45 protein-coding genes, 1 pseudogene and 1 riboswitch (1 of these 47 running past the window's edge) are annotated in these 57,671 nt (G+C 72.8%); of the genes and pseudogenes, 22 read left to right on the plus strand and 24 right to left on the minus strand.

Features of this window, described 5'->3' with window-relative positions; translation table 11 throughout:
• Window positions 1-170 precede the first annotated feature (170 nt).
• Window positions 171-2,414, minus strand: coding sequence for a putative bifunctional diguanylate cyclase/phosphodiesterase (locus tag WH85_RS47515; RefSeq protein ID WP_052720898.1), 2,244 nt, complete (start codon window positions 2,412-2,414; stop codon window positions 171-173).
• A 179-nt stretch (window positions 2,415-2,593) separates the two neighbouring features.
• On the opposite strand from WH85_RS47515, the gene WH85_RS29950 reads away from it, so the two are divergent.
• Both WH85_RS29950 and WH85_RS29955 read left to right on the plus strand, forming a co-directional pair.
• A complete protein-coding gene (locus WH85_RS29950) occupies window positions 2,594-4,507 on the plus strand; it encodes an oxidoreductase (protein ID WP_045745391.1) in 1,914 nt (637 codons plus the stop codon).
• A gap of 324 nt (window positions 4,508-4,831) precedes the next feature.
• Window positions 4,832-5,506, plus strand: coding sequence for an AbfB domain-containing protein (locus WH85_RS29955; RefSeq protein ID WP_083449361.1), 675 nt, complete (start codon window positions 4,832-4,834; stop codon window positions 5,504-5,506).
• Between the two features lie 167 nt (window positions 5,507-5,673).
• Here WH85_RS29955 and WH85_RS29960 read toward each other — a convergent pair whose 3' ends face one another.
• Both WH85_RS29960 and WH85_RS29965 read right to left on the minus strand, forming a co-directional pair.
• Complete coding sequence (locus tag WH85_RS29960; RefSeq protein ID WP_045745393.1) at window positions 5,674-6,381, minus strand: GAF and ANTAR domain-containing protein; 708 nt, start codon at window positions 6,379-6,381, stop codon at window positions 5,674-5,676.
• A 172-nt stretch (window positions 6,382-6,553) separates the two neighbouring features.
• Window positions 6,554-7,210, minus strand: coding sequence for a GTP pyrophosphokinase (locus WH85_RS29965; RefSeq protein WP_052720899.1), 657 nt, complete (start codon window positions 7,208-7,210; stop codon window positions 6,554-6,556).
• A 228-nt stretch (window positions 7,211-7,438) separates the two neighbouring features.
• On the opposite strand from WH85_RS29965, the pseudogene WH85_RS49135 reads away from it, so the two are divergent.
• Window positions 7,439-9,871 (plus strand): annotated as a pseudogene (locus WH85_RS49135) (AfsR/SARP family transcriptional regulator); the annotation flags it as partial.
• A 548-nt stretch (window positions 9,872-10,419) separates the two neighbouring features.
• On the opposite strand, the gene WH85_RS53260 reads toward WH85_RS49135, so the two are convergent.
• The gene (locus WH85_RS53260) at window positions 10,420-11,541 is read right to left on the minus strand and encodes a dipeptidase (protein WP_045745394.1); all 1,122 of its coding nucleotides are present in this window, start codon (window positions 11,539-11,541) and stop codon (window positions 10,420-10,422) included.
• A 396-nt stretch (window positions 11,542-11,937) separates the two neighbouring features.
• On the opposite strand from WH85_RS53260, the gene WH85_RS29975 reads away from it, so the two are divergent.
• Window positions 11,938-13,161 (plus strand): TIR-like protein FxsC, encoded by a 1,224-nt coding sequence (locus WH85_RS29975; RefSeq protein WP_281179097.1) that lies wholly within the window; start codon window positions 11,938-11,940, stop codon window positions 13,159-13,161.
• A gap of 23 nt (window positions 13,162-13,184) precedes the next feature.
• Window positions 13,185-17,111 (plus strand): FxSxx-COOH system tetratricopeptide repeat protein, encoded by a 3,927-nt coding sequence (gene fxsT / locus WH85_RS29980; RefSeq protein ID WP_045745396.1) that lies wholly within the window; start codon window positions 13,185-13,187, stop codon window positions 17,109-17,111.
• Here fxsT and WH85_RS47520 read toward each other — a convergent pair.
• From WH85_RS47520 to WH85_RS30010, 6 genes are all read right to left on the minus strand, one after another.
• Window positions 17,080-18,126, minus strand: coding sequence for an HEXXH motif domain-containing protein (locus WH85_RS47520; RefSeq protein WP_052720900.1), 1,047 nt, complete (start codon window positions 18,124-18,126; stop codon window positions 17,080-17,082). The two genes, fxsT and WH85_RS47520, sit on opposite strands and share 32 nt — an antisense overlap.
• Window positions 18,101-19,423: an FxsB family cyclophane-forming radical SAM/SPASM peptide maturase gene (locus tag WH85_RS53265; protein ID WP_063775557.1), complete on the minus strand. Its 1,323-nt coding sequence runs from the start codon at window positions 19,421-19,423 to the stop codon at window positions 18,101-18,103. The genes WH85_RS47520 and WH85_RS53265 overlap by 26 nt, the downstream gene beginning before the upstream one ends.
• A complete protein-coding gene (gene fxsA, locus WH85_RS29995) occupies window positions 19,420-19,608 on the minus strand; it encodes an FxSxx-COOH cyclophane-containing RiPP peptide (protein WP_045745397.1) in 189 nt (62 codons plus the stop codon). Before fxsA ends, WH85_RS53265 begins: the two co-directional genes overlap by 4 nt.
• A 153-nt stretch (window positions 19,609-19,761) precedes the next feature.
• Complete coding sequence (locus WH85_RS30000) at window positions 19,762-20,628, minus strand: metallophosphoesterase family protein (protein WP_045745398.1); 867 nt, start codon at window positions 20,626-20,628, stop codon at window positions 19,762-19,764.
• A gap of 109 nt (window positions 20,629-20,737) precedes the next feature.
• A complete protein-coding gene (locus tag WH85_RS30005) occupies window positions 20,738-22,345 on the minus strand; it encodes a BCCT family transporter (protein WP_045745399.1) in 1,608 nt (535 codons plus the stop codon).
• Between the two features lie 63 nt (window positions 22,346-22,408).
• On the minus strand, window positions 22,409-23,011 hold the full coding sequence (locus WH85_RS30010; protein ID WP_045745400.1) for a TetR/AcrR family transcriptional regulator: 603 nt from the start codon (window positions 23,009-23,011) through the stop codon (window positions 22,409-22,411).
• 62 nt (window positions 23,012-23,073) lie between these two features.
• Between WH85_RS30010 and yidC the strand changes: the two genes are divergently transcribed.
• Complete coding sequence (gene yidC, locus WH85_RS30015) at window positions 23,074-23,907, plus strand: membrane protein insertase YidC (RefSeq protein WP_045745401.1); 834 nt, start codon at window positions 23,074-23,076, stop codon at window positions 23,905-23,907.
• Between the two features lie 3 nt (window positions 23,908-23,910).
• On the opposite strand, the gene WH85_RS30020 is transcribed toward yidC, so the two are convergent.
• A complete protein-coding gene (locus WH85_RS30020) occupies window positions 23,911-24,669 on the minus strand; it encodes an endonuclease/exonuclease/phosphatase family protein (RefSeq protein ID WP_052720901.1) in 759 nt (252 codons plus the stop codon).
• Between the two features lie 446 nt (window positions 24,670-25,115).
• Window positions 25,116-25,307 carry a hypothetical protein gene (locus WH85_RS30025; RefSeq protein ID WP_157411293.1) on the minus strand — a complete coding sequence of 64 codons (192 nt, stop codon included), beginning with the start codon at window positions 25,305-25,307 and terminating at the stop codon, window positions 25,116-25,118.
• Window positions 25,308-25,388: 81 nt separating this feature from the next.
• On the opposite strand from WH85_RS30025, the gene WH85_RS30030 reads away from it, so the two are divergent.
• Together WH85_RS30030 and WH85_RS30035 are read left to right on the plus strand one after the other, a co-directional pair.
• A complete protein-coding gene (locus WH85_RS30030; RefSeq protein WP_083449365.1) occupies window positions 25,389-26,708 on the plus strand; it encodes a HupE/UreJ family protein in 1,320 nt (439 codons plus the stop codon).
• A complete protein-coding gene (locus WH85_RS30035) occupies window positions 26,683-27,357 on the plus strand; it encodes a type 1 glutamine amidotransferase (protein WP_045745403.1) in 675 nt (224 codons plus the stop codon). Before WH85_RS30030 ends, WH85_RS30035 begins: the two co-directional genes overlap by 26 nt.
• A gap of 112 nt (window positions 27,358-27,469) precedes the next feature.
• Here WH85_RS30035 and WH85_RS30040 read toward each other — a convergent pair whose 3' ends face one another.
• Window positions 27,470-27,775 carry a GlsB/YeaQ/YmgE family stress response membrane protein gene (locus tag WH85_RS30040; RefSeq protein WP_052720902.1) on the minus strand — a complete coding sequence of 102 codons (306 nt, stop codon included), beginning with the start codon at window positions 27,773-27,775 and terminating at the stop codon, window positions 27,470-27,472.
• Between the two features lie 95 nt (window positions 27,776-27,870).
• Window positions 27,871-28,074: riboswitch (cobalamin riboswitch) on the plus strand.
• Window positions 28,075-28,085: 11 nt separating this feature from the next.
• Here WH85_RS30040 and bluB point away from each other — a divergent pair.
• Complete coding sequence (bluB, locus tag WH85_RS30045) at window positions 28,086-28,703, plus strand: 5,6-dimethylbenzimidazole synthase (protein WP_045745405.1); 618 nt, start codon at window positions 28,086-28,088, stop codon at window positions 28,701-28,703.
• Window position 28,704: 1 nt separating this feature from the next.
• Here bluB and WH85_RS30050 read toward each other — a convergent pair whose 3' ends face one another.
• Both WH85_RS30050 and WH85_RS30055 read right to left on the minus strand, forming a co-directional pair.
• Window positions 28,705-29,307, minus strand: a complete 603-nt coding sequence (locus tag WH85_RS30050; RefSeq protein WP_045745406.1) for a YdeI/OmpD-associated family protein — start codon at window positions 29,305-29,307, stop codon at window positions 28,705-28,707.
• A 397-nt stretch (window positions 29,308-29,704) separates the two neighbouring features.
• Window positions 29,705-30,421: a hypothetical protein gene (locus WH85_RS30055; protein ID WP_045745407.1), complete on the minus strand. Its 717-nt coding sequence runs from the start codon at window positions 30,419-30,421 to the stop codon at window positions 29,705-29,707.
• A gap of 83 nt (window positions 30,422-30,504) precedes the next feature.
• Here WH85_RS30055 and WH85_RS30060 point away from each other — a divergent pair, with 83 nt between their 5' ends.
• From WH85_RS30060 to WH85_RS47525, 4 genes are all read left to right on the plus strand, one after another.
• A complete protein-coding gene (locus WH85_RS30060; RefSeq protein WP_045745408.1) occupies window positions 30,505-30,858 on the plus strand; it encodes a GntR family transcriptional regulator in 354 nt (117 codons plus the stop codon).
• A complete protein-coding gene (locus WH85_RS30065) occupies window positions 30,855-31,787 on the plus strand; it encodes a DUF1648 domain-containing protein (protein WP_045745409.1) in 933 nt (310 codons plus the stop codon). The genes WH85_RS30060 and WH85_RS30065 overlap by 4 nt, the downstream gene beginning before the upstream one ends.
• 57 nt (window positions 31,788-31,844) lie before the next feature.
• Window positions 31,845-33,440 (plus strand): hypothetical protein, encoded by a 1,596-nt coding sequence (locus WH85_RS30070; RefSeq protein ID WP_045745410.1) that lies wholly within the window; start codon window positions 31,845-31,847, stop codon window positions 33,438-33,440.
• 119 nt (window positions 33,441-33,559) lie between these two features.
• Window positions 33,560-35,458: an ADP-ribosylglycohydrolase family protein gene (locus tag WH85_RS47525; RefSeq protein ID WP_052720903.1), complete on the plus strand. Its 1,899-nt coding sequence runs from the start codon at window positions 33,560-33,562 to the stop codon at window positions 35,456-35,458.
• Between the two features lie 17 nt (window positions 35,459-35,475).
• Here the strand turns inward: WH85_RS47525 and WH85_RS30080 are convergent, their stop codons facing one another.
• On the minus strand, window positions 35,476-36,459 hold the full coding sequence (locus tag WH85_RS30080; protein WP_045745411.1) for an ArsR/SmtB family transcription factor: 984 nt from the start codon (window positions 36,457-36,459) through the stop codon (window positions 35,476-35,478).
• Between the two features lie 65 nt (window positions 36,460-36,524).
• Between WH85_RS30080 and WH85_RS30085 the strand changes: the two genes are divergently transcribed.
• The 9 genes from WH85_RS30085 (at window position 36,525) to WH85_RS30125 (ending at window position 47,198) form a co-directional block, all read left to right on the plus strand.
• Window positions 36,525-37,706 carry an MFS transporter gene (locus tag WH85_RS30085; protein ID WP_045745412.1) on the plus strand — a complete coding sequence of 394 codons (1,182 nt, stop codon included), beginning with the start codon at window positions 36,525-36,527 and terminating at the stop codon, window positions 37,704-37,706.
• Window positions 37,707-37,892: 186 nt separating this feature from the next.
• The gene (locus WH85_RS30090) at window positions 37,893-38,930 is read left to right on the plus strand and encodes a tetratricopeptide repeat protein (protein WP_157411295.1); all 1,038 of its coding nucleotides are present in this window, start codon (window positions 37,893-37,895) and stop codon (window positions 38,928-38,930) included.
• 49 nt (window positions 38,931-38,979) lie between these two features.
• Entirely contained in the window at window positions 38,980-39,726 is a 747-nt protein-coding gene (locus WH85_RS30095) for a class I SAM-dependent methyltransferase (protein WP_045745414.1), read from the plus strand.
• 18 nt (window positions 39,727-39,744) lie between these two features.
• A complete protein-coding gene (locus WH85_RS30100) occupies window positions 39,745-39,975 on the plus strand; it encodes a hypothetical protein (RefSeq protein ID WP_045745415.1) in 231 nt (76 codons plus the stop codon).
• A 76-nt stretch (window positions 39,976-40,051) separates the two neighbouring features.
• Window positions 40,052-41,521 (plus strand): hypothetical protein, encoded by a 1,470-nt coding sequence (locus tag WH85_RS30105; RefSeq protein WP_169792499.1) that lies wholly within the window; start codon window positions 40,052-40,054, stop codon window positions 41,519-41,521.
• Between the two features lie 54 nt (window positions 41,522-41,575).
• Window positions 41,576-42,121, plus strand: a complete 546-nt coding sequence (locus WH85_RS30110; protein ID WP_045745417.1) for a GNAT family N-acetyltransferase — start codon at window positions 41,576-41,578, stop codon at window positions 42,119-42,121.
• 78 nt (window positions 42,122-42,199) lie between these two features.
• A complete protein-coding gene (locus WH85_RS30115; protein ID WP_045745418.1) occupies window positions 42,200-43,609 on the plus strand; it encodes a hypothetical protein in 1,410 nt (469 codons plus the stop codon).
• Window positions 43,606-44,811 carry a TRAFAC clade GTPase domain-containing protein gene (locus WH85_RS30120; protein ID WP_045745419.1) on the plus strand — a complete coding sequence of 402 codons (1,206 nt, stop codon included), beginning with the start codon at window positions 43,606-43,608 and terminating at the stop codon, window positions 44,809-44,811. Before WH85_RS30115 ends, WH85_RS30120 begins: the two co-directional genes overlap by 4 nt.
• Window positions 44,808-47,198, plus strand: a complete 2,391-nt coding sequence (locus tag WH85_RS30125) for a GTPase-associated protein 1-related protein (RefSeq protein WP_045745420.1) — start codon at window positions 44,808-44,810, stop codon at window positions 47,196-47,198. The genes WH85_RS30120 and WH85_RS30125 overlap by 4 nt, the downstream gene beginning before the upstream one ends.
• 14 nt (window positions 47,199-47,212) lie before the next feature.
• Here the strand turns inward: WH85_RS30125 and WH85_RS47530 are convergent, their stop codons facing one another.
• The 8 genes from WH85_RS47530 to WH85_RS30165 all read right to left on the minus strand — a co-directional run.
• Window positions 47,213-51,175, minus strand: a complete 3,963-nt coding sequence (locus WH85_RS47530) for a tetratricopeptide repeat protein (RefSeq protein WP_052720904.1) — start codon at window positions 51,173-51,175, stop codon at window positions 47,213-47,215.
• Entirely contained in the window at window positions 51,172-52,179 is a 1,008-nt protein-coding gene (locus WH85_RS30135) for an AAA family ATPase (protein ID WP_211275488.1), read from the minus strand. Before WH85_RS30135 ends, WH85_RS47530 begins: the two co-directional genes overlap by 4 nt.
• Window position 52,180: 1 nt before the next feature.
• Entirely contained in the window at window positions 52,181-53,884 is a 1,704-nt protein-coding gene (locus tag WH85_RS30140; protein WP_045745421.1) for a VMAP-C domain-containing protein, read from the minus strand.
• A complete protein-coding gene (locus WH85_RS30145; protein WP_211275489.1) occupies window positions 53,881-54,237 on the minus strand; it encodes a CU044_2847 family protein in 357 nt (118 codons plus the stop codon). The genes WH85_RS30140 and WH85_RS30145 overlap by 4 nt, the downstream gene beginning before the upstream one ends.
• Window positions 54,238-54,330: 93 nt before the next feature.
• A complete protein-coding gene (locus WH85_RS30150) occupies window positions 54,331-55,287 on the minus strand; it encodes a LysR family transcriptional regulator (RefSeq protein WP_045745423.1) in 957 nt (318 codons plus the stop codon).
• Window positions 55,288-55,326: 39 nt separating this feature from the next.
• A complete protein-coding gene (locus WH85_RS30155; protein ID WP_045745424.1) occupies window positions 55,327-56,466 on the minus strand; it encodes an LLM class flavin-dependent oxidoreductase in 1,140 nt (379 codons plus the stop codon).
• Window positions 56,467-56,468: 2 nt separating this feature from the next.
• Window positions 56,469-57,482 (minus strand): LLM class flavin-dependent oxidoreductase, encoded by a 1,014-nt coding sequence (locus WH85_RS30160; RefSeq protein ID WP_045745425.1) that lies wholly within the window; start codon window positions 57,480-57,482, stop codon window positions 56,469-56,471.
• Window positions 57,479-57,671: the 3' portion of an LLM class flavin-dependent oxidoreductase gene (locus tag WH85_RS30165; protein ID WP_425394673.1), read on the minus strand. The gene runs 707 nt beyond the window's last position; 193 of the gene's 900 nt are visible here — the last part of the coding sequence; its start codon lies off the right edge, out of view; it ends in the stop codon at window positions 57,479-57,481. Before WH85_RS30165 ends, WH85_RS30160 begins: the two co-directional genes overlap by 4 nt.

Genomic DNA, 57,671 nt, shown 5'->3' on the forward strand with positions numbered 1-57,671 from the left:
ACTTCAGGCGCCCAGCACACCCGTAATCAACACACCACCACGGGCGTGATGACTTCAGGCGCCCAGCACACCCGTAATCAACACACCACCACGGGCGTGGTGACTTCGGGCGTCCAGCGCGCCCGAAATCACCACGCGGACGGGCTTCGCACCCTGACCGCGAAACGCGTCTAATCGGTACGCGCCGCGGACAGCTTCTCGGCCCGGACCCGGGTGGCGAGCTCCTCCGGGGTCAGCGGCTTGGCGTACAGATAGCCCTGTCCGGTGGTGCAGCCGAGGATGCGCAGTTCGTCGGCCTGGGCCGGGGTCTCGATGCCCTCGGCGATGGTCCGCAGCCGCAACACCGTGGCCAGGTGGATGATCGCGGTGGTGACCGCGGCGCCTTCCGGGCTGCCGTCGAGTTCCGCCACGAAGCTTCGGTCGATCTTGAGGATGTCGACCGGGAGCCGGGTCAGGTACTGCAGCGACGAATAGCCGGTGCCGAAGTCGTCGACCGCGATCCGGATGCCGTGGCTGCGCAGTTCGTGCAGGGCCGCGATGCCGCTGTTGTCGTCCACCAGTGCCGACTCGGTGATCTCCAGGATGAGGCGGCGGGCCGGGGCGCCGGTCCGTTCCAGCACCGCCAGCACGTCGTGCACGATGGTCGGCTCGCGCAGCTGACGGGGTGACAGGTTGACGCTGATGTACATCTCCTCCCGGCAGGCGAGCAGTTGGATCAGCGCCTGTTCGAGCACCCACAGGCCGATCGGGATGATGGTGCCGCTGCGTTCGGCGACCGGGATGAACTCGTCCGGGCGGATCAGCCCGCGGACGGTGTGCTGCCAGCGCAGCAGCGCCTCGGCGCCGAGCGCGTGACCGGTGGCCGTGTCGACGATCGGCTGGTAGACCACCTTCATCTCGTTGCGGCCCAGCGCCTGCTGCAGGTCGTCGGCGATCGCCGCGTCGGCGGCCCGCCGGTCCACCATCCCGGGCTGGTACAGCGTGAAGCCGTGACTGCCGGCCCGTTTGCTCTGGTACATGGCCACGTCGGCGCGGCGGATCAGGGTCTTGTCGTCCAGGCCCGGCTCGTGGACGGCGGCGCCGATGCTGGCCCGGACCGGCAGCGTGTCGTCGTCGACGACCACCGGGTGGGCGGCCATCGAGGCGAGCAGCCGCTTGCAGACGGCGCCGGCCTGCTCGTCGTTGACGATCTCGGTGAGCAGTACGGCGAACTCGTCGCCGCCGATCCGCGCGATCGTGCTCTTGCCCCGGATGCCGCCGCGCAGCTGATGCGCCACGTGCACCAGGTACGCGTCCCCGACCGCATGCCCGTACGCGTCGTTGACCAGTTTGAACCCGTCCAGGTCGATGAGCAGGATCGCCGGGTGCTCGCCCCGTTTCATCGCCCGGTCCAGCCCGTCGTCGAGCCCGGCCCGGTTGGCCAGCCCGGTCAGCGCGTCGGTGATCAGCAGCGCCCGGCTGTCCCGCAGCGACAGCATCTGCCGGCCGGCCGCCGCGCAGGTCATCAGGGTCAGCCCGAGCACCAGCCCGCCCCAGGGCATGAACTGCCGCTCGATCAGGGTGACCGCGAGCATGAACAGGCCGCCGCAGATCATCGCGACCATCGGCAGGTACGTCGACCAGGCCGGCGCCTTGGTGATCCGCGGATGGTGCGACAGGTCCCGGGCGCTGCTCAGCGCGACCAGCGGGGCGGCGGTGACCAGGACGCCCGCCGCGATCAGCATCCAGCCGGCGACCATGTTGCCGACGTCGGAGTGGGTGGCGGCGGTCCGGGTCATCAGGATGTCGGCGACGGCCCAGATGCCGATGCCGACGGTGTACACCGTGACCGGCGCGGCGAACCGGGTCACCGCCCCGCGCAGGATGATCGCGGCGACGGCGGTGAGCATCAGCAGGTCCCCGAGGGGCCAGGCGATCGTCCCGATCCAGAGCAGCCGGGGACTCTCGTGGGCCAGCACCGGTTCCAGCGCCACGTACCAGATCGCCATGAAGCCGGCGCCGAGGACCGTGCCCACCTCGGCGACCAGCGCGGCTCTTCGGCGACCACGGAAGTGCCCGAGACCCGCTCCGAACGCGCCGAGCGCGAAGCAGACGTACATCGCGGTCCGGGAGATCATCATCGCGGCGAGCCAGAAGGTGCCGCCGGTCGACTGGGCGACGGCGTACAGCCCGAACGTGACGATCTCGGTGAGCCGTCCGGCGGCGATCAGCCACCACGCCCCCGGCTTCGTCCCGGACCGGCGGGCCGCCCGGAAGCAGCACACCGCGCCGACCACGTCCAGCACGACGAGCGTGAGGATGGTGATCCACGGGCCGGATTCCCGGTCGAGGAGGCCGATCACCTGCCCGGCGACGGCCGCCACACTGAGCCCGGCGAGGCCGGCCGCCCAGCGTCGACCGGCCCGCGACGGCATCCCGCTCCGGCTCTTTCGCGGCACGTCCTCTGATCGGCGGGACGGACACGATTCTGAGCCGTCGGCCACCCGGCCGCGTTTCCCCTGGTCGCGGGGATTCGTTACATTCCGTCAGTGGTAACTGATCTCTGGCGTCACCCCTGGCCGATACCGTCACAGCGGCCGCCGGGCCCGACCCGATGAGCCTGCTGTACACGCCGCTGCGGCTGGGTCCCCGGACCGCACCGAACCGGATCGTCGCGGACGGGCACGGCACCGGACTGGCCCGGGGCACCTTCTCCCCCGAGCTGCTCGCGTACCTGGCCGCCCGGGCGGCCGGCGGCGCCGGCATCGTGATCACCCAGTCCGCCTGTGTCACGGCCGGTCACGGCGACCTCCCGGTGCTGCCGGAGGGCCGGATGATCCCGGCGTTCCGGGCGCTGGCCGACGCGGTCCACCCGCACGGCTCGCTGGTCTTCGTCCGCCTCGAACATCCCGGCGCCCAGGCCGTGTACACCGGGTCGGGCACACCGGTCGCGCACGGTGCATCACCGGTACCCCTGAGGCTGTTGGGGAATGCGCCCGGCGTGCCGCACGCCGCCGACGACGCGTTCCTGACCGACGTGATCCGCGGATTCGCCGACTCGGCCGCCCAGGCCAAAGCGGCCGGGATCGACGGCGTGGAACTGCACTTCGCCCACGGTGACCTGGTCGAACAGTTCCTCGACGAGGAGACCAACCAGCGCGGCGACCGGTGGGGCGACGACCCGCTGCTGCTGGCCCGGGAGATCCTGCACGGGGTCCGGCAGGCGGTCGGCCGCCGGATCGTGGTCGGCGCCCGGGTGACCGGCGGCGTGCCGGGCGACCGCGACGCCACCAACCGCAAACAGCAGACCGTCCGGGAGCTGCTGGAACTCGGCATGCTCGACTACGTGTCGGTGACCGCCGGACACTACGCGGACGCCCGGGGCACGGCCGGGGCGATCCCGGACGCGAGCCACCCGCCGGCGGTGTGGGCCGAGTTCGGCAGGCGGATCCGCGAGGGCTCCCCGGTGCCGGTGATGCTGGCCGGGCGGATCACGTCGGCGCCGCTGGCCGCCTCCCTGATCGACGACGGCGCGGCCGACCTGGTGGCGATGACCCGCGCGCTGGTGGCCGATCCTGATCTGCCGCGCAAGGACCCGGCGCAGGTCCGGCCCTGCGTGGGCATCCAGGACGGCTGCTGGGGACGGCTCGCCAAGGGACAGCCGCTGCGCTGCGCGTTCAACCCGCACGCCGGCCGCGAACTGCTGCCGCTGCCGGCGCCGGTACGCACCGAACGGCACGTCGTGGTGATCGGTGCCGGCCCGGCCGGGCTCGAAGCCGCCCGCTCCGCGGCGGCCCAGGGACATCTGGTCACCGTGGTCGAACGGTCCGGCCAGGTGGGTGGCCAGGTCAGGATCGCATCGGGTACGCCGTACCGGCACGAACTGGCGGACGTGCTGGATTGGCAGGAACGCCAGTGCCGCAGCCTGGGCGTGGCCATCCAGCTGGATCGGGACGTGGACGCGAACGGCGTACTGGCCCTGCGTCCGGATGTGGTCATCCTGGCCACCGGGTCGCGCGGCACCGCCCTGGACGGCGAGATCGACGTGCGGGAGGCGCTGACCACCCCGATGGGCGACCATGTCCTGGTCTACGACAAGTGGGGCGGGCGGGCCGCGTTGTCGGTCGCCGAAGGTCTGGTGGCGGCCGGTAAGCGGGTGGTGTTCGCGACGCCGCTGACGTTCCCGGGGCAGGGCGCCGACGAGACCGTCCGGTTGCCGTCGTGCCTGCGGCTCGGCGCGGCCGGTGTCCGGTTCCACGCGACGGTCACGCTGACCGGGCTGGCCGGCGGTGAGGCGTGGCTGCGCGACGACTACAGCGGACGGTCGTTCAGCGAGCGGGCGGACGCGGTGGTGGCGTCCCGGCCGCCGCAGCCGGCCGACGAACTGGCGGAGGCGCTCCGCGGCCGCGTCGAACTCCATGTGATCGGTGACGCGCGCTCCCCGCGCGGTGTCACCGAGGCGACCGCTGAGGGTTTCGAGACGGCCCGGCTGCTCGGCGACGTGATCCCGTCGGTGCAGGTGCTGTAGGGCCGGCGGAGAGCACGTTTCCGCAGGTCAAAAAATAATTTGACGACGCCGGTATCCTGCCCGCCATGCCGGCGCAGCGGGAGGTGCCCGGGCTGGAGGGGGTCCGTGGATCGAGCGCGGCCGGGACGCCTTGGAGTAGGTGGGGGAGGTGTGGGCGTACCCCCGGAGAAAGCGTCCGCAGACCGCCGGGATGCGGCAGGAACGGGGTCGGAGCGCCGGATCGAGGTACCCGGATCGCCGGAAATCTCCCGGGCGCGTAGGGTTTCCGGCCGGACCGGTCGCCACCTCTCCCGACGGGCGGCCGGAGCAGGAGGAGCAGAGCCGATGTACCAGCCGCCCGAAGCGCCGAAACCTGGGACCGTCTACGGGCGGGGTGGGGCTGACGCCCGGCCGCCCGAGAAGGGCAAGTCGGGTGGGGTGCATCCGGGGGTGCTCGGGCTGTTCGTGGTGGCGATCCTGTTCGTGGTGGGTGCGTTCGCCTATCTGAACCTGCGGCCCGAGGCGGACGAGTCGGCCCAGGCCAGTGCGCCCGCGTCGGCTGCCGCATCGTCGGCTCCGGCGGCCGCGGCCACCACCAGCGCACCGCCGGAGAACGAGTTGACCACCGGCAAGTGGATCCTGGCATTGAAGAAGGACGCCGAGGTCCGGCTGACCGTGGACGGCGACTTCGCGGCGTTGAAGTCCGGCGACGGAACCGCGCTGACCGTGGTGAAGGGGCTCGCCGACGAGGCGTGTTTCAGCCTGCACGACGGGGACGACCGTTACCTGCGGCACTTCGACTACCGGCTGCGGTTCGACGAGAACGACGACTCGGAGTTGTTCCGGAGTGACGCCACGTTCTGCCCGGAGGCCGGTCTCACCGTCGGGAGCATCCAGTTGCGCAGCAAGAACTATCCGCAGTACATGCTGCACCAGCGGGACTCCGAGGTGTACATCGACAAGTCCGACGGGACCGACGAGTTCATCGAGCAGAGCGGCTTCGTCGTCAAGAAGCCGTGAACGACGCGGATGCCCGGGGCCGACTGCTTGACCACGGACATCCGCTGAACCGGCACGGCCCGGCACGGGGCCGTCGCCTTCCCTGACAGGGATACACCGCCGGGCCGCTCCGGGCCCGCGACGACGGGTTCGCTGTGCGGTTGCGGAACAGGGCGTTCGTCTCCCGGTCAGACCGTCCGGCGGGCGAACCCGGCGACGATCGTGGCCGCCACGTCGCGGAGTTTGCGGTTGCTGTCCTGCGAGACCTTCGTGAGGTGCGCGAACGCCTCGTCCGGGGTGCACCGGCGCTGCGCGATGATCACGCCTTTGGCCTGTTCGATCACGGCCCGGCTGCCCATCGCCTCGCGGAGCTGGGCGGCCAGGGCGACGGCGTCGAAGAACACGCGGGCGTTGTCGAGGGCGACCGAGGCGTACCCGGCGTAGGCCTGTGCCGTCTCGGTGGCGCCGGCGCTGAAGGCAGCCGCGGGACGGGCGTAGATGTTGAGCGAGCCGCCGCGGGTGCCGGCAGTGGTCAGGCCGACCGAGAGCACGCTGCCCATGCCGGCCGCCGCCGCGTGCGACGACCAGTGTCCCCAGCGGGTGTCGGTGGCGGTGTCCGGCACCGACACGGTCGACCGGTCCGCGGCCGCGTCCAGGCACGGGCCGGTCCGGGCGTGGTATTGCCGCTCGTCGAGCCGGGACGCCACGTCACCGGTGGCGGCGGCGGTGAACGGCCCCCGCTCGCCGAGCAGGGTTATCGACACCTCGCCGGCGCCCGGAACGAGCTGGACGGCCAGGGCGGCGACCCGGCCGACGAAGTCGTCCCTGCTGGTCTCGCTGAACCTGATGTGCCCGAGCGCGGAGAGTGCATCGGACGGACCGGGGACATGCGTCATGACTGTCAGGCAATCCTTGCAGCGGAGGCGGGGAGGAAACCATGCCCGGAATCGGTGGGATCCCGAACTCGCGCCGCTGCTTGACGCTGATCGGCCCGGTGCGGCCTGCGCCCACTTTACCCGCCGTGAGGCGCCGCCAACCCACCCGGTGAATCCTCATCGGAGTCCATGGTCAGCGCGGGCCGTGGATCTCCTGGTGGAGGCGTTCCATCCGCTGGTCGAGGCGGGCGGCGTCGGTCGCCGCCTCGACGAGTTCGGCGCGCAGGGACGCCGGGACCTCGGAGTCGTGCTTGTAGTAGATCTTGTGTTCGAGGGTGGCCCAGAAGTCCATCGCCACCGTGCGCAGCTGGACCTCGACCGGGACGGTCACCACCCGGTCGGACATGAACACCGGGATCTCCACGATCAGGTGCAGGCTGCGGTACCCGTTGGCCTTCGGCTTGGCGATGTAGTCCTTGGTCATGAGCAGCTTGATGTCCGGCTGCCGGGTCAGCATGTCGGCGACCGTGTAGACGTCCGAGACGAAACTGCACACGATCCGGACACCGGCGATGTCCCGGATCGTCACCCGCAGGTCGTCGAAGGTCAGCTCGCAGCCGACCCGGCGGGCCTTGGCGGCGATGCTGGTGACCGTCTTGAGCCGGGTGGTGACGTGCTCGATCGGGTTGTCCCGGCCACGGAGAGTGAGTTCCTCGGCCAGGATGGTGATCTTCGTACTGACTTCGGCGAGCCCGAACTTGTACACCATCAGGAACCGGTTGAGATCCTCCATCAACGGGTGGACCAGGTCCTGACCCGCCTGCAGAGGGACGAGAGGCCCGTCCGTCATCGTCTCCAGCGTCTTCCTCGATCGCACAACCCAGCTTCGCTCGCGCGACCGGGACCGTCATACTCCGGCCGCGGTCACTCGACATACCGTAGTCGCGGTATGCCACCCGCCGACCGGCGGCCCACAAGCCGACCGAACCGGAGAAATCTGCACGAAGAGCCGAGATAGACGCCCGCGACTCTCCCCTTAGTCTGGGGGAGCGTGACCGTGCTCAGCGAAGGGGGTGTCGTGCACTTCCGGCTACTGGGTCCGGTCGAGGCCGCCGAGGCGGGGCGGCCGCTCGCCCTGGGCGCGTCGAAGCAGCGTCACCTGCTCGCGGCCCTGCTGATCAGCGACGGGCAGCCGGTGACGTTCGAGGCGCTCGGCGACCGGCTCTGGGGTGACGATCTCCCGGCCGACACCCGGGGCGCACTGTACGGCTACGTCGCCCGCCTCCGCCGGGTGCTCAAGCACAGCACCGGCGTCGCCCTGGAACGCTGGTCCGGCGGCTACACGCTGCACGTCCCGGCGGGGTCGGTCGACCTGTTCCGGTTCCGGCGGCTGGCCGGGTCGGCACGCGACGCGACGGCCGGCGACCGGTTCGCCCGGCTGGACGAGGCACTCGGGCTGTGGCATGGCGACGCGCTCGCCGGGCTGCCCGGGTCGTGGGCCGAGCGGGCGCGGGAGAGCCTGTCCCGGGAGCGCCTCGAGGCGCTGACCGCGTGGGCGTCGGCGGCCGCGGACACCGGCCGGCACGGCGTGGCGGCCGACCGGCTCGCCGCCGAACTGGCCCGGGACCCGCTGCGTGAGGCGGTGGTCGCGGCGATGATGCGGGTGCTGCACGCGGCCGGGCGCACCACCGAGGCGCTGGAGCTGTTCGCCCGGTCGCGGGCCCGGATCCTGGACCGGTTCGGTGCCGAGCCGGGCCGTCTGCTGCAGGACGCGCACACGGCACTGCTGCGGGCACCCGCCGCCCCCGAAACGGTCAAAGAACCCGACCGGCCGTTCGTCATGCCGCCCGACCTGGTCGACTACACCGGTTACGACAGCCGGATCGCGGACACCCGCGCCGAGTTGCTGGCCGGTGGGGTGCCGCCGGTCGTGGTGGTCTCCGGCCCCGGCGGGGCGGGCAAGACCGCGTTCGCGGTGCACGCCGCGCACGCGGTCCGCGAGCACTTCCCGGACGGCATGATCTTCCTGAACGTGGGCGGCGCCGACCCGCTCGAGCCGTCCGAGGCGCTCAGCCGGGTGCTGCGGATGCTCGGGATCACCGACGCGGACGCCCAGGGCAACCTCGACCTGCGGGAACGCGTCGAACGCTACCGTGCGGCGCTGGCCGGCCGACGGCTGCTGGTGATCCTCGACGACGTGGTGCAGGCCGCCCAGGCGCAGCCGTTCCTGCCCACCGAGTCCGGTTCGGCGCTGCTGGTGACCAGCCGGTTCCGGCTGCCCACGGTGTCCGCGACGGCCCGGGTGGAGCTGGGCGTGATGACCGTCGCCGAGGCGACCGCGCTGCTCACCCGGGTGATCGGGGCCGGCCGGGCGGACGCCGACCCGGCACAGACGCGACGGCTGATCGCCCTGTGCGCGCGGCTGCCACTGGCCGTACGGGTCGCCGGGGCCCGGCTGGTGGCCCGGCCGCACTGGACCGTCGCCCAGCTCGCCGACCGGCTCGACGACGAACAGCGGCGCCTCGACGAACTGGCCGTCGACGAGCTGGAGGTCCGCGCCGGGCTGGCCGTCGGCTACCGCGGCCTGACGCCCCGGGCACAGCTGGCGTTCCGGGCGCTGGGCAGCCTGGACCCGCCGACGGTGACCGCGCTGACCGTGGCGGCGCTGCTGGGGACCGGGCTGTCCGAGGCCGCCGACCTGATCGAGGAGATCACCGACGCGCGGCTGCTGGACGTGGTGGACGCCGACGGGCACCTCACCCAGTACCGGATGCACGACCTGGTCCGGCTCTACGCGAGCGAGCTGGCGCGGGCCGACCCGGACACCATGCGGGCGACCGTCACCGCGGCGGTGTCCGCCCTGCTGCGCGTGGTGGAACACCTCGCCGAACAGCTGCCGGTGGCCCTCCCCCGGCTCTACCACCCGGCGGACCTGCCGGAGCCGCCCGCCGACTGGGCTGCCACGGTGGCCCGGATCGACCCGGGACGCTGGCTGACCCGGGAGGAACCGGCGCTGATCGCCGCGGTGGAACGCGCCGCCGCCCTCGACCTGGCCGCGCCGGCCTGCGGGCTGGCCGACGCGCTGGTGTTCGCGTCGTTCGCCGAGTTCAACAACTTCGACGGCTGGGAACGGACCCACACGGCCGCGGCGGCGACCGCCCGGCTGTCCGGGGACCGGCTCGCCGAGGCGGCGATGGAGTGCGGCATCGGCCAGCTGCGCTACGCCCAGGACCGGTTCGCCGACTCCCGGCGGCACTTCTCCGCCGCGGCCGGGCTCTTCGAGGCGGCCGGCCACGACCGGGGGCAGGCCGTCGCGCTCAACGGTCTCGGCACGGTCGGCCGCGAACTGGGCCAGCACCTCGTCGCGCTGCCGCAGATCAACCAGGCCCGGGAGGTGCTGGAGCGTCTCGGGGACGACGCCGGGGTGGCGCACGCCGACTACAGCCTCGGGTTCGCGCACCGTGAGCTGGGCGACGACGAGGCCGCCGTGCGCCACCTGACCGCGGCGCTCGACCGGTACCGCCGGCTCGGTCACCGGCGCGGCGAGCTGATCTCGATCCGCGGCGTCGGTCTGGTGCACCGGGCCCGCGGCGAGCTGGACGCGGCCGAACAGCACTGCGCGCAGGCGCACGGCATCGCCGTCGACGTCGGTGACCGGCACCTGGTGGCGTTCACCACCCAGGCCCTGGCCAAGATCTGGGTCCGGCGGGGTGACCCGCAGCGGGCCGCCGAACCGCTGGCCGCCGCGCTCGCCACGATGACCGCGCTGCGGGACGGGCACGGGACGGCGCTCGTCACCCGTACCATCGGGGAGATGCACCTGGCCGCGGGCCGGTTCACCGAGGCCGCCGACCAGCTGACCTCCGCCGCGCAGCAGTGGCGCACCCTGGGCATGGAGCTCGGTTACGCGCGCGCCCTGCGGGACCTCGCCGCCACCCGCTGCGCGGACGGCGACCACCCCGGCTCCCACGATCTCTGGGCGCGTGCGTTGCGCATCTTCCAGAGCTTGGGGGTACGCGAGAAGGACGAGCTGGACGCCTGGCGGGCCCGGTTCGGCTGTCACTGCCCGCCGGGGCACGTCACGTCGTCGGTGTCCCGCAACACCCTCACGATGTTGCCGCCGGCCAGCGCCGCCAACTCGTCGTCCGACCAGTTCCGGGCGGCCAGCTCGGCGAACAGGCGCGGATAGCCGGACACGTCGCCGAGCCCGGCCGGCATATCGTCGCAGCCGTCGAAGTCGCCGCCGAGCCCGACGTGCCGCACCCCGGCCACCTGCCGCACGTGGTCGACGTGGTCGGCGACCTGCGACACGGTCACCGCCGGCTGCGGTCCGATCCGGCGCCGCACCGCGGCGACGGCGTCCCCGCTGCGGGTCACCTCCGCCTCGACCGCCTTCTGCCACTCCCACCGGTCAGCCGAGACGAACGCCGGCACGAACGTCACCATGCAGACACCGTTGTTGCCGGCGAGCCGGGTCAGTACCGCGTCCGGCACGTTACGCGGATGACCGCACACCGCCCGCGCCGACGAATGACTGAAGATCACCGGGGCGGTGGTGGTGTCCAGGGCCGCGTTCATGGTCGCCTCGGACACGTGCGACAGGTCGACGAGCATCCCGATCCGGTTCATCTCGGTGACCACCTGCCGGCCGAAATGGTTCAGCCCGCCGAGCCGCGGGACGTCGGTGGCGCTGTCCGCCCACGAGACGTTCTGGTTGTGGGTCAGGGTCAGATAGCGGACGCCGAGCTGCCGCAGCATCCGCAGCACGGCGAGCGAGTCGCAGATGCTGTGCCCGCCCTCGGCGCCGATCAGCCCGGCGATCCGCCCCGACCGGAACGCCTTCTCCAGCCCGTCCGCGGTGGTGGTCAGCGCCAGCCGGTCCGCGTGCCGGCGGGTCATCACGTGCACCAGGTCGATCTGCTGGAGAGTCTGCACCACCGCCGCCGCCGGGCTGAGCGACCCGGGCACGAACACCGACCAGAACTGCGCGCCGACCAGGCCGGCCGCCAGCCGGGGCAGGTCGGTACGGGTGTCGGGCTGCCCGCGGTCCAGCGTGAACCGTTCCAGGTCCTGCTCGGAGACGGCGGTGCCGGCGAGTTCCCGCAGCGCGTACGGCAGATCGTTGTGCCCGTCGACCAGCGGCACGGTCGACAGCAGCCGGGTGATGCGCTCGTCGTTCACCTGTCCCCCACGGTCGCCCTCTGCCGGCCGTGCGGGGTCACCCCCCGTGTGTGACCCCGCGTCTCCCGTCGGCCGGGCACCGATGTGCCCCGGGGCGATGAGATCACCCTGGCAGACCGGTCTGCCGACGATCTGGCAGATTTCTGGCAGCCTCCCCGCGAATTTCCTGCCCCGGCACCGCCCGCGCTGATCAAATCCGGTCCAGGAATGGATGAAGCTTGCCCCACGACCATTTTCCGAACGGATACCACTGCCCTTTTTTGAATACCCGCGGCACTGTCTCCCATATCGCCCTTCTGGTCAGATATCCTCCCGCAAGCCTCAGGTTCTGGTTAACGATGCCTCACCTCCGGTAACGTCGGACACATAAACATTGACCTTCCTCGTCGGGTGGGGGTGCGTTTGCTGTACTTCTTCCTGAGTTATGCTCACGGCGATGACGACCATTATGTAATGCGCTTCTTCAAGGACCTCTCCGCCGAGGTGCGCGTCCTCGCCGGCGCCGACCCGCACGAGGAGGTCGGATTTCTCGACGCGCACAGCATCGAACTGGGCGAGCTCTGGCGCAGTCGCCTGACCACGGCACTGAGCGAGAGCCGGTGCTTCGTCGCGCTCTGCACCCCGCGCTACGTCATGTCCCCGATGTGCACCGCCGAATGGGCCGCCTTCGAGGACAAGATGCACCGCTACCAGCAGAGCACCGGCGTCCTGCCCGGCGCGCTGATGCCCCTCTCCTGGTGCGCCCTCGAGGACATCCCGGATATCACCGAGCGCTATCAGCGCACCCATCAGATCCTCGGCCCGGAGTACTCCGCCGAGGGCGTCCGCCAGCTGGTCCGGCTGAGCATCAACCGCGACCAGTACCGCCGCATGGTCAGCGCGCTGGCCGGCCGCATCGTCCGGCTGGCCCGCAGCCACGACCTGCCGCCGCTCCCGGCGGACCGGACCCTGGAGTCCTACTCCCCGCCCGGCACCACCACGACGGCGGGCACGAAGAACTCGTGGTCGGCGCCGGACACCGCCGAAGGGTCGGTGGGCCTCGTCCACTTCGTGGTCGCCGCCGCCGCACGCACCGACATGCTGGGCCAGCGCGAGAGCCTGGAGTACTACGGCGAATCCGCACTGGACTGGGCGCCGTACCGCCCGCACGCCCAGCAGGCGCTCGCCCTGCTGGCCGGGGACATCGCCCAGCGGCGCAGTTTCCGCTGGCAGGTGGCCGGGCTCAGCGAACTGCACGCCCTGATCATGCGGGCGAATCTGCGGAACGAGGTCATCGTGCTGCTCGTCGACGCCTGGGCCGCCCGCTTCGACGAACACCGGGACGTGCTCCTCGACTACGACCGCCGCAACGAGCCGACCACCGCGATCATCATCCCGATCGCGGTGGTCGACCAGGAGACCACCGACAGCTACCCGATCCTGCACGAGGCGATCCGGCGGGCGCTGCCCAACAACAGCGTCCGCCGCGACGCCGCGGTCTACCACGAGCGGATCGAGGACCCCACCGCGTTCGACAACGCCCTGTCCCGGGCGCTCCGGGTGGCCCAGAACCGGATCTTCGACCGGGGGCGCCGCGACGACGGCGGCGGGCACCGCCCGATCCTCCCCGCACCGATGTAGCGGATCCCCCACCAGGAGATGCCATGGGCCAGGTCGTCACGTTCTACTCGTACAAGGGCGGTACCGGCCGGACCATGGCCCTGGCCAACCTCGCCTGGATCATGGCGAGCAACGGGCTGCGGGTGCTGGCCGTCGACTTCGACCTGGAGTCGCCCGGGCTGCACCGCTACTTCCACCCGTTCCTGCCCGACCCCCGGCTGCAACGGACACAGGGCGTCGTCGAGATCATCCGGAAGGCTGCGGCCGCGGCCCTCGATGTCCGGCTCCGCTCGGACGACGAGAACGAGATCGTCGCCGCGCACACCGCCCAGGCGAACGTCGTCAAACACGCCGTCTCGGTCGACTGGGCCTCGTTCCCGGACGGCGGCACCCTCGATCTACTCCCCGCCGGCCAGCAGCAGCCCGGCTACTCCGACGAGGTGAGCACGTTCGACTGGGGCAACTTCTACGACCGGCTCGGCGGACGCCGCTTCCTGGAGCTGCTCGGCCGGAGCATGCGCGACAACTACGACTACGTGCTCCTGGACAGCCGGACCGGGCTCAGTGACGTGGCCGGCCTGCTGACCGTCGAGTTCCCGGACATCGTGGTCAACTGCTTCACCCTGAGCACGCAGAGCGTCGCCGGGGCGGCGAGCGTCAGCAAATACCTCCGGGACCTGCCCGCCGGGCGCACGGTGCGGATCCTGCCGGTGCCGATGCGGGTCGAGGACGCCGAACAGGCCAAACTCGAGGCCGGCCGGGACTACGCCCGGGCCAGCTTCGGCGACTACCTGGAAGACCTCGACCCGGACCGGCGGGAACGTTACTGGAGCGAGGTGGAGATCCCTTACAAGCCCTATTACGCGTACGAGGAGATCCTCGCCACCTTCGGCGACCGGCCCCGCCAGGAGGGCACGCTGCTGGCCGCGTTCGAACGGCTCGCCGCCGTGGTCACCGACGGCCGGGTGACGCGGCTGCGCCCGGTGGACGAGACCGCCCGCCGGCGCACCCTGGGCGTCTATGAACAGCCGCGGACCACCGCCGAGACCCGGGTGCTGGTCAGCTACGCCTCGATCGACCGGACCTGGGCGGAGTGGATCGCCGTCGCCATCGCCGACGCGGGGGCGGAGGCGACGATCCACGACGTGAGCCAGCACTCCCGCAGCCGGCATCTGGACGAGGCCGCCCACCTGCTGAGCCGCAACAACCGGGTGATGACGGTCCTGTCACCGAGCTATGTGGTCTCGGACAACGCCCGTGACCTGTGGAAGCTGACCGCCGAGCGGGCGACCGGCGCCCCCGGTTCGCTGACGCCGGTCCGGATGGACAGCATGCGGTATCCCCCGCCGTTCACCGACCAGCCGGCCGTCGAGTTGTACGGGCTGGACGCCGAGCAGGCCCGCACCGCCGTCCTGGAGGGACTGGACCTGCGGACCCCGATGACCCCGGCCCGGGTCTCGGTCGCCCGGCACCGGGTCCGGTACCCGGCCGACGCCCCGCAGGTGTCGAACCTGGCCCCGCGCAACAACACCTTCGTCGGTCGCGACGTCCTTCTGGAACGCGTCCGGGACCGCCTGGCCACCGCCCCCGACCGGGTGGTCCCGCAGTCCCTGATCGGGCTGGGCGGTGTCGGCAAGACCCAGATCGCCCTGGAGTTCGCCCACCGGTTCGCCGCGGACTACGACACCATCTGGTGGGTGTCCGCAGACCCGATCGGTCAGGCCCGGTCCGGTCTCGCCGAGCTGGCGGTCAAACGGGAGGTGGCCACCTCGTCCATGCCGGTTCCGGAGCGGGTCCGTCTCGTCCTGGAGTCGCTGCGCCTCGGCAGCCGCTGGCTGCTCGTGCTGGACAACGCCGACGACCCGGAGGCGTTCCGCGGGCTGGTCCCGCCGAGCGGCGGCCATGTCCTGATCACCTCCCGGAACCCGTCGTGGAGTGAGGACACCGAGATCATCCAGGTCGACGCCTTCGCCCGGGAGGAGAGTGTGGCGCTGCTGCGGCGACGGGCGCCGCACGTCGCCGAGGGGGACGCCGCCGAGCTGGCCGAGCTGCTCGGCGACCTGCCCCTCGCGGTCGAACAGGCCGGTGCCTGGCTCAAGGCGACCGCCATGCCGGTCGAGCGCTATGTGGAGATGCTGCGCGACGAGCTGCCCCGGATGCTCGCCCAGCCCGCGCCGGGACCCGAGCTGCAGTACCCGGACTCGGCCGCCGCCACCTGGCTGCTGTCGTTGCAGCGCATGCGCCGGGAGATGCCGGCTGCGGCCAAGGTACTGGAGATCTGCGCCTTCTTCGGCCCCGACCCCATCCCGGTGTCCCTGCTGTCCGGTGACCGTTTCAAGCGCTACCTGGTGGCCGTCGACCCCTCGCTGGTCGATCCTCTCCTGCGAATCCGGGTGATCTGGGAGATCGGCCGGTACGCGCTGGCCCGGATCGATCCCGGTCAGAGCAGTCTGCAGATGCACCGCCTGGTCCAGGTGGTGATCAGGAACAGTCTCGCCGGCGACGCCCGCGATCTGAGCCGCCACGAGGCCCAGCTGATCCTCAGCGAGGCCAACCCGAACTACCCGGACCGCCCGGAGAACTGGCCGAGGTACGCGGAACTGTGGCCGCACGCGGACCCGGCCGACGTGCCCACCTCCACCGAACCCGAGGTACGCCAGTTCGTCCTCGATCTGGTGCGCTACCTCTGGCGCAGCGGCGACCTGGTCAGCAGTCAGGAACTGGCCGAACGTGCCCTCACCTGGTGGGACCCGGACGGCACGTCGCACGATCCGACGGTCCTGCTGATGCGGTTCCACCTGGCCAACGCGCTGCGCCTGCTGGCCCGGTACGAGGAGGCGTACACGATCGACCTGGAGGTCCGGGACCGGATGCGGACCGTGCTCCCGGAGCGGCACCCGTACGTGCTGATGGTGGCGCAGAGCCTCGGCGGCGACCTCCGCGAGCTGGGCAGGTACCAGGAGTCGCGGCAGCTGGACGAGGAGACGCTCGCCGGGTTCCAGGACGAGTTCGGTGAGGACAACGACCGGACGCTGATGGCGCTCAACAACCTGGCGGTCTCGCTGCGGCTGGCCGGGGAGTTCGGCACCGCGACCCGGATCGACGAGGACACCCTCGCCCGGCGGCGGCAGAGCCTGGGGGCGAGCAACCCCTACACCCTGTACTCCGCCGCGAGCCTGGCCCGGGACCTGCGCGAACAGGGCGACTACGACAAGTCGCACGACCTGCTGCTGCGGACCTTGGCGACCAGCCGCGAGGTGATGGGCGCGGACCATCTGGAGACACTGCGGACCGCGAACAGTCTGGCGGTGTCGTACAAGAAGCGTGCCGAGTTCGACGCGGCGTGGACGACCGCGATGGACACCCTGGTCGTCATGCAGCGTTTCCACGGCCACGATCACACCGACACGCTCGCCTGCTCGGTCAACCTCGCCTGCGCCGAGTCGTCCCTGGGCGACGACGAGGGCGCCCGGGCCCGGGCCCAGGAGGCGCTGCGCCAGTACCGCATCCAGCGGGGTGACGAGCATCTGCTCACCCTCACCTGCGAACACAACCTGGCCATCTTCATCCGCAAGCTCGGCCGGCCCGGGGAGTCCCGGCCGCTGGCCGAGCACGCGTGGCACCACCTGGACCGGCTGCTCGGCGAGCAGCACCCGTACACGCTGGTGAGTCAGGCCAATCTCGCCAACGACCTGTTCGAGCTGGGTGACCGGGAACGGGCGCGGGAGCTCGACGAGCGGACGTACGGCATCCTCCGCCGGCTCCTCGGCCCGGACCATCCGGACGTCCTCGCGGTGGGCAGCAACCTCGCCGTCAGTCTCCGGCTGGCCGGCGAGACCGACCCCGCGGAGAATCTGAAGCTCCGGCTCGTCGCCCGCGCGTCCGGGAAGCTCGGCACCGGGCACCCGAACACCGTGCTGATGAACGAGAGCCGGCGGATCAATCTGGAGATCGAACCGCCGTGGGTGTGAGCCCGTGCCGGGTCTGCCAGTCCGCGCGGAGCGCCTCCACGTCCCGGCGGGCGCGGCCGGCCGTCTCCGGGCGGACCGGCACCGCGGTGAGCAGGTCCAGCCGGGCGGTCAGCCCCTCGGTGAAGCGCCGCCCTTCGGCGGTGAGCGCGGGCGCGGACCGCAGCTGGGGAAGTGCCGCCGCCAGCTGGGCGGTCGTCTCGGCGAACTGGGCCTCGGCCCGCGTGGCCAGGGCGGGTTCGGCGCGCAGGGCGTTCCAGGCCTCGGCGACCGCGAGGAACGCGTAGACCCCCTGCAGCAGTCCGCCGAGGGGGCGGGAGTCACGCCGCCAGGGTGCGAAGAACCGTTTCTCCCGGGCCGCCGGGTCGAAGAGGCGGGCCAGGTCGAGCAGAGCGCTCAGCGTCGAGTGCTGGAACTCGTGGATCAGCGTCACCGCGAAGGCGGCCGCGTCGACGGGTTCGGTCAGGGCCAGGCCGCCGAACGCGTGGTGCGAGGTCGCGCTGAGCCCGGGGGCCCCGGCGATGCCCGCCAGCGGCACCATCGAGCGCAACCCGGCCCGCAGCTCCGCGGCACGGTCCGGCAGGTGGACCGCGAGCAGGCGGGACGCCTCGGTGAAGCGGTCCTGCCAGCGGGCGGCGGTGCCGTCCGGGACCGGCCCGGTGACCGCCATGGTGAAACAGTCCCGGTAGGGGTCCCGGTCCTCGAGCGTCACCCGGAAGGTGTGCTCGCCCTGCACCGCGCGCAGTTCCCTGGCGATGGTCCCGGAACGCCCGCTGACCTGGTCTGCGAGACGGTCGAGGTGGTCGAAGTCCTCCTCCATCGTGGTCCCGGCGTCGGTGGCGTCCGGTGCCGCCCCGATCAGGCGCCGGCCGATCCGGCTGCTCCACGATCCGACCCACGGCGACCGCAGCATCTCCCGCACCGACTCGGGTGACTCGCGTTCGGCGCGGACCAGGACGTCCAGTGCGGCCCGGGACCGGTCCGGTGCGGCCTCACCGACCGCCCGCAGCAGCAGCATCCGCCTGCTCAGCAGGGCTCTGGTCAGCAGGCCGACCCCCGTGGGACCCGCCGTCCCCGCGCTGAAGCGGTCGAAGATCGGCAGGGGGACGCCGAGAGTGGCCAGGGTCATCGTGCTCCGTCCCGGTGAGATCGGCACGCAGCCGCCGGGCCGCGTGGTCGATGAGGATGCGCAGGTCGCCGCAGTACACCGACGGGTTGCGGAACCCGTCCGGTTCGCGGTAGCGGTGCACGTAGTGGCCGCCGCCGCAGACGCGCTGCACCGGGCAGGCGCGGCAGTCCGGGCCGAGAGCGTCCACACCGAGCTGGCGGGCGACGAACCCGGGATGCCACAGTGCCGCGTCGAACCCGTCGGTCAGCACGTTCCACGGGGTCGCGGCCGCACCCGGGTACGCCGCCTTCAACGCGTCGGTCTGTTCGATCGCCCCGTCCGACTCGACGATCACCGCCCGCATCGGGGACAGCCCGATCTGCTCGTTGCCGCCCTCGCCGCCCAGGAGCAGGTTGAGCAGCGACTGGAAGAGCCGGACCCGGACCTCCCGGACCGGGGCGTCGTACCAGCGGTCGAAGACGCGGCAGAGCCACCGGCCGTACCCCGAGCCGGCCGGCGGGTTCGTCCAGGTGGCGTGCGGGAACAGGAAGTCGATCGCCGGCGGGCGGTGGGCCAGCAGCTGCTCGTAGCACTCCACCGGGTCCTGGCTGAGATCGATCGTCGCCAGCAGGCCACCGAGGGCGCCGGCCCCGGCGAGCATCTCGATCGCGCGGACGGCCCGGGCGTGGCTGCCCGCGCCTCCGGCGTACCGGCGGTGGCGGTCGTGGGCGGCGGGTCCCCCGTCGAGGCTCACACTCACCGTGACCCTCGCGGCGGCCAGCGCTGTCACCGCGGCGTCGTCGATCAGCGTGCCGTTGGTCTGCAGGCCGACCCGGAGCCGGCACGACGCCGGGACCGCCGACCGGATCTCGGCGACGAACCCGGTCAGGACGTCGACACCGGCCAGCAACGGCTCACCGCCGTGCAGGACCACCAGGGCGTCGGCGAGCTCGTGCCGGCCGACGTGCTCCGCGATCCGCCGCGCGGTCGCGGTCCGCACCTCGGCGGGCATCAGCGCCGGCCTGCCCCGCCACGACTGATCGACCATCGTGTATACGTAGCAGTAGTCGCACGACAGGTTGCACCGCTGGTGCACCTTCGCCACGAACTCCCGGAACGGCGCCGGCCGCCACCCGCTCGCGGCGATCGCATCAACGTCGAGGAGTTGATCCGGCCATCGAGGCGGGGCGATGCGGACGGCGGTCATTCGATGAAGCTGTTCCAACCCGAGATGACGTCGTCCGGCGACTCGAGATCGGTCAGGACACGCTTGACCGCGTGGTCCAGCGCGCTGTCCCGGCGCGTGACGACGTCACCGAGGGAGAGCCCCGTGACGTCGATCAAGTCCGATCCGACCAGGCCCGGCGCGAGCCTGTCGTCGCCTTCCGCCATCGATCCTCCAGCCGACTCGCCGAGTTCCGACAACTATCCGCCTTCATAGGCTTATCGGACTTGCTCACCGGTACCTTAACGGCAGGCGATGGATGCGGGTTGCGGGCGGGTCAAGGATCAGCCGGGCGGGTCGAAACTCCCGGGGCCGGCGAGTCAGAGCCCGGCCAGGACGGGTGGCTCGACGTCCTCGCCGGCCAGCACGTCGCGCAGCAGCGGCGGCGCCTCGCCGAACCGGGCCCGCCACTCCCGCGGATAGCCCAGCGAGACCTCCTCGAAACGCACCCCGTCACGCTCGGTCGTCCGGCGGATGTGCAGGTGGCCGTAGACCGCCACCTGCGCCCGGAAGCGGGTGTGCCAGTCGGCGGTGCCCTCAGTGCCGCACCACTGGGCGAACTCCGGGAAGCGCAAAATATCGGTCGGGTGCCGGTGCAGCGGCCAGTGCGTGACCAGCAGCGTCGGCAGGGCCGGGTCGATCGCGGACAGGCGGCGTTCGGTCTCGGCCAGGCGCGCGTCGCACCAGGCCTCCCGGGACGGGTACGGGTCCGGGTGCAGCAGCATCTCGTCGGTGCACACGATGCCGGTGCGTTCCGCGTACGCCAGCGACTCCGCCTTGGTGGTGGTGCCCGGGGCCCGCCAGGTGTAGTCGTAAAGCACGAACAGCGGCGCCACCACGACCGGGCCGCCGGTGCCCGTCCACACCGGGAACGGGTCCTCCGGGGTGACCACGCCGAGGGACCGGCACGCCGCGACCAGCTGCTGGTAACGCCGGTCGCCGCGGGCGGTCACCGGGTCCTTCGGGTGGGTCCACAGTTCATGGTTGCCGGGCGCCCAGATCACTTTCGCGAACCGGCCGGCCAGGTGCCGCAGGGTCGCCACCACCTCGTCGAACACCTCGCCGACGTCGCCGGCCACGATCAGCCAGTCGTCGTCGGAGGTGGGTGCCAGGCGGCCGGCCAGCTGGAGGTTCTCCTTGTACGCCACGTGCAGGTCGCTCACCGCGAGGAGCTTTCCGGCCGTCATGAGGAGCAGGCTACCGGGATCTGACGGCAACGCGACGCCAGGCGTACCCCTGGAGAACGACCACGGCCGTCACCCGCGGCAGCAAGAACGCGGGCGACGGCAGGCCGTGTCAGGCGGACCGCGAGGTCACCGAAGGTTCCGCGGGTTCCGCAGGTTCCGCTGCTGAGGCGGGCGCGGGCGGGCGGGCCTCGAGACGACCGCCGGGGTCCTGGGACAGTTCGCGGAGCAGGGCGACGATCAGCGCCAGCATGACCACCACGAACGGCAGCGCCACCAGGATGGTGGCCTGTTGCAGGGCTTCCAGGCCGCCGGCGACCAGCAGCACCGCGGCGACCGCCCCGATGGTCAGGCCCCAGACGATCACGAGGGGGCGGCGCGGGTCGAGGTCGCCGCGCGAGGACAGCGTGCCCAGCACCAGGGACGCCGAGTCGGCGCCGGTGATGAAGTAGAGCGCGATCAGGATGATCGCCGCGATGCTGGTGACGTTCGCCGCGGGCAGCGCGTCCAGGAGGCCGAACAGGGCGCCCTCGGCGCCGTCCGCGAGCTGCGCGGTGAGGTCGGCGGTGCCGCTGAGCTGCATGTCCAGGGCGCTGCCGCCGAGCACGGCGAACCAGATCACGCTGACGCCGCTGGGCACCAGCATGACGCCGACGACGAACTCGCGGATGGTGCGGCCGCGGGAGATCCGGGCGATGAAGGTGCCGACGAACGGCGCCCAGGAGATCCACCACGCCCAGTAGAAGATCGTCCATCCGGCCAGCCAGTCCGGGTCGGCGACGGCCGCGGTGAGCGCGGACATCTCGACCAGGTTGCTCAGGTAGCTGCCGATCGAGGAGGGCAGCACGTTGAGGATGGCGCCGGTCGGCCCGGCCAGGAAGACGAAGAGCACCAGGGCGGCGGCGAGCACGACGTTCGCGCTGGACAGCCATTTGACGCCGCGGCTGATGCCGGAGACCGCGGACAGCACGAACGCCACGGTCAGCACCGCGATGATGGCGATGTCCAGGCCTTCGGACTGCGGGATGCCGGTGACGATGCCCAGGCCGGCGGCGATCTGCAGGGCGCCCAGGCCGAGGCTGGTGGCCGAGCCGAACACGGTGGCGAAGACGGCGATCAGGTCGATGGCCCGGCCGGCCGCGCCGTCGGCGTGTTTGCCGAGCAGCGGGTGGAACGCGGCCGAGAGGCTGTTGCCGCGGCCTTTGCGGTAGGTGGCGTAGGCCATCGCCAGGCCGACGACGGCGTAGATCGCCCACGGGTGCAGCGTCCAGTGGAAGAGCGTGAACTGCATCGCCGAGGAGGCGGCCGCGGTGGTGCCGGGTGCGGCGTCGGCTCCCGGCGGTGGCGTGCCGAGGTGCTGCAGCGGTTCGGCGACGGCGTAGAAGATCAGGCCGATGCCCATGCCGGCGCCGAACATCATCGCGATCCAGGCGGGCGTGCTGAACTCGGGACGGTCGTCGTCGCGGCCGAGCCGGATCCGGCCGTACCGGGAGGCGGCCAGGACCAGCGCCGCGACCAGGAAGGCGTCCGCGGCGACCACGAACAGCCAGCCGAAGTCGGTGATGGTCCAGGCCAGGCCGGCGCTTGCGGCGTCACCGAGCGACCCGGGGCTGAGGATCCCCCACAGGACGACGGCAACGATGCCGGCCAATGCCACGGACACGATGACAGGATCCACGGAGGGCTTCCTGTCGGTGATCGGTGGTTGATTTCCGCTCATGGATTTCGGAGCGTAGTCACCCCACCAGGCATTACTTTTCAGCAGTTATACAGATAGTGATCATCAACACGACTCCTGGGCGCAACCCAACCCGGCCAGGGCGAGGTCGGCGAGCGTCGCGCAGTCGTCGTCGCCGGGCGGTCCGCCGTGGGTCTGCTCCCACATGAAGACGCCCGAGTAGGCCAGGAAGACGGCCAGGCGGCCGCGGGACGCATCCTCGATCTCGCCTCTTGCGGCCGCGTGGTCCGCCGCCCGGTGAAAAGGCGCGAGGGTACGCGTGACCGCGCTCGCCATCAGATCCCCGAGTTCGGTGGCGCTCGCCTTGGCGGCCGCGGCGATCGCCCGTCCCTCGGGGCGGGCCGAGCTGTCCCGGATGCGGCACAGCAGCACCAGCAGGTCACCGCGCAGGGTGCCGGTCGCCGGGTCCCGGTCGTGCTCGGCCAGCAGCGGCTCGACCACGGCCTCGAGCAGGGCGGCCTTCGACGGCCAGCGGCGGTAGATGGTGGTCCGGTTGACGGCGGCGGCCCGGGCCACCCCGTCGATGGTGATCGCGGCGAAGCCGACCCGGGTCATCTCGGCGAGGACCGCCGCGCGGACCCGTTCCACCACCTGAACGCTGCGCGCCCCGTGCCGGACGCCGGTGGTGCGCCGTGTCAGCTCCGTCATGGGAGTCACTATGGCATCATCGTGTTGCCTTTTTCGTCTCCATCCCTCTGACGGGAGCCCTCGTGAGTCTCGACTGGATCTACTCCGCAATCTCGTGGATCCTGCTGACCTGGCATGGCATCTGGGACGCCCTCGGCGTCCCCGACGACGCCGTCCTCGGCACCAACTGGACCTGGGTCCTCGCGATCGTCTTCCTGGTCGTCACCCTGCGCGCCATCCTCTTCCCCGTCTTCGTCAAGCAGATCAAGAGCCAGCGGGCCATGCAGGCGCTGCAGCCCAAGGTCAAAGAGGTGCAGGAGAAGCACAAGGACGACAAGGAGGCGATGCAGAAGGCGATGATGGAGCTCTACCAGACCGAGAAGGTCAACCCGCTCATGGGTTGCCTGCCGATGTTCGTCCAGATCCCGGTCTTCCTCGGCCTGTTCCACGTGCTCAACCGCCTGCGCCCGGACAACCTGGGCACCGAGAGGTACGGCTGGAGCGCCGAGCAGTTCTACGACGCCACCCACGCCGGCCTGTTCACCGCCCCGCTCGCCGGCAAGTTCGGCTCCTCCGCCGCCGAGCTCGAGGCCCTGGGCGCCTCCGGCGGCGCGGTCAAGGTCATCGCCGCGATCCTGGTCCTGGTGATGATGCTGACGACGTACCTGACCAGCCGCCAGATGATCCTGAAGACCGGCTGGGCCGAGGACCCGCAGCAGAAGATGATCCAGCGCATGATGCTGTACGGCATCCCGGCCACGCTGCTGTTCTCGGGCGCGCTGTTCCCGCTCGGTGTGGTCATCTACTGGGTCACCAACAACCTGATCACCCTCGGACAGCAGCAGTGGGTGCTGCGCAAGTTCCCGCCGGCGAACCTCGCCACCGGCACGACCCCGCCCGCCCCGGTCACCCCCTGACCCTCACGGCCGGTGTCGAGCTGGAGGGCGGAGCGCGGCGATATCCGGATGCCGTCCGGGTGCGCGCCGCGGGACCTCCACCTCGACCCGGATCGGGCGGTGATCACTGCCCACCCCGCGCATCGCCCCGGACCTCCGGATCCGCAGGCCCGGACTCCGCAGGATGTGATCGATCTGGGCCAGCGGCCGGTGCGCGGGCCAGGTCCGCCCCCGGGCCGCCTGACGGTACGGGCGGGCCAGCAGAATCGTCGGCCAGAACATGTTGAAATCCCCCGCGATGACCGTCGGGCGGTAGTCTCCGGCCAGCCCGCGCCGCAGCCGGAGCAACTGCGCCGGGCCGTACGGCAGCCGGTGGGTGAGGTGCACGTTCACCACCTGCAGGCCGGCCACCTCGACGACCTGCGCCGACCGGTCACCGATGACGTCACCGGGGGCGGCACCCAGCCCGATCGGGGTGCGGACCGTGATCGGATGCCGGCTCAGCACGGCGATCCCCCACGCGCCGATCTCGTCCGGCGCCCGCGGGGCCACCGCCAGGCCCGGCAGGTCCACGTCGCCGGTCATCGGCAGTTCGGCGTACCCGGGGTAGCCGCAGTCGCCGGCCGCCGCCCGGGCCAGACTCACCCCGCCGCGCGGGCGCCAGTTCTCCTGCACCAGGACGACGTCCGTGTCCAGAGCGGCGATCGCCTCCTCGACCGGGTACGCGTACCCGTGCCGGTCCAGCCCGCAGTGCAGGTTGATGCTGGCCAGGGTGAGCGGCACGGCAGCGGTACCCCCATCCCCGGCACGTCGCCGGCGGGCCGGATCGTCCCTGCTCCCATCGGACGATTCCGGCCCCTGCTGAGAGCACCCCGGCCCGGCAGCACGAACGCCCGGTCCCGGCGCGGATCCTCCTCCGCGCCGGAACCGGGCTGCACCGGCGGCGACCGCTGACCGCGGCCTCGAGGACCCACCCCCGGCTCCTCGCCGCCACCGACGACTGCTCCCCCTGACCTCCTGCTCCCCCGCCCGCGCGGCCTCCCCGTAAGCGCCGCCCACTCCCTGTCCGCGCCGCCCACTCCCCCGTCCGCGTTGCGACAACCATGATCAGCTTTGGTTGAGGGCGATCCCGGTGCCCGCCGGTTGCCGTTCGGGAGCAGGGCACCAGGAGACAGTGCCGCCCACCACCGCCTGACCACGGTCGGCGGGCGGCACTGCCCGGGTGGCGCTCAGTGACAGGCGACGGCGCTCACCGACGAGCGCCAGCTGTGGCAGAGCAGCATGTGCAGAGCGCTGCCCTGCGTCGCCGAGGCCGGTCCGGCCGTGGTCACCACGACACCGCCGGTGGCCATCAGGGCCGTGGCGGCCAGGGTGGCGGCTCGGCGCCTCCAGATCCGTGACGGTCGATCTTGCATGGTCATCCCCGCTCCTCCTACTGTCTACAATGGATGTCCGGAGCTTCGCACGATCGACAGCCCCGGGGAAGGCGCACGGGGGTGCTCATGAGAACGAACCGGCCATGGCGTGGGATCGCGGTGCTTCTCGCGGCGGCGTACACGATGGGGATCCTGATCGCCGGGGAGCCGGCGGCGGCGCACCCGCTCAGCGCCACCGCGATCCTGCTCGATGTCGCCCCGGACCGGGTGACCGGAAGTGTGCAGTTGCCGGTCGACCGGCTGGCGGCCGCGCTCGGCCGGCCGCTCACCGCGGCCTCGGTCACACAGCCCGCGGAACTCGGCGAACTACGCGGATATCTGCGGGAGCACAGCGCGGCGGCGGGCACCGACGGCACGCCCTGGCAGCTGGAGATCAGCGGCGGCCGGGTGGAACGGGTCGACGACGTCGACCACCTGATCTGTGACCTGGTGCTGACACCGCCCGGCGGTGCGGTCGGCGACTTCACCCTCACCTGGACGGCGATCCTGCACCGGCTGGCCGTGCATCAGGTCTTCGTCGGGCTGCGGCCGGCCGGCGATGGCGAGCACGCGGTGGCCGGCACGCTGACCTGGCAGCGGCAGACGCTGACCGTCCCGGCGGCCGGCGTGGTCGCGCCGCAGACCGGGTTCCTCGCGGCGATGCGGCTCGGCATCGAACACATCGCCGAGGGCGCCGACCACCTGCTCTTCCTCATCATGCTGCTGCTGCCCGCACCGCTGCTGGCCCGCACCGGCCGGTGGGTGCGCGCCGGCGATCCGCGGCGGAGCTGGCTGCGGGTGGTGCATGTGGTCACGGCGTTCGCCGCCGGCCACTCGATCACGCTGGCGCTGGCTTCCCTGGGCTACGTGTCGCTGCCGGTCCGGCTGGTGGAGAGCGTGATCGCGCTGTCCGTGCTGGTCTCCGGGGTGCACGCGATCCGGCCCCTGGTCCGCGGCGGCGAGGCGTGGATCGCCGCCGGATTCGGGCTGATGCACGGGCTGGCGTTCGCCGCGCTGGTCGCCGACCTCGGGCTCGGCCGGGAGTCGCTGGTGACGGATCTGCTCGGCTTCAACCTGGGCATCGAACTGACCCAGCTGATCGTGGTCGCCCTGCTGATGCCGTCGTTCCTGGCGCTGGACCGCACCCGGCTCTACCCGGGGTTCCGGATCGTGGTCGCCGGGACCGGGATCGTGCTGGCCGCGGCCTGGTTCGCCGAACGGACCACGATGATCGGCGGCAATCCGCTGGAACCGGTCACCGACCACCTGGTCGAACACCCGTTCCTGACCGCCGCGGCGATCGCCCTGGTGGCGGTGGTGGCGCGGTCGGTGCCCTCGTGGAACCGGGACGCCGCCGGGCATACTGACGGCCGTGTCGATCATGATCGTGCAGAACTCGCCGGGTAGCGGTCCCGGACGTCTCCTGGACTGGCTCGGCGACCGGGAACCGCGGGTCGTCCACGGACCGGACGTGCCCACCGGGCCCGGCGGCCATCAGGCGGTGGTGCTGCTCGGCGGCGGGTTCCTGCCGGACGACGACGGGCACGCACCGTGGCTGCCGGCCGAACGGGACCTGGTCCGGGCCTGCGTCGACGCCGGCGTGCCGCTGCTCGGGATCTGTCTCGGCGCGCAACTGCTTGCCGTCTCGACAGGCGGTGCGGTCACCGCGGATCACGGCGAGCCGGAGCGCGGGTCGTGCGAGATCACGCTGCGGCCGGAGGCGGCCGGTGACCCGCTGTTCGCCGGGCTCGGACCGGCCGTACCGGTGATCCAGAACCACCGGGACCAGGTGACCGCGCTGCCACCGGGGGCGGTGCTGCTCGCGTCGAGTGCGGCCTGCCCGGTTCAGGCGTTCCGGGTCGGCGAGCTTGCCTGGGGACTCCAGTTCCACCCCGAGGTCGGCGCGGACCGGCTGTCCACCTGGGACGAGGCGGCCCTGTCCGCGGACGGGCTCGACCTGGGCGCGCTGCGGGCCGCAGCCGAGCGCGCCGAGGCCGCGGCGACCGCTGCCGCGTACAAAATGGTCAGGGCCTTCGCGGACCTGGCCGGACGCTGACCTCGGACCGGTCGCCGGCCGGGGCCACGATCGCCGGCCGTCGGCCGGGGCCGCGGTCGCCGGCCGTCAGCCGGAGTCGCGGTCGCCGGTAGTCAGCCGCGGTCGCCGGCCGTCAGTCGGAGTCGCGGTCGGTGGTGAAGGTCTTGGCCAGCACGGCGGCGATCGCCACGCCGACGACGGCGATGCCCACCTGCACGCCGACCACAGCCCAGTCGAAGGTCCGGCCGGTCACCGTGAACAGGTTGTCGCTGTGCAGCTCCCAGCGGTCGGCGGCCCACGTGCCGGCCACCGCGGCGCCCATGCCGATCAGCACGGTCGGGATGATGCCGATGCTCTGCCGCCCGGGCAGCACGATCCGGGCGACGACTCCGATGATCGTCCCGAACACGATCGCCGTCAGGTAGTCCTGCAGGTCCACAACGTCCTCCCCGGTATGTCGAACTCCGCCCATGCCCATAGTGACCATCGGGTCAAACGCCGCGCCTTGCGCCGACCGATAGGGTGATCGGTGGCACTAACTGTCAGCGAGGTGCCCCGGCGGCAGCTCGCCGCCGGGGAGAATCGGGAAGCCGGTGTGAGTCCGGCACGGAGCCCGCCGCGGTGACCGGGGAGCTGCCGCCCACGCGCTCCGGCGCAGCCACTGGCCACCATGGCTGGGAAGGCGGGCGGTGAGGTGACGATCCGGAAGTCCGAAGACCGGCCTCGCGTGGGATCCAGCGGGAGCTGCTTTGTCTGATCTGTATGGTGTCATCCATTCCCGGCGGGACGTTCGGGCCGAGTTCACCGGTGGGGACATCGCTCCGGGCGTACTCGAGAAGGTCCTGAACGCAGCCCACGCCGCACCCAGCGTGGGCATGTCGCAGCCCTGGGATTTCATCCTGATCCGTGATCGCGCCCTTCGGGAGACCTTCCATGCTCATGTACGCGACGAGCGCGCCGTCTTCGCAGCAGGGCTGACCGGCGCGGAGGCCGAACGGTTCGCCCGCATCAAGATCGACGGCGTGCTGGAGTCGACGCTGTCGGTGGTGGTCACCTACGACCCGTCGCGCGGCGGTCCCGCGGTGCTGGGCCGGCATGCGATCGCCGACGCCGGGCTCTACTCGGTCTGCCTGGCGATCCAGAACCTGTGGCTGGCGGCGACCGCGGAGGACCTCGGCGTCGGGTGGGTCTCGTTCTACCGGGAACCGTTCGTCGCCGATCTGCTGAACATCCCGCCGGGGATCCGCCCGGTGGCGTGGCTGTGCCTGGGACCGGTCTCCCACCTGCAGGAGGTCCCCGACCTGGAACGCCACGGCTGGCGGTCCCGCGCACCCCTGGTGGACGCCCTGCACCACGACCGCTGGTAACTCACGGCGCCGGCGGCCGGGCCTTCTGCGGGTGGTGCGCCTCGTGGCGGGCCAGCATCGCGACGAACTCGGCGATCTTCCGGGTACGCGTCTCGGGACGTTTGACCGAGCCGAGGCGGTGGATCAGCGCGTAACGGTTCGTCTTGGTGAGCACGTCGAACATGGCCTGCGCGGCCGGCTCGGCGGCGATGGCGGCCAGCAGGTCGGCGGGCACCTCCGCCTCCGAGGAGGGGGCGTAGGCGGCCGCCCACCGGCCGTCCGCCTTCGCCGCCTCCACCGCGGCCCGGCCGGCGGGCTGCATCAGGCCCGCCTCCTCCAGCCGGGCGACGTGTTCCACGTTGCGCCGCGACCAGATGCTGCGGGCCCGGCGCGGGGTGTACCGGATCCAGGACATCGCCTCGTCGCCCTTGCGGGCCTGGCCGTCGATCCACCCGAAGCACAGGCCCTCGTCGACGGCCTGCTGCCAGGTGAGCGCGGTGACCGTGCCGCCCTTGCGGGTCAGCGCAAGCCAGACCCCCTCGGACGTGCTGTGGTTCCCGGTCAGCCACGCCCGCAGTGCGCCGGCGTCCGCGACGATCAGCTCGTCCAGTTCCGCTTTCCCCATGTAGGCAGGCTAGACACCATTGAGGTCAGGTTCTGTCCGGATCCGGACGTGGTGGCGCTGCGGGTGTTCCCGACACGTTTCGTGATCAGCGTCCGCGTGGTGACTCGGGGCTCTGTGCACGGCCGCAATCACCACGCCCCGCCGCGACCGTGGTGACTTCGGGCGCCCAGCGCGCCATAAATCACCACACCCCACGACCAGCGTGGCGACTTGTGGCGCCCAGCGCGGCTGAAATCACCACGGTCCAACACCAGCGTGGTGACTTCGGGCGCCCAGCGCGCCTGAAGTCACCACGCGGGCGGGCTTCGGCGCCCTGAGCACGAAACGTGTCCGGCCGGCCGCGGCGGCACTCTCGCCCGTGCACACCGGCTTGGGCGGCCGGCCCGGGAGGGACGGGTCAGGAGCCGAGCACGTAGATCTGGTCGGCGGGCGGGGCGACGATGTCGCTGAACGTCGCCCCGAAGTCGCTGAACACCACGGCGTCGCCGTCCTTGCCGGTGATCTGCAGCGGGAGCGGCTCGCCGGTGGTGGCGATCCACAGCACGGTGCCGGTGTCGCCGGCGTCCTTCAGGCCGATCGCCGGCTTGCCGTCGATCTCCTTCTGCTCGCCCTTGGTGAGGGTGCCGTCCGGGGCGAGGAACTCGTCGACGGTGCCGATCGTGAAGATCTGCGCGAAGGCCTCGCCGCCCGCGCCGCCGGCCGAGATCCACCGGCCGTTGATCGACTGGGCCATCAGCTTGCCCTGCTCGGCGCCGGCCGCCATGGCCAGGAACTCCTCGTTGGGGCGCAGGAACTTGCCCTCGCCGGCGGCGATCAGCTCCACCTTGACCTTGTCGAAGGACATGACGGCGCTGAAGTCGGCGCCGCTGACCTTGAGGTCGACGTCGGTGTCCTGGCCCTGCAGGTTGGTGCGGCCCTTGGCCTGGAACGACTTGGCGGATGCGAGCGCCGCCTTGGCCTTGGCCAGGATCGCGTCGGCCTCGAGCGCCGCCACACCGTTGTCGGTGGCCGCGGCCGCCGGGGAGGAGGCGGCCGGGGAGGGGGAAGCGGTGGAGCCCGACTGGCAGCCGGTGAGGGCCAGGGTCAGAGCGGTCACGGCGGCGGTGGTGCGCATGCGAAGCACGGTGTCTCGTCCATCCCCTAGTTGATCTATGTCCGGGACTCTACCGTTGCGACTTGTTCTAGTAGAATGCAAACATGTTGTTCCGGGTGGACGTGGCCGCGACCGAGCCGCTGGCCGACCAGATCGCCGCGCAGGTGCGCGGCGCCCTGATGCGGGGAGAGCTGTCACCGGGCGAGCGGCTGCCGGCCGCCCGCGAGCTGGCCGACCTGCTCGACGTCAATCTGCACACCGTGCTGCGTGCCTACGGGCGGTTGCGCGACGAGGAGCTGATCGAGCTACGCCGGGGTCGCGGGGCGGTGATCCGCGGAGATGCGGACGCGGCCCGGCTGCGCCTGGTCGAGCTGGCCCGGCACTTCGTCCGCGAGGCGCACCGACAGGGATTGGGGGAGGACGAAATGGTGGCGATCATGAGAGAGGCGTGGACATGAGGCGACGGTGGGCGGCGACAGCCCTGGCCGGGACACCGGCCGTGATCATCCCGATCACCTGGTGGTTCTGGGCCGGCGACCTGCCGGACCCGATCGCGACACACTGGAACGCGACCGGCGCCGCGGACCGGTTCAGTGCGACACCCCGGTTCGCCGCGCTGCTGGTGGCGATCACCGTCGCCGCCGTGATCACCGCGATCGTGATGGTGGCGCGCACACCCCGCGGGCAGCGGCACGGCTACGCCACCGGGGTCACGCTGGCCACCGCCGGGGCGGTCACCGGCAGCGCCGCCGGCATGTGGGTCGCCACCGCGACCGCGGCCCTGGCGAACCCGGCCGACACCCGGCTGGGCTGGCGCATCCTGTTCTTCCTCGGCGGCCTGGCCTGGGGACTCGTGCCCCGCTGGGCGGCCGGCCCGGCCACCCCGTCGGCCGCGGAGATCCCGTCCGGGGTGGACCCGCTCGACCTCGGGCCGAGCGAGCGGGCCGCCTATGCGACGAGTCTGCGGGCGCCCCTGCTCACCGGGCTGCCGGCGGCGGGCGGGGCGGTGGCTCTGCTGCTCGCTCTGACCGGGCAGCGCCCGATGTGGTTGCTCGTCGCGGTGGTGGCCGTCGTGCTGGTCCTCTTCGGTCGGCTCCGGCTGACCGTGGACCGACGTGGGTTGCGCCTGGTCGCGGGACTTCTCGGCGTACCCCTGAAGGTCGTTGCTCTTTCGAAGATCGCCGCGGTCGAGGTCATGGAGATCAACCCGGCGGCGTGGGGCGGCTGGGGTTACCGGATCCTCCCGGGCAGTTCGGCCATGGTCCTGCGCCGCGGCCCCGGACTGGTACTGCACCTGCACGGCGGTCGCCGGTTCGCGGTCACCGTGGACCGTCCGGAGATCCCCGCCGCCCTGCTCAGTGCCCTGGTGCAGCGCGTCGGAGCGTGACCCCGGCGGGCCGAAAGCCGACAGCCCCGGCAGCGATCCACTCCTACCATGCGAGTCATGGTCGTCGCCTCGGCGGTACTCACGGGCGCGGGTGTCTCCCGGGGACACCCCGCCGGGCTGCCGTTGGGCGACGAGTTCCACGCGGCGATGCTGACCGGATGCGCCGAGGCCGCCGCGGCGCTCACCGGCGAGCCGATGGCCGACGAACCGGACATCGACGGGCGGCGCAATGTCCTGGGCTGCATCGAGGACTGCGTGGAACACGGCACGGTCGCCGGGGTCCTCGACCTGATGCGGGTTCGCCTGCCGTCCGAGGAGCACCTCCTCTGCGCGTTGCTCGCCGCACGCGGCGTTCTGCAGATCACGCTCAACTTCGACAACGGCATCGAGCTCGGGTACGCGCTGCTCACCGGACAGACCCCGCTGCCCCCGGACGCGCCGGAGCCGTACCACCGGGCGCTCGCCGCATGGCGGGCGGAGATGCCGCCCTCGCCTCCACTACGGGTGGTGTCGGCGCCCGGCAGGCTGGACCTCGACCATCGGCCGTTGCTGGTGAAGCTACGCGGCTCGGTGGACGCGGACGCCGACGCGATGGTGGTGCCGTTACGGCCCACGATGGAGGACCTCGAAGGTGTCCTCCTCGACACGGACCGGCGGCGGGCGCTGTGCGCGGCAGTGGACAGCGGTCACCTGCTGGTGGTCGGGCACTCGGGCCGGGACCTGGACGTCTTCGAGACACTGGTGCCCCTGCTGCGGCCGGGCCGCTTCGACTGGGTGGCCGCCGCACTGACCGACCGGGTCGCCGCCCGGCTCGCCGCGGTCGATCCGTCCCAGCCCCGCCCCGGCCGGGCGGTCGACGTGCTGCGCGCCCAACTCGGTGCGCTGCCGGCCTGGCCCGCCCGCCCACTGGGCGATCCCGACTTCGGAACACGTTTCGCAGCCTGGTGGCGGCAGGTGCCCCCGGTGGCGGCGGCCGAGGCGTACGGCTGGCTGCTCTCCGACGCCGGACGGCACACCGAGGCGGCGACGGTACTCCGGGCGGTCTCCCGGCAACCGGGCCTGTCACCGTCGGCGACGGCCCGGATCCGGGTACGGCTCGCCGACGCCCTGGCCCGCAGCGGCGCCCCGGCGGACACGGCCGAGGCACTGCGCCTCTGGTCGGGCGCCGCCACCGGCCGCGGAGCGCGGACTGCACTCCGCGCGTACGCCATGATCCGCCGCACCGAAGCACGCACCGCGACCGGCCACCCGCCCCTGCTGGCCCTGCCCGCGGCGGCAGCCGCCCTGCTCCTCGCGCAGCCCACCCGCGCCCGCCGCCGGGCAACCGTCCGTGTGCTGATCGGTATCGGTCGCATCGCTCTCACCCACGCCGAAACCCGCCGATCACTGACGGCCGCCGCCGTCGCCCGGGCAGCCCTGGCGAGCGCCGTCCGGGGCGCCCGGCGGGCCGGCACCGCCCACCGCCAGTCCGACCTGGAGCTGCTGCGGCTGCGCACCCGCATCGTGCGCGCCCTGCTGCGCGGCACTGCCCCGCCCCCGGTGACCGCGAGTCTCGACGCGGTGGATCGCGCCTACCGCCATCGGGGCGACCACGACGGCCGGCGCGAGGTCGACGTGGTGCGCGCCCTACTGGCCGCGGCCTCGTCTCGGTGACAACCGGTCACCCATCCGGCTCAACAGCTCCGGTAACCGCATCCGCCCGGCCGAGCGCGCCCTACAGTTTCGGACGTTGCCTCCAGTAGTAGCCGGTTCCCTGGGAAGCGCGACCACACATGGCCATCGAGGACATCGGCCCACGCCTGGGCCACGCGCTCATCACCCTCGGGGACTGGACCGGCGCCGAAGAGGTGATCCGGCGGCTTCCGGCCGGCGACGCCGGTACTGCTCTGCTGCGGTCGGAGCTGGCGTTCGTCCGCGGCGACTTCGAGGGTGCCCGGGACGCGGCACGGGCTGCTCTGGAGGACCCGGGCGTGGACCGGGTGCGTGCCCTGCACCGGGTCGCCGACATCGAGCTCTACCTGGGGGACTTCGCCGAAGCCCGGCGCCGGGCGGAGCAGGCGCGTGAGGCCGCGGCCGGTGCCGCCGTCCCGATCGCGCTGCTGTGCGCACTGCTGGGTGCGGCCGCCTACTTCAGCGACGACCTGGACGGTGCCGAGGCGACCTACCGTGAGGGCCTCGAGCTGCTCGCCGCGCTGCCCGACGATGAGCGGGACGTGCTGGTCGAGATGGTCCTCAAGGGCAACCTCGCCAACGTGGCGCTGACCCGGGGGGACGTGACCGGTGCCGCCGCACTGCACGCGGAGGTGCTGAAGAAACGGCGTGAGGTCGCCGACGCCCGGGGAGCGCTGCACAGCATGCACGGCCTGGCGCTGTGCCGGTTGCGGGCCGGTGACCTGCCCGCCGCCCGGGAACTGCTGGAGCAGACCGATCAACTCGCCGCCGGTCTGGGCGAGACCCTCGAACGGGCCAAGGTGGCGCAGACCCGCGGATTGATCGCCTTGGAGGAAGGCGACAACGAACGGGCCTACGAGCTGATCCGGGGAGCACTCGGTTCCTTCGAGACCTCCCGGTGCCTCTACGACATCACCCATGCGCAGGTGGCCCTCAGCCGGGCCGCGGCCGCGACGGGCCGGGAACGGGAAGCCGTCGAGCTGGCGGCGGCGGCCCGGGCCACCACGGCGACGCGCGGGTTCGATCTGCTGCGGCGTCTCCACCCGGAGGTCGTGTTCTCGGTCGCCGACCGGGTCGCGGGTGCCCTCACCGCCTACGCGTGCGGGGACGCGCTCGGCCTGCCGTACGAGACGTATCCTCCGGAGGGGCCGTCCGGGGCGACCGCCGAGCAGATCGAGACGGTGCACGCCCGGGACGGCTGGGACCTGGGCTCCACCTCGGACGACACCGCCCTGACCCTGCTCGTCGCGCGCCACCTCGTCGACACCGGCGGGGAGGGTTCCGCGGAGACCTTCCTTGACCTGCTCGGTGAGCACGCACCGGACATCCGCGGTCTCGGCCCGTCGACCACCGAGGCGGTCCGGCTGTTCGCGGAGACCGGCAGGATCGGGCAGGACCGCGCCGGGAACACCAACGGCGCGGCGATGCGGGCGTTCCCGGCCGGGTGGGCCGTCGGCATCGGCGACCGGGAACGCCGGCAACGGCTGGTCATCGAGTTGAGCCGCCCGACGCACCGGGCGCCGGACGCGGTCGTCGCGGCGTGCGTTCTCGCCGAGTGCGCCGCGTGGGCTGTCGAAGGCGCGTCCCGCGCTCTCCTGCTCGAGGTCGCCGCCGAGGCCGCCGCGCAGGCGACCGTGACCTTGGCGGCCACGCCGTCGGTCATGACGGCGATCAACGAGGTGATCACGGGTGTCTGGGCTGTTCCCGATCACGGGCCGAGCATGGAACCCGGCGAAACCGTCGGGGCCGTGCTGCACAGCGTGCACACCGCACCGTCGCTGCGGGCCGGACTGCTCACCGCGATCGGCCTGGGCGGCGATGCGGACACCGTCGCCGCGATGACCGGCGGGCTGCTCGGCGCGGGCTTCTCCCGCGAGGAGGTTCTCAGCCGGTTGCCGTACGCGAACCGGTTGCGCCTGCCGAGCGCCGAGGAGACCCGTCGGCTCGCGGACCGGCTGGTAGCGCTGCGGAACGCGCGTCTCGGCTCCTGGAATCCGTAACGGAGCGGAGACCGGGGTCAGAGTGTGACCGTGCCGGTCAACGCGTCGCCCAGATCGGAGCGCCGGTAGAGCACGGATCGCCCGGACCGGGCGCGTTCGACGAGGCGGGAGCCGAGCAGCACCGCCAGGTGGTCGCCGACCGCGCCGACCGACATGCCGAGCGCCTGGGCGAGTTGGCTGGTGCTGGCCGGTTCGCTGAGGGTGGCCAGCACCAGCGCCCGGGACCGTCCGAGCAGGGCGGCGAGATGGTCCGGGGCGTCCGGGCTGCCGTGTTCGAGCAGGGTGCCGACGCCGCGGGCCGGGTAGACGATCGCTTTCGGCCAGGGTTCGTCGGCGAACACCCCGACGCCGGGCCAGGTGAAGACGGACGGCACCAGCAGCAGACCGGATCCGCCGAGCGCGATCGTGGTGCGGCCGTCGCCGGGCAGGTCGATGCCGCCGTCGCGCCAGCGCACGCCGGGGTGCAGGCCGGCCAGGGCGGCGGCCCAGCCGGACGAGCCGAGCAGCCCCGACCGGTACACCACGTCGCGTTCGCACAGGTGGCGCAGCCGCGGCCAGTCGTCGGCGAGGAGTTCCGTCCAGGCGGCGGCGAACAGGGCGGCGATCCGGTCGAGGACGTCCGGGGCGCGCAGTGTCTCCCGGTCCGTGTCGCTCGCGTCGGGGCGCCGCAGCAGGTAGTACTCGATCTCCGCGCGGACCACGTCCGGTGGTGAGGTGCGCAGGGCGGCCAGGTCGTCCTCGATGGTCTGGCCGAACCGGGTGGGCGGTGGCACCAGGAAGGTCGCGCCGGAGCGGGGCAGGTTCAGGGTGAGGACGGCCCGCATGACCGGGTCGGCGTGCAGCGGCGCGAACCGGGGGCGCAGCCGGGCCAGCCAGGTCTCCGGCACGCCGCGCCGCCCCGGGCCGGCGAGCGCCCGGATCAGGTGTTCCAACTCGAGCACCGGCGAGAAGGCGAACCGGGTGTGCAGCAGGTCTTCGGTGCCGACCTCGAATCGGGTCACGACCTGACCTTACGTCCGTGGACGAAACAGTCGGCCGCCGGCGGGACCTGCCCCATGCTCGGTCCATGCTCGTCACCTACCGTGAGGTCTTTGCGGAGCGGTCCTTCCGCACCCTGTTCGCGGCTCAGTCCCTCGCGGTCGGCGCCATCTCGCTGCAGATCTTCGCGCTCTCCGTCCTGGTCTACACCACCACCGGATCACCGCTGCTCAGCGCGGTCGCGTTCGGTGCCGGGTTCCTGCCGCAGTTCGCCGGCGGCCTGCTGCTCGGCGCGCTCACCGACCGGCTGCCTCCGCGGCCGCTGATCGTCGCCGGCTACAGCGTGGAGGTGCTGCTCACCGCCGTGCTGGCGCTCGCCGACCTGCCCGTCGGCGTCAGCCTCGCCCTGGTCGCGCTGGTCGCCTGCGGCACCCCGGTGTTCGCCGGCGCGGCCGCCCGGGTGATCGCCGACCGGTTGACCGGTGACGCGTACGTGCTGGGCCGCTCGGTGTCCACCATGTCGTCGTCCGCCGCGCAGCTGCTCGGCCTGGCCGGGGGCGGGGTCGCCGTGGCCGCGATCGGCCCGCGATCCGCGCTGCTGGTGGCGTCCGGCTGCCATCTGCTCGCCGCGGTCACGGTCCGGTTCGGCCTGCCGGCCATCGCCCCCGCGGTGGTCAGGGCCGGTCGCGGCGGCGCCGTCCGGGACAGTCTTTCCGGGGTACGCGCACTGCTCGGCGACCGTGTCCTGCGGCGGCTGCTACTCGCCCAGTGGCTGCCGCTGTGTTTCGTGGTCGGGGCGGAGGCGCTGCTCGTCGCGTACGCCGCATCCCGTGGCTTCTCCCCGGGTGCGGGTGCCGTCCTGATGGGTGCGCCCGCCGCCGGCATGCTGCTCGGCAACTTCGCCGTCGGCCGGTTCCTGCGCCCCGACCAGCGGGAACGTCACACCGGCACACTCCTGCTGCTGCTCGGCACGCCGCTGGTGGTGCTGGCCGTGGCGCCCCCGCTGCCGGTGGTGGCCGTCCTGCTCGTGGTCTCCGGAATCGGCCTCGCCTTCACCCTGGGGTTGCAGCGCCGCTTCCTCGAGGCGGCACCGGAGGACCGCCGCGGTCAGGTGTTCGCCCTGCTCTCCACCGGGGTGATGGTCTTCCAGGGACTCGGGCCGCTGGCCCTGGGCGCCCTGGCCGAGGTGACCACCCCGGCCACCGCCATCGCCACCGCCGGGCTGGCCGTCCTGCTGGTCGTCGCCGTGCTGCGGCTGCGGCGGGTGTGACGGCCGTCCCGCCGTCCATGGGGACGTGGGGGCCGCCGCGCCCCGGATGCCGGTGGCCGGCCGGGACGACACCCGGCAGGCACGGGCAGCGCTGATCACCCACGACCATGTGGCCTGGCGGCATGCCACAACACTCGCCGTTGATCACCATTGGACAGAAAGTGATCAACGTCCATACTCGGGAGCGTGTCCCCTGCTCCTGTGCCACCCGATCCGTCGCAGATCGCCGACACCATCATCACGTGGTCCGGATTCATCCTGGCCGGGTTCAGCTTCCTGATCACGGTGATCACCGCGATCCTGGTACTCGCCGGAGTCTTCGGCCTGCGCGAGATCCGCGGCATCCGCAGGTCCGGCGAGAAGGTCTCCCAGGAGGTCGTCACCATCCTCACCGACGCGACCACCCTGCTCGCCCGGCTGCAGGACGAGGTCGCCGGGATCGACCAGCGGATGAACGCCCTGGTCGAGGTCTCCTATCTGTTCAACCAGGGTGAGGTGGCCTACCGCGACGGCGAGTACGCCAAGGCCATCGGTTATCTGGGCCAGGCCGCGAACCTGGACCCGCGCAACGCCCGGGTCCTCTACCGGCTGGGGCGGTCGCTGACCAACATGGGCGACGAGGTCGCCGCAGCCCAGCGGTTCCGGGAGATGCAGGACCTCGGCGCCCGGACCGGCGACGCGGAACGCGGGCTGGCGCTCGTGCACCGCTACAGCGATCCGGGCGGCGCCCTGCGGTACGCCCAGAAGGCGGTCGAGGTGGCCCCGGACAACCACAGCAACCACAACTGTCTGGGCCTGATCCTGCGCGACGGCGGTGACATCGACGGGGCCTTCGCGGCCCACGAGACCGCGGCGACGCTGAGCAGCGAATCGGCGGTGACCCCGTTCTACCTGGCGCTGCTGCGGGCGCGACGGCGGGCGACGCAGCGGGCGGTCGACGAGAGCCGTACGGCTGTCGACCGGGTCGGCAAGCAACGCCAGCTCAGCCCGGTCAAGTCGATGTGGGCGGAGCTGATCCTCTGGGCACACCGCGTGCTGGTCGCGGACTACGACACGGCCGACGGCCATGCCGCGACGCTCGCCCAGATCTGCACGTCGCGGCGGCGCGCCCGGGAGATCGGTGGGCATATGGACTTCCTGCTGCGGGCTCTGGAGCGGGAGTCGATGCTGGACCGCTACCTGCGACCGATCGAGCAGCACTGGCCGCCACGCCCGGGCGAATAGCCCCGGCGATTCGGTAGTGCCGGATCTTCCCGGGCAATAGGCTTCCGCCGTGTTCGCAGCAGGCAACCCGGCACGGGCCGGTTCCGGTGTCTACCTGGCGGAGCAGACGTCGCCACCCCGCAGTCTCGTCGTCGGTGGCCGGCGGCTCACCCGCTTCATGGACGAGATCTACCTGGACCGTCCCTGCGAGAAGCTGAGTCCCAAGAAGATCCAGGTGCTGAACGCGGCCCGCCGCCCGCTGCTCGACCGGGCGGACGTCGCCCAGGTCAACGCCAGCGTGCGCGAGGCCCTCGCCGGTGGCGTGCGGGCGTCCGGTGCGACCAGCGTCCTGGAGTGGGGCTGCGGCTTTCACACCATGCGCGAGCTGTTCCCCGGCGTGTCGTACGCGGGAGTGGACATCGACCCCGATGTCGTGCGGGTGGCCCGCGCCGAGGCCGCCGGTGTGCCGTTCCACCAGGCCGACCAGGACCTGGCTGCACTCCCCGATGCGAGTTTCGACGCCATCGTCAGCGCGTTCGTCTTCCATTTCCGGCTGCCCCGGCTGCATCTCGCCACCATCCACCGGGTGCTGCGCCCGGAGGGGTTTCTGCTGGCCAACGTCTATCGGCGGTCGGCACGGTCACGGCGTGAGCTCGTCGACGAGCTGCATCGTGCGGGGCTGCGGGTGGAACGGGCGCCCGACCAGGCCCGGCTCTGCGCCGACCACGAGTTCTGGTGCCTCAGACGTGCCGATTCCCCGGATCCGGGGCGGGCCGCGGCGGCCCTGCAGTGGGTACGGGGTGCGGATCGGCCGTGACAATGCGACCCTGGGCCGATGCAGCGCTCTCCTCTCGTCACCGGCATCGCCGCGGTGATCCTGCTGGTGGCGGCCTTCGTCGCGTTGCTGGGCCTGGGTTCCGCCCTGGGCCTGATCGACATCACCTTCGGCCTGCCGGACAGGCTGACGTACACGCCCTGCGCCGTGTTGCAGCCGCTGCCCGAGACGGTCACCGCCTGCCCGCCGGCGGCGGGGGCGCTGTCCGCCGACGGCGCCCGTGCGGCATGATGTTCGTCATGAACACGAACGGAAAGGGCGGCCTCCGCCCGGCTCGATGAGCCTCCCGCGGCGTGAGCCGCACCCCGTGGGCCCCTACCTGGCCCACGCCCTCGCCCTGACGGCCGAACACGGCCCCGGCCCCTGGCCGGACGGTGGCGAGCCCACCCTAGCGGCCGGCGCTGCACGGCCGCTGATCTCGGACACCGTCGGGGACGGCATCCGGACCCACCATATGGCCCCGCCCGATCCCGGCGGCGACAGCCTCACCGCGACGATCACCGCCCTGGTCCGCGCGCCGCTCACCGACGCCGGCGTCGCGGCCCTGCACGACAGCGTCGGCACCGTCCCCCGCGACCTGATCCCCGTGGTGCGCCGGCTCCGCCTCGACCCCGGCCCGCTGCGGCACCTCGGCCGCCGACTGGTCGAGACCGGCGCCCGCCGGGAGGCGGTCATCCTCGGCATCCTGTTGCTCGGCGCGGCCCGCGACGACCGGGACCGGGATCTGCTGCTGCTCATCGGCACGCTGGAGACGTTCACCCTCTACGCGGTCACGGCGCTCGCCGACGCCGCGGCGGTCCACGACCTGGGCCGGCGGGTGACCGGCTGGGGCCGCATCCACGCCGTCAACCGCCTGGCCGGCAGCACCGACCAGCGGATCCGCGACTGGCTGCTGCGCGACGGCTACCGCAACGACGTGATGGACGAGTACACCGCGTACACCGCCGCGACCACCGGCGACCTGGCCGGGGCACTGTCCGCCGCGACGATCGACGACGCGCTGATGTCCGGCGCGGGTGGCATCCTGCTCGCCCTGTGCCGGGGTGGCCCGGCCGCCGACATGCGCCAGTACACCGACGGCCTCGCGGCGATCGACGGCTACCTGACCCATGCCGCCGTCCGCCCGCCGCACCTGGGCCGGATCGGGACGGTCGCCACCCTCGGCCGCTACCTCGACTCCCCCACCGCCGCGGGACTGTGGCCGGATTCCGGGCGGGCGCCGCGGCGGGCCCGGTGCGCCGCGCTGACCGGCAGTCCGCCGTGGCAGGACGAGCTGCGGACCGCGCTGGCCGCCGACGACCCGGACACGTTCCGGCGGGCGGTGTGGCCCGCCGCCGTGACCGGCCTGTGGTTCGCCGACCGGCTCGCGCACCACCTGCGGTCCGATCCCGACGACACTCATCTCTGGTACGCGCTGCTCGACGACCACGACGAGATCGACCTGGTGCTGGCCCTCGCCGGTGAGGTGCTCGACGTCGACGGCCTGCGCTCCGGTCCGACACTGGAGATCGGGTTCGGGCCGGACAGCCCGGACCGGGTCCTCGACCTGATCGTCAGCCGGCTCGACGCGTACCCGGGACGGGGCTGGCCGCTGGTCCGGGCCGCGCTGCGGCACTGGGGCATCCGCTGCCGCAACATGGCCCTGAACGCCCTGGAGGCGTGGCCGGTCGCGGTGGTACCCACCGAGGCCTGGCCGCTGCTCGACCGGGCCGCCGCGGACGAACCCGACCCGGACGTGCGCGACCGCATGCTCGCCGTCCGCGCCCGCAACCGCTGAAACGTGGTTCCGGGTGACCGACGGGGGTTCCCGGGATCATGACATCCTCGGCCGGTGAGCACACCATCGGTACGTATCGTCCACCTCTCCGGCCCGGCCTTCCGGGCGCTCGCCGACGGTGACCTGGAGGCGGCGAACGCGGCGTCGCCCGTTCCCGTCTCCGGCTACCTGGCCGGGCCGGAGTGCCGCGGTGTCTGGCTGATGCGCCTGCGCCAGTACGAACAGGACCCCGCGTCGGCCGACTGGACCACCGGCATCATCTGGGACGAGACGCAGTCCCTGGCCGTGGGCCGCGCCGGTTTCCACGGCCCGCCGGACTCGGGCGGCCTGGTCGAGATCGGGTACGCGGTCGACCCGGAGCACCGCCGCCGCGGCTACGCCCGGGCCGCGTTCGAGGCGCTGCTGGCCCGGGCCGCCGCCGAGCCGTCGGTGACGCGGGTCCGGGTCAGTATCCGCCCGGACAACGTCGCCTCGGCGAGGCTGGCGCTGCCCTACGGTTTCGTCAAGACCGGCGAGCAGTGGGACGAGGAGGACGGTCTGGAGTACGTCTACGACCTGGACCCCGGAACCTTGGGAAGCCGACCGGCCGACCGGAAGTAGACGTCGGTCTCTTGTGATCACCAGGCGCGCTGTGATGGCCTTTGAGCGCCCCCGAATCACGGCCCGTGGTGAGGTCACGTGTTCGACGCCGCCCGCTACGACCGCGAGGTGCTTCGCCCGTTGCGGGGCGCCCACGGCCGACTCCCGCCCGGTGATCTGCCGGCCCGCTACGCCGTGGATCCCGCCATGGACGCGGCGGAGCTGACGGCCCACCTAGCGGTGATCCGCGCCTGGTGGGAGCAGCGTGCGCAGGCGCCGGACTTCCGGGCCGAGGTGTGCCGGCTCCTCCTGCAAGCCGACGCCGAGCTCCGTGCCACCGCCGGCGACGCGATGAAGGATCCCGCCTGGTGGCAGGAGCAGGAGCGGGCCGGGCCGGAGACGGTGCTGCCGGACACTGCGGAGCGGATCGTGGCGCCGCCGGCCGAGGTCGCCGGCATGCACGCCGAGCACGACTGGCGGGCCGAGGCCCGGGCGGAGTTCTGGACCGCGCTGGCCCGGCTCGAACGAGCGCCGGCGCCGGCCGGACCCCCGCGGGCGGCGCCGGCCACCGTCGCTCCCGTGCCGACCGGGGCGCCGGCGGAGCACCTGCACGCAACGCCGGTCACCGCCGACGGCGACCGGTGCGAGGTGGAACTCTCCTGGCCGGCCGACGCGTTCTCCGGGGTGCGGATCCGCTATGCCAGCGAGGCGCCGCCGTTCCCCGCCGAGACCCTGGTCCCCTGGTCCCGAGCCGAGCAGTGGGGCACGGAGATCCCGGGGACGCCGGTCCACCGGGACGGCAGGCTGGTGCTGACCGCGGTCGTGCCCACCGGATACCACGTCTATCTGCCGCTGGCGCCCGACAGTGGGCAGGCCCGCACGGGGCGCCTGATCGCGCTCGGGGTGGCCGACCCGGTGCAGCGGCTCCAGACCCGGAGGCACGGGCACGGCACCATCGTCACCTGGGTCTGGCCGAGCGACGCGACGACGGTCCACCTGGAGTGGACGACGCCCGCGACGACCGAACGCCACGCGGTGACCCGGGCCCGGTACACCGCGGCCCGCGGCCATCTGCTCCCGGACACCCGTACCGGTGGGATGGTCCGGGTCCACGCCCTGACCCCCGTCGGTCCGGGCGTCGCCCGGTCGCCGGCGGCGACCGCGGTGGTGGCCCCGGCCGCTACCGAGGTGCACTACCAGCTCCAGCGCCGCCGCCGGTTCGGCGGCAGCGAGCTGGTGCTGTCGGTCACCGCCGACCGCGACTGCACCGAACTGGAGGTCGACGTGGTGGTGAGCACCGGCGAGTTCCTGCCCCTGGCGGCCGGCGAAGGCGCCTCGCTCCGCAGGCTCGGCCCGCTGGTCCTGGTCTCCGGCACGCCCGACCGGCACGTGCTGCCCTGGCCGGAGGTTCCCCGCCACCACCGGCCGTTCTGGATCCGCTGTTTCGCCCAGGCCCCCTATCCGGTCTCCTTCGTGGACCCCCCGATCGAGCAGATGAGGATCGCATGACTCCGACCCTGGCATGCCCGTTCTGCTACAACGTGATCCGGCGGCGGAGTGAGCTGTGGTTCCTGTGTCGGGGCCGGGCGATCGGCGATCAGCCCGCCTGCCGCCCGCTCGTGGACGAGACCCGGCGTAATCTGACCGGCTTCGCCGAGCCCTCGATGCCGGCCTTCCCGCCGGCCGCCGACAGTTCGCTGCTGCTGCGGGCCAGGGCGCACTGCCCGCGCTGCGGCGGCGAGACCCGTGCCCGGGCCTGCCCGTCCTGCCACACCCGCCTGCCGTTGGAGTTTGGCCGTTCACCCAGCCCTCTGGTGGCGGTCCTGGGCGCCCGGGGCACCGGCAAGACCGTCTATCTCACCGTCCTGTCCGAGGAGTTGCAGCGTCGCGAGCTCGGCCGGGAACTCCGGGCCACCGTCCAGCCGATCGGCGCCGGCCAGGACGGTTTCTCCTCCCAGGCCCATCAGGTAAGGCAGAACATCCGCCGGGTGTACGACGAGCATCAGCTGTTCCCCACGACCGCGCAGGCCGTCGACGGGCGTAAGGAGCCGATGGTCCTGGAGTGGCGGGGCGAGCTGGCCGACCGCTTCCGGCGGCACCGGACACGGACTCACTACCTGTCGTTCTACGACACCGCCGGGGAGGACCTGGCCGACGACAACGAGACGCTGGGCCTGCACTACCTGCAGGCCGCCAACTACCTGGTACTGCTGCTCGACCCGTTCCAACTGCCCGAGGTCCAGCAGCTGCTGCGGCTGCCCCAGGCCGCGGTCCAGCAGAACGAGCCGACCCGGGACGTACTGACCCGGATCACCGAGTCGCTGAAGCACAGCGCGCACTGGAACGGCCGGGAGATCACCGTCCCGGTGGCGGTGGCGTTCACCAAGATGGACGCGTTCTACGACCATCTCGGCGAGACCCACCTGTTACGCCGGGCGCAGCGCCGCCGCGGCGGTTACGACGACTCGCACGGCCGCACCATCCACCAGCAGGTGGGCGCGCTGCTCGACCGGTGGGGCGGCGGTGACATCAACGACTATCTGCGCAGCTACTACCGCGACTACCAGTACTTCTTCGTCTCGGCCCTGGGCGCCGAGCCGGACTACGACCACGCGACGGTCAACCCCACCGGGGTACGCCCGCACCGCGTCGAGGAACCGCTGCTCTGGCTGCTGGACAAGGGCGGCATGGTGCCCCGGGTCGGCGTATGAGCGGTTCCTTCCACACCTACGTCTACACCAACTGCCGGGCCGACGACGGCCTGCAACAACGGGACGGCTTCCAGTTCCAGGCCGTCTCCCCAGCGGCCGACCGGTCCGCGATGCCGCTGATCCAGCGCCATCTGCTCTACGAGCCGGCACCGCAGTGGATGCGCGAGCGTCGGCCGGTGACCGACTATCCGCCGTCGCTGGCCCACGTCCGCGACGGCGGGCTGTACGCCACCGCCGCCGGTGTCTACCTGGGCCAGGAGCCGACCGGCGGGCGGGAGGGCAACCAACTGACCCATGCCATCGCCACCGGGGATCCCGGCTCGTACGGCCTGGTCCGGCCGGCGCAGCTGTTCGGCGCGCCGTTCTGGACCGGTGTGCAGGTGCCCGGCAAGCAGTGCCCGCCTCTCGAGCCGGGGTGGCAGCCGGGCCCGCTCACCGTCCCGGAGGCCCAGCTCTTCGTGCAGTCGCAGTATCGCGGGGCGGCCCTGCTGACCGCACTGTTGTCGCATCTGCGGCGGGGCTCGGACCGGCGGCGGGTGCTGTTCCTGGCCCGGCATCCCGAGCCGGTGCTGCGCTGGGTGGCCGCCGCCACGCTGCTGGTGCCGCATCGTCAGGCGCTGGCCATCGACTTCAAAATCTTCACGCTGAATCCGGCATACGCGAACCACCGGATCCTGGCGGTGCACCCGGACTGGGCGACCGGGGCGGCGAACCTGGACAACCAGCTCGGCTACGTGGTGTTCGACCTGATACAGCAGGATTGGACGGCGGTGGAGCGGGACCCGTACAGCGCCCGGTGGGTGCAGTTGTTCCTCGCTGAGGATCCCTACGACGTGATGGACGCGGTCGAGGTGGCCGCCGACGCGGAGGCCGGGTCGCCGCAGATCCGGCCGGCGCAGTCCGAACTGGCACTGGCCGTGGTGCTGAACCGGTCGCCGCACCCGGGTGCGGTGCGCCCGATCGTCGCCTGGTTGGCGTCCGCGCCACGGCACCTGATCGACCGTTACGGCGCTCAGGTGATCGACCGCCTGCTGGCCAACGCCTCGACGTGGACGGTCGAGGAGTTGCTGGAGCTGGACGAGGCCGTCCAGGACGACCGGACCGGGCACGCCGGGCGAGTACGCCTGGAGCTGCTGCAAGCCGAGATCCAGGGCCTGCGCGACGGCCGTCCGGTGTCGCCCGGCGAGTTGTCCCCGCTGGCCGAGGGTGCCTGGGACGCCGCGGACGCGGCGGAGATGCTCGCCGAGGAGATGCACCAGGCCGAACCGGACCGGTGCGAGGCTCTGCTGCGGCTGGCCTTCCGGTTCGGGGTGGCGCCGGCGCTGGCGATGAGCGAACCGGGGCTGCAGCGGTTCATCGAGCACTGGGCCGCTCGCCCGGACGCGAAGTTCAACCCGGACGAGTGGGCCGGTGGTGACGTCGTCGAGGAGCGGCTGCGGGCCCTGCTGAACCGTCGTCTCGTCGACGACACCGCCCCCGGTTCCGCCGAGCTCTTCGGCGACCAGTGGTGGGACACCCTGCTGACCGACCAGGTGGGCCTGGGCATACCTCTCGATCAGGCGCTGGTCAGTGCCGGGATGCTCCACCTCGACGACGAAGGCCGGGCCGGGCTCTTCCGGACGCGATTGCAGGCCGCCGTCCAGGAGGAGCCGCCCGGGCCGGCCTTCGAGCGGCTGGCCGAGGTGCTGTGGCGGCGGGTCGTCCCGACCATGGCGGAGGCCCGCCGGCTCGCCGTGGTCCAGCCGCGCAACCTGGTGTACGGACCCCGCTACTTTCCGCTACTCTCCACTGCTCTGCTCGCCGGGCCGGTGGACGACCGGGCCTTCCAGGCGGCCTACATCTTGGCCGAGAGCAGCCGGATCTGGGATCCGGGGCAGCGTGTCGCCGCCGTCTTGGCCGACGAGAGCAACGTCCGGTTCGTGATCGTCCAACTCGAGAAGGGTTCGACGGACGCGAACCGGGTGGCCGAGGTGATGCGGCAGGTGCCCGGCCACACCCTGGACGCGCACCTGGACCGGCTGCTGGTGGCGATGGTCGAGTGCCCGTACGCGCCGACCACGATGGCGGTTCTGGACGCGGCGCCGGAGCTGCGCGGCGAGTACACACGCACGGTGGGCGGTGGCCTGGATTCCGAGGTCTGGCGTCCGGCGCAGGTGGCGATGGCGTTCGTCGTGTGCGAGTCGCCGTTCCCGGACGCGTCGGCGGCGGACGTCCAGGTGCTCGATTTCGTACGATCGCGGCTGCGGGACTTCCTGACCCGGACCTCGGCTCTTCGCCTGCGGGAGGTCAGCGAGCAGATCCTGCTGCTCGGTGAGCCGTGGCCGGCACGCTGGGCGGTCGCTCAGCCCCGGCGGCTACTGGGCCGGATCCTGCCGCCGCGCGGTTGAGAGTCGCCCCAGGGTCAGAGGTCGCCGCGTAAGAGGCGGGCCTGGGTGGCGTGCGCCCGGGCCGGTTCGCCCTCGCCGCGGCGCTCGTGGAGTTCGGCCAGGCACTGGTAGGCGAACGCAAGGTGGTGGCGGGCCCCGGCGTCGAGCGGGTCGGCGGTGTGGATCCGCTCCCGGAGCCTGCAGGCGGTGGTCAGCAGGCCGAGCGCGTCGTCGAAGCGGCCGGTCAGCGCCGTCGTCTGCCCCTGCATGGTGAGCACTCCCGCGAGGGCGGCGGTCGCCGGGCCGGGTTCGCCGTCCGGCGCGAGGGTGCGGTAGACGGCGGCGGCATCCGCGAAGGCGTCCTCGGCCTGGTCGAGGTGTTCCAGCTCGGCCAGCAGCAGGCCGCGGCCGGTCTGCGCGGTGGCGACGCCCGGCAGGCGGCTGGGGGCGTTCGCGGCGAGCTCGCGGTAGAGCGCGACGGCCCGGTCCAGCAACGCCAGCCCGGCCGCGTGCGAGCCCAGGTCGGCGAGGTCCATCCCGTGGGCGCAGCAGGCGTAGGCGAGCCGGGACCGGACGTCCCCGGCGCCGGTCGCGGTCAGTTCGTCGTACCGTTCGACCGCTTCGGCACCGGCCCGGACGGCGAGGTCGGGCCGCCCGGCGGCGCGGGCCTGCGCGGCTTCGACGAGCAGCGCCTCGGCGAGCTCCGTTGGGCCGGCCGGGTCCAGGTCCCGGTAGCGGGCCACGCCCTCCGAGGCCGCGTCGACGGCCTCGTCGGCCCGGCCCAGGTCGCCGAGCAGGCGAGCCCGGCACACCAGGGCGTGGGCACGGGCCGGGGCCGTCGCGGGGTCGCCGCGGAGCCGGTCGAGCAGCTGGATCGCCTCGGTGACGGCGGCGAGTCCGTGCAGCGGGCGGTGGGCCCGTTCCAGGCGCAGTGCGTACGCGGTGAGGGTGCGGGCCAGTTCGGCGGTCCCCGGTCCGGCCGCGGCGAGGCGGCGGCGCAGGTCCAGTTCGTACTCGGCGTCCTGCAGCGCGTCGGCGTCCTGGCCGGCGTGTTCGCCGAGCCGGCCGCGTTCCCGGAAGGCGTCGGCGAGTGTCCGGCGGTGCGGCGCGCTGAGGGCGGCGAGTCGTTCGATCGCGGCGACCAGGGCGTCCGCGGTCGCCCGGGGCTGCCCGGCGAAGAGGGTGGCGATTCTCGGCACCCCGTCGACGACGGCCCGGAGCAGGGCTACCGGGGTGGCGCGGTCGGTCACCGTCTCCCGGGCCAGGGCGAGCAGATCGGCGCCGATGCCACCGGAGCGGGCCGCCCGGCGCAGGATCCCGGCGTGCAGGGCCGGGTGGCCGGCGGCGGCGCGCCAGAGGGCGGGCATCAGGCCGGGGGTGTCCGGGCAGGCCGGCACCAGCAGGTCCAGCGCCCGGGCGGCCTGCCGGCCGGTGACCGATCCCAGCAGGGTGAGCAGCCCGTGGTCACCGCCGACCAGGGACAGCACCAGCCGGCGGCGGAGCGCGTGCGGCAACGGCGACCAGTAGTTGTCCTCCTGCGGGCCGGGGTAGAGCTCGTACAGCCAGGTGGTGATCCGCCGGGTCCGTTCCGGGTCGGTGCCGTCGGGGGCGCTGATCCGGCGTGCCGTCTCGTGGGCTTCGGTGGCGCCGGACGCGCCGTACAGCTGGGCCGCGGCGCGGTAGAAGTCGAGCCGGTCCGGGGTGGCGAAGGAGATGCCGGTCCGGACCGCGGACCGTTCGGCGTACCAGCGTTCGCCGTCGGCTAGGTGCCGCAGGTAGTCGGCCGTGCCGGCGGCGGACAGGGCCTGGCAGGCGAGGATCACCCAGTCCGCCGGTGTGGCGGCGCCGAGGTCGGCGGCCCAGCCGGCCACCGTGTGCCGGGCCCGGGTCACCGCGGAGCCGCCGCCGGGGTACAGGTGGCCGGCCAGTTCGGTGACCAGGCCCTGTAGCGCGGCCGGGGTGGCCGCGCCGGCCGCGAACCGGTCGAGCCGGGTCTCGCCGGCCGTGGTGAATCCCCGTGCCTCGGCATCGGTGAGCAGGTCGCGCCACCACTCCCCGGCCGAGCGGGCGACGATCAGTAGGCGGACCGGCCGGTCCGTAGGTGGGGGCAGCGGGTCGAGGACGTGGTCGGCGTACTGGTCGGCGCGGTCGGCGACGATCAGGACCGGGCCGTCGCCGGGCGGCAGCGGCGCCCGGCCGCCGGCCGAGCGCCAGCCGGGCAGGCGGCGGACGAGTTCCGCCCAGAGCCGAGACTTGCCGGTGCCGGCCGGGCCGGAGAGCAGCATCACCGACGTGCCGCCGCCGGTGGTGGCGCACCAGGCGAGCAGCGCGTCCAGTTCGGAGTCGCGGTGGCGCAGCGCCGGGACGGCGCCGCGCGGGTCGAGGAGCCGGACGAGGTCGGCCGGGCCCGGTGTGCGGGCCGGGCCGCCCGGCCCGGTTCCCGGGTGGTCGGCGGCGGGCGCGGCCCGGGTCAGGCGGCGGCGGGCCCGGTCGATGTGGCGACGGCCGAGCGCGGTGACGGCGAACGGCCGGCTGTCGCCGCCCAGACGTTCCTCGCCGCCGCCGGGCACCAGGGTCGGGAACCGGGGCCGGCGGGCGGTCAGGTTGCCGCTGACCGAGACGGAGACACGCTGCCGGACCAGGTCGGCCTGCAGGGTCTCGCTGACGGTGAGGGTGGACAGCAGCAATTCCGGGACGCCGTCGACGAATCGGTACCGGCCGAGTTTCGGGTCCTCCGCGTGCAGCAGCCCGCTGAGCAACAGCTCGGCCAGGTGGGCCGGGGAGGCTGTGGGGAACATCGCGTCGTGGATGTAGCGGATGACGTCCAGGAGCGGTTCGCCGAGGGCGACGTAGCGGGCCAGTTCGAAGGCCTCCCGGGAGGAGTGCGCCCGGAACGCGCGGACCCGCTGGTCCGGGGTGAGCGGCGGGGTCCGTACCTGGTCCGGCGCGGCCGGCGGTCCGGCAGCGGTGACGGCCGCGGTGATCGGCGGTCCCCCGGCGACGAGGGTGCACCACCGGTGCAGCCAGACGCTGTCGATCTCCAGGACCGGCACCACCGGGCCGTCCGGGGCATCGCGCCCGCCGAAGGCGGCGAACCGCAGGTCGGCGTTGGGCGCGCAGGGCCGGGGCGCGGTGAGGGTGCCGGCGACGGTGGGCGCGGCGGTACGGGCCCAGAGCCGGGCGGGCAGGGGTTGCAGGACGGCCACCGGTCCGCGCCGGGCCCAGTCGCGCAGCATGGCGCCGGCCGATCCGGATCGCCAGACGGGGCCGACGCAGTCGCTGACGACGAACACCACCCGCCGGTTGACCGGGTCGACGAGCCGGCGGGGCGCGACCGTACGGTCCTGCCAGTCGGCGAGCCGGGCCTGCGGGCCGGCACCGGTGAGGCGGTGCCGGGCCACCTGACGGAAGACGCCGGACTCCCGCAGCACCTCGATGATCTCGGTGGCCAGTCCCTGCCAGATCGCCATCGAGTCGCCGGCGTCGACGACGACGATCGCGTCCAGCCACAGTCCGGCCGGGGGCCGCATCACGGCCGGCCAGCGGGCGCCGCGGGGGTGGTCGGCGGCGCGGGTGGCGGTCGCCTCCTCGTCCAGGGTGCCCAGGCCGGCGACCGGGACGCGGCGCAACAGCGGGTGCAGGGCCCGCTGGAAGGCGAGGCGGCCGGCCAGGGCGATGGGCCGCGGGACCTCGGCGACGCCCGCCGGCCGGGCCGGGCCGCGCGGGGCGCGGAACGGGTGCAGCTCCACCGGGGGTGGCTGCGCGGCGGGGGCCGGTGGCGGAACCGGCGCCGGCGGGGGCGGCCCCGGGTCCGGCGGGCCGGGCGGGGTGGCGGCAGCACGTCCCGGCGCCGGCCGGGCCGGTGGCGCGGGCAGCGGGGGCCGGCCGGCCGCGGCCGTGCGGATCTGCGCGGCGAGCCACAGCGTCTCGGCCAACTCGACCGGCGTCGGCTCGGCCCCGCCGGCCCGGACGACGGCACGCAGGTCCTCCAGGTTCACCGGCGGACCAGGGGTGTCATCACCACCGCGGCCAGGGCTTCGCGGGTCTTGTCCCGGTCGAGCCGGGCCGCGTGCACCAGGTAGATCGCGTTGAGGAGCTGGTCGGTGGCGAGGCCGCCCGCCTTCTGCCCGGCCAGGAACTGGCGGATGACCGCGGCGCTGTCCGGCGCCATGTCGGGCAGGTGGGCCTCGACGATCTGCTGCAGTTTGCGTTCGTCCGGGGTCTCGATGCGGACCTGGACGCAGCGGCGCAGGAACGCGGGCGGGAACTCCCGCTCGTCGTTGCTGGTCATCACGACGATCGGGAAGCGGCTGCAGCGGACCCGCCCGTCGCGGACGCCGACGCGTTGCGGGCTGTCAATGGTGCTCACCAGGGTGTGCGCGTGCTGTTCCGGCCGGCGCAGCAGCTCGGCGATCTCGAACTCGCCGTCCTCGAAGATGGTGAGCAGGTCGTTCGGCAGGTCCAGGTCCGCCTTGTCGACCTCGTCGATGAGCAGAACCCGGGGTCGGCGGCGGGGCAGGAGGGCGGTGCCGAGCGGGCCGAGCCGCAGGTAGCGGCCCAGGTCCTCGTCGGGGTCCGCGGCCGGGTCGTCGTCGCGGCGGCTGGCCGCGTAGAGCCGGGCCAACGGATCGTACTGATAGAGCCCGTCGCGCAGGGTGGCCCGGCTGGTGATGTTCCAGCGCAGCGCCCGGCCCAGGTTCAGCTCGTGGGCGATGGCGGTGGCCAGCGTGGACTTGCCGGTGCCCGGCGCCCCGGTGACCAGCAGCGGGCGGCGCAGGTACAGCGCCGCGTTGACCAGTTCGACGGTCTGCGGGTCCGGCCGGTACCGCAGGCCGGCCCGGTGTTCCTTGTCCCGGGTCTCCGGGACGAACGGCGGTTCGTCACCGGGGTCCGGGTCCGGGTCGAAGCCCCGCCACGGCGGTGGTGGCGGCAGCGTGCCGATCCGGTCGTTGGGCTCACCGGTCCCCCGGTAGATGTGCCAGGCGTCGTCGGGCACGGTCACCTCACTCCGCGAAGCTGAGCGGCAGGGGCCGCCGCCGGCCGTCGTCACGCAGCAGCGTGACGCCGCTGCCACAGTGTTTGTCGCCTTCGGCCGCCGCGTCCGCGCGGATCCTGCGCAGCGCGGCGCCGATGGTGTCGATGGTCGTGCCGCGCAGCCGGTCGCCGAGTTCCTGCCGGTACCGCACGGTTGGGCAGTCGGCGCCGGGCGGGTGGTCGGACTGGCAGGGCAGCCGGCGCCAGAGCAGGATCGGCGGCCCGGCGGCCACCGCGCCGGCGACGTGTTCCGGGCGGGACCAGTCCCCGGCGAGGCCGAGGGCGAAGGGGCCGTCGTCCTGGCGCAGCCAGGCCTTGTAGCGGACCGGGTCGCCCGGCTGTTCGGTGCAGTCGCGCCAGCGCAGGTGCTCGCCGATACCGGCGTGGCGTTCCCGCAGCATCTCCGCGCTGCGGGTGAGCCGTGCCGGGTTGGCGTGGTGGAACCAGTCGAGGTCGCGGACGGTGACCGGGCGGGTGATGCCGAGCGGGGTGCGGTCGTCGGCCAGGTCGGTCCACTCGTCCACCGGCTCGGCCAGGAAGCTGCGGGGCAGGACGAACTCGACCGCCGCGGCGTCGCTGCCGGCCGGGAGCCGGTCCAGGGCTTCAACGAGCGCGGTCTCGACCTGATCGCGCCATTGCGCCCGGGTCAGCCCGCCGCGGTGCAGAACGGGTTCGGTCAGCTCGCCGTCCGGGCCGGTGACCGTCCACACGGTGAGGTCGTAGGTCTCCCCGGGGGCCGCCGCGGACGGTTCGAGCCGGATCACCACGGCGCACTCGTGGACCGGGACCGGCGCGGTCGGGTTGTACTTGAAGATGTGCGTGTTGACCCATCGCCGGATCTCGTCGGTGGGGAACCGGGTCAGCAGGCCGCTGAGGACGCCGAGCATCTCCTCGTCGTCGAGGTCGACCGGCTCCACCACCAGGGATTCGATCAACGCCGGCAGGGTGGTCAGCCGGTGGGGCAGCCCGTCGACCTGGCCGCGAAGCCGGGCGAGGATCCGGCCGACCTTGGCCGGTGGGATCGCCAGCGGCCGCAGCGCCGCGCGCAGCTCGGTGTAGGCGCGGGCGCTGAGCGCCCCGAGCTCGATGATGTCGTCCAGCCGGGGGCAGTGCTGGGCGAGCCGGGCGACCGGCACCATCACGCCGATGCGTTCCTCGCCGGCGCTCGCGCCTTTGATCATCCCCACGACCCGGCCGGTGCTCTCGTGGTACGCGGCCGCGCCGCTGAACCCTGACGGCAGCCAGGCTCCCAGGTCGTCGTCGGCGTCGAGCTGGACGTTGGCGCCCATCAGGCGCAGCGGAGCGGCCCGGAACCGGGTGTTGACGCCGTCGTCGGCGAAGCCGCGGGGGAACCCGAGGGCGGTGAACGGCTGCCCGGCATAGATCTCGACGGCGTGGTGCGGGGCGAACTCGGCCGGCGGTACCCGGACCGGCTGCTCCAGTTCGAGGACGGCGACGTCGGCGGCGTCCGCGGTCGGCGTCCACCACGGGCCGCCGGTGACCACGGCAGCGGGGCGGGGCTCGGGGCGGTCGCGCAGCACGACGGTGGCGGCGGCCTGTCCGCGCACCACGTGGGCGCAGGTCAGGACGTGCCGGGGACCGACCAGGAAGCCGCTGCCGCGTCTTCCGGTGGCCGGGACGTCGATCCGGGCCTGCCAGAGCGGCTCAGTCATGCGTCGTCGGACTCCCGCGGGCCGGCCGTCTGCGCGGACCAGGCCAGCCGGACGATCAGATGCCCCTCGGCGGCGGTCTTGGCGACCACCGCCCCGGTCTCGGCCTTGAACTTGACGCCGAACTCCAGTTCGACGCTGTCCGGCCGGCGGGGACCGCCCCGGAGGGTGCCGAGTGCGCGCTGGGCCATCTCGCGGATCTCGGTGAGGCTCGCCTCGAGGGACTCGCGAGCCTTGACCACCGCGGTGTCCAGGCCGACGTCGACCATCCCGGCGCCGTCGGTGGACGGTGGGTCGATCTCGACCAGCACCGCGGTCCCGTCCGTCGCCTGCAGCCGCATGAGGTCAGTCGGCACGTCGCGCCCTCCCGGTCAGCCGATGTGGCATCGAGCATCCACCGGTGGGCGGGAGGGCACTATCGGCCATCCGTCCACCATGCCCGCGAACGGTCAGGTCATCGAGTCCGGTTGATCGGGTGGGCCGCCGGCGGGGGCGGCCACCGGGACCGGCGACGGGATCGGGCGGTTCGGGGACGCCTCGGCCAGGTGGTGACGGCAGGTGACCGCGGCGGCGGGCAGCGGCCGGTCCCGGTGGTGCAGCACGCCGATCGGCGGGTGCAGGGGTGGCGGGTGCAGGTGGCGGACCACGATCGGCGGGCCGGCCGGGGCCTCCGCGGCCTGCCGGGTCAGCAGGGCCACGCCGCAGCCGGCCGCGACCAGGGCGCGCACGCCCGCCGGGTGCGGGGACTCGTACTGGACGCGGGGGGTGAAGCCGGCGCTGCGGGCGGCGTCGGTGAGGATCCAGCGCAGCAGGCTGCCCGGTGGTTCGCCGGCGTACGGTTCGTCGCGGGTGTCGGTGAGGTTCAGCCGGGCCGGCCGGTCCAGGGCGTGTCCCGGTGGCACGGCCAGGACCAGGTATTCGTCGAGCAGCGGCAGCGCCTCGAACCGGGGTGGCAGGTCCACGTAGACCGGGCCGACCACCAGGTCCAGGTCGCCTTCGTCGAGGGCGCCGAGCAGCCCGGTCAGCGGCCCGGACCGCAGCCGGACGGTGATGTCGGGGAACCGGTCGCGGAAGGCGCCCAGCACGCGCGGCAGGTCGTAGCCGCCGACGGCGGCCGCGCCGATCGCGACCCGGCCCCCGCTCACGGTGGTGATCTCGCCGAGTTCGGCGCGGGCGCCGTCGAGTTCGGCGAGCACCCGCCGGGCGCGGGCGACGAACATCTCCCCGGCGGGTGTCAGCGCCACCTTTCGGGTGGTGCGGGCGAACAGCGGCACCCCGATCTCCGCCTCGAGGGCCCGGATCTGGGCGGACACCGCGGACTGGGCCACGTGCAGCCGCTCGGCGGCCCGGGTGAAACCCCCGTGCCGGGCGACCGCCTCCACATAGCTGAGCTGCCGTAACTCCACCCTTTCAGGGTGCCGGGCCGGGCCTGCCGGCGGTCCGGTTCACCGCTGGTCCACCGGGAAGGGGTACCCCCATTCCTTGGCGAGCAGTTCGTAGCTGCGGACCCGGTCGGGGTGGTGGTAGGCGATCGTGGTGACCAGTAGTTCGTCGGCGCCGGTGACGCGTTGCAGGGTGCGCAGCTGCTCGGCGACGGTGGCGGGTGAGCCGACGAACCGGGTGGACACCCGGTCGGCCACCAGGTCGTCGTCGGCGCTGCTCCACGCGTACCCCTCGGCCTGTTCGATGCTGGGGAACGGCACTGCGCCGAGCCCGGTCCGGATGCTGCGCACCCACAGGGCGAAGGGCACCGCCAGGCGTTGGGCCGTCGCGTCGTCCTCGGCGACCAGGACGTCCGCCGACACCATCAGGTGGGGTTTCGCCAAGGACGACGACGGCACGAACGATGCGCGGTACGCCTGCGCGGCCTCGAGGACCTTGGCCGGGGCGACGTGGTAGTTCGCGGCGAACGGCAGGCCGCGCGCCCCGGCGGTGCGGGCGCTCTCGCCGCCGCTGCTGCCGAGCAGCCACACCTCGAGGTCGGCGCCGGCGCCGGGGATCGCGGTGACCTCGTTGCCCTCGCCGTCGGTGTAGGGCCCGGCGAGCAGGGCGAAGATCTGGTCGAGGATCTCGTCGAGGGGCAGCGACTCGGCGCCCGGCTGTTGCAGCAGGCTGCTCGCCAGGGCGGTGCGCTTCGAGGCGAAGATCGGCGCCCAGGAGAACGGTTTCGGGATGAGCAGGCCGTCGACGACCTGCTCCTCCTGCGGCACGGCGTGTTTCGCGGTCTCCCGCAGCGCCTCCTTCTTGGCCTGCCCGGACCGGCCCAGCCCCAGGTCGAAGCGTCCGGGGTAGAGCGCGTCGAGCAGCCCGAACTGTTCCACGATCGACAGGGCGGTCTGGTGTCCGGTCTGCACGGCGCCGGAGCCGAGCCGGATGTGGTCGGTGACCGCGGCGATCTGCCCGAGCAGCAGGGCCGGCTGGGCGCTGGCCACGCCGGGGGTGAAGTGGTGTTCGGCCACCCAGTAGCGGTGGTAGCCGAACTGTTCGGCCCGGCGGGCCAGGTCGAGGGTGCGGCGCAGGGCGTCACCGACGTCACCGCCGGCGACGAGCGGGGCCAGGTCCAGGATCGAGAGGGGTACGGGCATGCCTACCGCCCTTTCAGTGGTCGGAGAACGGGGGCGATCTCGCCGGCGAACAGTTCCAGGCTCGCCCGGTGCTGTTCGTCGGTGAGCCCTTCGGTGTCGGCGCTCAGGTGCATCACCGCGTGGCCGAACCGCTCGTGGTACCGGTGCACCTTGTCGATGATCTGTTGCGGGCTGCCGACCAGGATGGAGCTGCGCTCGATCGCGTCCTCGAGGGTGGGGAAGACGGGTTGCACCCCGACCGCCCGGAACGCCTGCAGCCTGCGTTCATAGATCGGCTTGTAGACGGAGACGGCTTCCTGTGTCGTGCGGGCGGCGTAGAAACCGGCCGTGCCGGCGCCGATCCGGATCGCGGCCGGGTCGTGGCCGTGGAACGCCCACCGTTCCCGGTAGTAGTCGATCAGTTCGGCGTACGGCTCGATCGGGTTCGTCACGTTGGCCGAGAACAGCGGGTCGCCGTAGGACGCGGCCAGGTCCACCGATGCCCGGCTCGTCGCGCTGCCGTGCCAGACGGTGATCGGCTGCTGCAGGGGCCGCGGCCAGGTCTCGGCGCCGGTCAGCGACGGCCGGAACCGTCCCTGCCAGGTGACCTCGTCCTCGCGCCACAACCGGCGGAACAGGTCGTAGCTCTCCCGTAGCCGGTCCCACTGGTCGTCGACGGTCACGTGGAACAGCTGCGCCTGGGCCGCCCCGTTGCCCTTGCCGATGATCAGTTGCAGCCGGCCGCCGGACAGGTTGTCCAGGGTGCTGTAGTCCTCGAAGGCCCGGACCGGGTCGAGCAGGCTCAGCGTGGTGACCCCGGTCCACAGTTCGATCCGGGAGGTGCGGGCCGCGATGTGGCTGAGCACCACCGGCGGCGACGAGGACAGGAACGGCCGTTCGTGGCGTTCGCCGACCCCGTACGCGTCGAAGCCGAGTTCCTCGCCCAGCACGGCGTTCTCGACCACCTCGCGCAGCCGCCGGGTCTGGCTCTTCGACCGGTCGGTGTACGTGATCAGGCTGAGCAGCAGGAACTTCATCGCAGGCCCAGGTTCTGCCGCAGGGTGGTGCCGGTGTACCCGGTGCGGAACACGCCGCGTTCCTGCAGCAGCGGCACGACCTGGTCCACGAAGTCGTCCAGGCCGGTCGGGGTCAGGTGCGGGACCAGGATGAACCCGTCGCACGCGCCGGTCTGGACGTATTCGTCGAGGCGGGCGGCGACGTCGGCG

The organism is Actinoplanes rectilineatus (assembly GCF_000962825.1).
Lineage (GTDB): Bacteria > Actinomycetota > Actinomycetes > Mycobacteriales > Micromonosporaceae > Actinoplanes > Actinoplanes rectilineatus.

Excerpts from the sequence above, each read along its gene's own strand:
- fxsT (WP_045745396.1), top strand. The coding sequence starts at position 13,185 with ATGGGCCAGGTCGTCACGTTCTACTCGTACAAGGGCGGTACCGGCCGG.
- WH85_RS29960 (WP_045745393.1), bottom strand. The coding sequence starts at position 6,381 with ATGACGCATGTCCCCGGTCCGTCCGATGCACTCTCCGCGCTCGGGCAC.
- WH85_RS30155 (WP_045745424.1), bottom strand. The coding sequence starts at position 56,466 with ATGCCCGTACCCCTCTCGATCCTGGACCTGGCCCCGCTCGTCGCCGGC.
- WH85_RS30070 (WP_045745410.1), top strand. The coding sequence starts at position 31,845 with ATGGTCGTCGCCTCGGCGGTACTCACGGGCGCGGGTGTCTCCCGGGGA.
- WH85_RS30000 (WP_045745398.1), bottom strand. The coding sequence starts at position 20,628 with ATGACGGCCGGAAAGCTCCTCGCGGTGAGCGACCTGCACGTGGCGTAC.
- WH85_RS30010 (WP_045745400.1), bottom strand. The coding sequence starts at position 23,011 with ATGACGGAGCTGACACGGCGCACCACCGGCGTCCGGCACGGGGCGCGC.
- WH85_RS53265 (WP_063775557.1), bottom strand. The coding sequence starts at position 19,423 with ATGACCGCCGTCCGCATCGCCCCGCCTCGATGGCCGGATCAACTCCTC.
- WH85_RS30085 (WP_045745412.1), top strand. The coding sequence starts at position 36,525 with ATGCTCGTCACCTACCGTGAGGTCTTTGCGGAGCGGTCCTTCCGCACC.
- WH85_RS30060 (WP_045745408.1), top strand. The coding sequence starts at position 30,505 with ATGTTGTTCCGGGTGGACGTGGCCGCGACCGAGCCGCTGGCCGACCAG.
- WH85_RS30100 (WP_045745415.1), top strand. The coding sequence starts at position 39,745 with ATGCAGCGCTCTCCTCTCGTCACCGGCATCGCCGCGGTGATCCTGCTG.
- WH85_RS29955 (WP_083449361.1), top strand. The coding sequence starts at position 4,832 with ATGTACCAGCCGCCCGAAGCGCCGAAACCTGGGACCGTCTACGGGCGG.
- WH85_RS30035 (WP_045745403.1), top strand. The coding sequence starts at position 26,683 with ATGATCGTGCAGAACTCGCCGGGTAGCGGTCCCGGACGTCTCCTGGAC.
- fxsA (WP_045745397.1), bottom strand. The coding sequence starts at position 19,608 with ATGGCGGAAGGCGACGACAGGCTCGCGCCGGGCCTGGTCGGATCGGAC.
- WH85_RS30120 (WP_045745419.1), top strand. The coding sequence starts at position 43,606 with ATGACTCCGACCCTGGCATGCCCGTTCTGCTACAACGTGATCCGGCGG.
- WH85_RS47515 (WP_052720898.1), bottom strand. The coding sequence starts at position 2,414 with ATGCCGTCGCGGGCCGGTCGACGCTGGGCGGCCGGCCTCGCCGGGCTC.
- WH85_RS30065 (WP_045745409.1), top strand. The coding sequence starts at position 30,855 with ATGAGGCGACGGTGGGCGGCGACAGCCCTGGCCGGGACACCGGCCGTG.
- WH85_RS29950 (WP_045745391.1), top strand. The coding sequence starts at position 2,594 with ATGAGCCTGCTGTACACGCCGCTGCGGCTGGGTCCCCGGACCGCACCG.
- WH85_RS47520 (WP_052720900.1), bottom strand. The coding sequence starts at position 18,126 with ATGCTGCTGCTGCGGGCGGTCGGTGAGGCCGCACCGGACCGGTCCCGG.
- WH85_RS47525 (WP_052720903.1), top strand. The coding sequence starts at position 33,560 with ATGGCCATCGAGGACATCGGCCCACGCCTGGGCCACGCGCTCATCACC.
- WH85_RS29965 (WP_052720899.1), bottom strand. The coding sequence starts at position 7,210 with ATGACGGACGGGCCTCTCGTCCCTCTGCAGGCGGGTCAGGACCTGGTC.
- WH85_RS30140 (WP_045745421.1), bottom strand. The coding sequence starts at position 53,884 with ATGACTGAGCCGCTCTGGCAGGCCCGGATCGACGTCCCGGCCACCGGA.
- WH85_RS30050 (WP_045745406.1), bottom strand. The coding sequence starts at position 29,307 with ATGGGGAAAGCGGAACTGGACGAGCTGATCGTCGCGGACGCCGGCGCA.
- WH85_RS30030 (WP_083449365.1), top strand. The coding sequence starts at position 25,389 with ATGAGAACGAACCGGCCATGGCGTGGGATCGCGGTGCTTCTCGCGGCG.
- WH85_RS30160 (WP_045745425.1), bottom strand. The coding sequence starts at position 57,482 with ATGAAGTTCCTGCTGCTCAGCCTGATCACGTACACCGACCGGTCGAAG.
- WH85_RS30125 (WP_045745420.1), top strand. The coding sequence starts at position 44,808 with ATGAGCGGTTCCTTCCACACCTACGTCTACACCAACTGCCGGGCCGAC.
- WH85_RS30025 (WP_157411293.1), bottom strand. The coding sequence starts at position 25,307 with ATGACCATGCAAGATCGACCGTCACGGATCTGGAGGCGCCGAGCCGCC.
- WH85_RS30005 (WP_045745399.1), bottom strand. The coding sequence starts at position 22,345 with ATGAGCGGAAATCAACCACCGATCACCGACAGGAAGCCCTCCGTGGAT.
- WH85_RS30055 (WP_045745407.1), bottom strand. The coding sequence starts at position 30,421 with ATGCGCACCACCGCCGCCGTGACCGCTCTGACCCTGGCCCTCACCGGC.